The organism is Actinoplanes sp. NPDC049668, assembly GCF_044465445.1.
Classification (GTDB): Bacteria; Actinomycetota; Actinomycetes; order Mycobacteriales; family Micromonosporaceae; genus Actinoplanes.
This window is the reverse complement of sequence record NZ_JBITLR010000002.1, coordinates 883,798-939,961: the sequence shown is the minus strand read 5'-3', so window position 1 is coordinate 939,961 and position 56,164 is coordinate 883,798. Positions and strand designations below refer to the sequence as shown.

The 56,164-nt window shown below is 72.0% G+C and carries 51 protein-coding genes (2 of these 51 running past the window's edge); 24 read left to right on the top strand and 27 right to left on the bottom strand.

The genetic code is table 11. From position 1 onward, the window contains the following. The 4 genes from ACIBSW_RS11140 to ACIBSW_RS11125 all read left to right on the top strand — a co-directional run. Positions 1-313, top strand: partial view of an ATP-binding cassette domain-containing protein gene (locus ACIBSW_RS11140; protein ID WP_354723118.1) — the 3' portion only. Its footprint begins 410 nt before the window's first position; 313 of the gene's 723 nt are visible here — the last part of the coding sequence; its start codon lies beyond the left edge, outside the window; the stop codon is at positions 311-313. Further along, positions 310-3,054 carry a branched-chain amino acid ABC transporter permease/ATP-binding protein gene (locus ACIBSW_RS11135; RefSeq protein ID WP_354723116.1) on the top strand — a complete coding sequence of 915 codons (2,745 nt, stop codon included), beginning with the start codon at positions 310-312 and terminating at the stop codon, positions 3,052-3,054. The genes ACIBSW_RS11140 and ACIBSW_RS11135 overlap by 4 nt, the downstream gene beginning before the upstream one ends. Before the next feature lie 21 nt (positions 3,055-3,075). Continuing rightward, positions 3,076-3,738, top strand: a complete 663-nt coding sequence (locus ACIBSW_RS11130; RefSeq protein ID WP_354723114.1) for a neocarzinostatin apoprotein domain-containing protein — start codon at positions 3,076-3,078, stop codon at positions 3,736-3,738. A gap of 246 nt (positions 3,739-3,984) precedes the next feature. Then, complete coding sequence (locus ACIBSW_RS11125) at positions 3,985-5,931, top strand: PKD domain-containing protein (RefSeq protein WP_354723112.1); 1,947 nt, start codon at positions 3,985-3,987, stop codon at positions 5,929-5,931. Between the two features lie 107 nt (positions 5,932-6,038). On the opposite strand, the gene ACIBSW_RS11120 is transcribed toward ACIBSW_RS11125, so the two are convergent. The 13 genes from ACIBSW_RS11120 to ACIBSW_RS11060 all read right to left on the bottom strand — a co-directional run bounded on the left by ACIBSW_RS11120 (position 6,039) and on the right by ACIBSW_RS11060 (position 17,808). Then, the gene (locus ACIBSW_RS11120) at positions 6,039-6,770 is read right to left on the bottom strand and encodes a hypothetical protein (protein ID WP_354723110.1); all 732 of its coding nucleotides are present in this window, start codon (positions 6,768-6,770) and stop codon (positions 6,039-6,041) included. A 37-nt stretch (positions 6,771-6,807) separates the two neighbouring features. Further along, positions 6,808-7,473, bottom strand: coding sequence for a hypothetical protein (locus tag ACIBSW_RS11115; protein WP_354723108.1), 666 nt, complete (start codon positions 7,471-7,473; stop codon positions 6,808-6,810). A 142-nt stretch (positions 7,474-7,615) separates the two neighbouring features. Next, a complete protein-coding gene (glnII, locus tag ACIBSW_RS11110; protein ID WP_354723106.1) occupies positions 7,616-8,647 on the bottom strand; it encodes a glutamine synthetase in 1,032 nt (343 codons plus the stop codon). A gap of 268 nt (positions 8,648-8,915) precedes the next feature. Next, positions 8,916-9,287: a hypothetical protein gene (locus ACIBSW_RS11105; protein ID WP_354723104.1), complete on the bottom strand. Its 372-nt coding sequence runs from the start codon at positions 9,285-9,287 to the stop codon at positions 8,916-8,918. A 130-nt stretch (positions 9,288-9,417) separates the two neighbouring features. After that, the gene (locus ACIBSW_RS11100) at positions 9,418-10,161 is read right to left on the bottom strand and encodes an arylmalonate decarboxylase (protein WP_354723102.1); all 744 of its coding nucleotides are present in this window, start codon (positions 10,159-10,161) and stop codon (positions 9,418-9,420) included. Then, entirely contained in the window at positions 10,158-10,799 is a 642-nt protein-coding gene (locus ACIBSW_RS11095) for a hypothetical protein (RefSeq protein WP_354723100.1), read from the bottom strand. Before ACIBSW_RS11095 ends, ACIBSW_RS11100 begins: the two co-directional genes overlap by 4 nt. A 1-nt stretch (position 10,800) precedes the next feature. Further along, complete coding sequence (locus ACIBSW_RS11090; protein WP_354723098.1) at positions 10,801-11,559, bottom strand: SDR family oxidoreductase; 759 nt, start codon at positions 11,557-11,559, stop codon at positions 10,801-10,803. Next, positions 11,556-12,479 carry a hypothetical protein gene (locus ACIBSW_RS11085; protein ID WP_354723096.1) on the bottom strand — a complete coding sequence of 308 codons (924 nt, stop codon included), beginning with the start codon at positions 12,477-12,479 and terminating at the stop codon, positions 11,556-11,558. The genes ACIBSW_RS11090 and ACIBSW_RS11085 overlap by 4 nt, the downstream gene beginning before the upstream one ends. Then, the gene (locus ACIBSW_RS11080; protein WP_354723094.1) at positions 12,476-13,168 is read right to left on the bottom strand and encodes a hypothetical protein; all 693 of its coding nucleotides are present in this window, start codon (positions 13,166-13,168) and stop codon (positions 12,476-12,478) included. Before ACIBSW_RS11080 ends, ACIBSW_RS11085 begins: the two co-directional genes overlap by 4 nt. Positions 13,169-13,241: 73 nt before the next feature. Further along, entirely contained in the window at positions 13,242-14,432 is a 1,191-nt protein-coding gene (locus ACIBSW_RS11075) for an aromatic ring-hydroxylating dioxygenase subunit alpha (RefSeq protein ID WP_354723093.1), read from the bottom strand. Positions 14,433-14,437: 5 nt separating this feature from the next. Further along, positions 14,438-15,388, bottom strand: coding sequence for a dienelactone hydrolase family protein (locus ACIBSW_RS11070; protein WP_354723091.1), 951 nt, complete (start codon positions 15,386-15,388; stop codon positions 14,438-14,440). After that, entirely contained in the window at positions 15,385-16,197 is an 813-nt protein-coding gene (locus ACIBSW_RS11065) for an oxidoreductase (RefSeq protein ID WP_354723089.1), read from the bottom strand. Before ACIBSW_RS11065 ends, ACIBSW_RS11070 begins: the two co-directional genes overlap by 4 nt. Positions 16,198-16,218: 21 nt before the next feature. Continuing rightward, complete coding sequence (locus ACIBSW_RS11060; protein ID WP_354723087.1) at positions 16,219-17,808, bottom strand: nitrilase-related carbon-nitrogen hydrolase; 1,590 nt, start codon at positions 17,806-17,808, stop codon at positions 16,219-16,221. 80 nt (positions 17,809-17,888) lie between these two features. Between ACIBSW_RS11060 and ACIBSW_RS11055 the strand changes: the two genes are divergently transcribed. After that, complete coding sequence (locus tag ACIBSW_RS11055) at positions 17,889-18,170, top strand: Dabb family protein (protein WP_354723085.1); 282 nt, start codon at positions 17,889-17,891, stop codon at positions 18,168-18,170. Here ACIBSW_RS11055 and ACIBSW_RS11050 read toward each other — a convergent pair. From ACIBSW_RS11050 to ACIBSW_RS11025, 6 genes are read right to left on the bottom strand one after another with little or no spacing between them, the layout of a single operon-like run. Next, positions 18,158-19,561, bottom strand: a complete 1,404-nt coding sequence (locus ACIBSW_RS11050) for an aldehyde dehydrogenase family protein (RefSeq protein WP_404799298.1) — start codon at positions 19,559-19,561, stop codon at positions 18,158-18,160. The genes ACIBSW_RS11055 and ACIBSW_RS11050 overlap by 13 nt on opposite strands. Continuing rightward, positions 19,558-20,712 (bottom strand): NAD(P)/FAD-dependent oxidoreductase, encoded by a 1,155-nt coding sequence (locus ACIBSW_RS11045; RefSeq protein WP_354725737.1) that lies wholly within the window; start codon positions 20,710-20,712, stop codon positions 19,558-19,560. The genes ACIBSW_RS11050 and ACIBSW_RS11045 overlap by 4 nt, the downstream gene beginning before the upstream one ends. Then, positions 20,709-21,581 (bottom strand): isocitrate lyase/PEP mutase family protein, encoded by an 873-nt coding sequence (locus tag ACIBSW_RS11040; RefSeq protein WP_354725735.1) that lies wholly within the window; start codon positions 21,579-21,581, stop codon positions 20,709-20,711. Before ACIBSW_RS11040 ends, ACIBSW_RS11045 begins: the two co-directional genes overlap by 4 nt. After that, complete coding sequence (locus ACIBSW_RS11035; protein WP_354725734.1) at positions 21,578-23,011, bottom strand: aldehyde dehydrogenase; 1,434 nt, start codon at positions 23,009-23,011, stop codon at positions 21,578-21,580. The genes ACIBSW_RS11040 and ACIBSW_RS11035 overlap by 4 nt, the downstream gene beginning before the upstream one ends. Then, positions 23,008-24,282, bottom strand: coding sequence for an acyl-CoA dehydrogenase family protein (locus ACIBSW_RS11030; protein ID WP_354725732.1), 1,275 nt, complete (start codon positions 24,280-24,282; stop codon positions 23,008-23,010). The genes ACIBSW_RS11035 and ACIBSW_RS11030 overlap by 4 nt, the downstream gene beginning before the upstream one ends. Before the next feature lie 6 nt (positions 24,283-24,288). After that, positions 24,289-25,365, bottom strand: coding sequence for a flavin reductase (locus ACIBSW_RS11025; protein WP_354725730.1), 1,077 nt, complete (start codon positions 25,363-25,365; stop codon positions 24,289-24,291). A gap of 167 nt (positions 25,366-25,532) precedes the next feature. Between ACIBSW_RS11025 and ACIBSW_RS11020 the strand changes: the two genes are divergently transcribed. From ACIBSW_RS11020 to ACIBSW_RS11010, 3 genes are read left to right on the top strand one after another with little or no spacing between them, the layout of a single operon-like run. Next, a complete protein-coding gene (locus ACIBSW_RS11020) occupies positions 25,533-26,348 on the top strand; it encodes an IclR family transcriptional regulator (RefSeq protein WP_354725728.1) in 816 nt (271 codons plus the stop codon). Positions 26,349-26,406: 58 nt separating this feature from the next. Next, positions 26,407-26,745, top strand: coding sequence for a hypothetical protein (locus ACIBSW_RS11015; RefSeq protein WP_354725743.1), 339 nt, complete (start codon positions 26,407-26,409; stop codon positions 26,743-26,745). Beyond that, positions 26,742-27,026 (top strand): CopG family transcriptional regulator, encoded by a 285-nt coding sequence (locus tag ACIBSW_RS11010; protein ID WP_354725726.1) that lies wholly within the window; start codon positions 26,742-26,744, stop codon positions 27,024-27,026. The genes ACIBSW_RS11015 and ACIBSW_RS11010 overlap by 4 nt, the downstream gene beginning before the upstream one ends. A 2-nt stretch (positions 27,027-27,028) precedes the next feature. On the opposite strand, the gene ACIBSW_RS11005 is transcribed toward ACIBSW_RS11010, so the two are convergent. Next, positions 27,029-27,724 (bottom strand): hypothetical protein, encoded by a 696-nt coding sequence (locus ACIBSW_RS11005; RefSeq protein ID WP_354725725.1) that lies wholly within the window; start codon positions 27,722-27,724, stop codon positions 27,029-27,031. Between the two features lie 76 nt (positions 27,725-27,800). Between ACIBSW_RS11005 and ACIBSW_RS11000 the strand changes: the two genes are divergently transcribed. The 12 genes from ACIBSW_RS11000 (at position 27,801) to ACIBSW_RS10945 (ending at position 38,091) form a co-directional block, all read left to right on the top strand. Then, positions 27,801-28,265, top strand: a complete 465-nt coding sequence (locus tag ACIBSW_RS11000) for a MaoC family dehydratase (RefSeq protein ID WP_354725723.1) — start codon at positions 27,801-27,803, stop codon at positions 28,263-28,265. Continuing rightward, positions 28,265-29,272 carry an LLM class flavin-dependent oxidoreductase gene (locus tag ACIBSW_RS10995; RefSeq protein WP_354725721.1) on the top strand — a complete coding sequence of 336 codons (1,008 nt, stop codon included), beginning with the start codon at positions 28,265-28,267 and terminating at the stop codon, positions 29,270-29,272. The genes ACIBSW_RS11000 and ACIBSW_RS10995 overlap by 1 nt, the downstream gene beginning before the upstream one ends. After that, the gene (locus ACIBSW_RS10990) at positions 29,269-30,468 is read left to right on the top strand and encodes a CoA transferase (protein ID WP_354725719.1); all 1,200 of its coding nucleotides are present in this window, start codon (positions 29,269-29,271) and stop codon (positions 30,466-30,468) included. The genes ACIBSW_RS10995 and ACIBSW_RS10990 overlap by 4 nt, the downstream gene beginning before the upstream one ends. Then, on the top strand, positions 30,465-31,745 hold the full coding sequence (locus ACIBSW_RS10985) for an MmgE/PrpD family protein (protein WP_354725717.1): 1,281 nt from the start codon (positions 30,465-30,467) through the stop codon (positions 31,743-31,745). Before ACIBSW_RS10990 ends, ACIBSW_RS10985 begins: the two co-directional genes overlap by 4 nt. Further along, on the top strand, positions 31,742-32,716 hold the full coding sequence (locus ACIBSW_RS10980) for a RidA family protein (protein WP_354725715.1): 975 nt from the start codon (positions 31,742-31,744) through the stop codon (positions 32,714-32,716). The genes ACIBSW_RS10985 and ACIBSW_RS10980 overlap by 4 nt, the downstream gene beginning before the upstream one ends. Then, positions 32,713-33,174: a MaoC family dehydratase N-terminal domain-containing protein gene (locus ACIBSW_RS10975; RefSeq protein ID WP_354725713.1), complete on the top strand. Its 462-nt coding sequence runs from the start codon at positions 32,713-32,715 to the stop codon at positions 33,172-33,174. The genes ACIBSW_RS10980 and ACIBSW_RS10975 overlap by 4 nt, the downstream gene beginning before the upstream one ends. Continuing rightward, positions 33,161-33,547, top strand: coding sequence for a MaoC/PaaZ C-terminal domain-containing protein (locus ACIBSW_RS10970; RefSeq protein ID WP_354725712.1), 387 nt, complete (start codon positions 33,161-33,163; stop codon positions 33,545-33,547). Before ACIBSW_RS10975 ends, ACIBSW_RS10970 begins: the two co-directional genes overlap by 14 nt. Continuing rightward, positions 33,544-34,662 (top strand): thiolase C-terminal domain-containing protein, encoded by a 1,119-nt coding sequence (locus tag ACIBSW_RS10965; RefSeq protein ID WP_354725710.1) that lies wholly within the window; start codon positions 33,544-33,546, stop codon positions 34,660-34,662. Before ACIBSW_RS10970 ends, ACIBSW_RS10965 begins: the two co-directional genes overlap by 4 nt. After that, positions 34,659-35,006 (top strand): zinc ribbon domain-containing protein, encoded by a 348-nt coding sequence (locus tag ACIBSW_RS10960; RefSeq protein WP_354725708.1) that lies wholly within the window; start codon positions 34,659-34,661, stop codon positions 35,004-35,006. Before ACIBSW_RS10965 ends, ACIBSW_RS10960 begins: the two co-directional genes overlap by 4 nt. Next, entirely contained in the window at positions 34,996-36,159 is a 1,164-nt protein-coding gene (locus tag ACIBSW_RS10955) for an acyl-CoA dehydrogenase family protein (RefSeq protein ID WP_354725706.1), read from the top strand. The genes ACIBSW_RS10960 and ACIBSW_RS10955 overlap by 11 nt, the downstream gene beginning before the upstream one ends. Beyond that, entirely contained in the window at positions 36,156-37,001 is an 846-nt protein-coding gene (locus tag ACIBSW_RS10950) for a CoA ester lyase (RefSeq protein ID WP_354725704.1), read from the top strand. The genes ACIBSW_RS10955 and ACIBSW_RS10950 overlap by 4 nt, the downstream gene beginning before the upstream one ends. A gap of 82 nt (positions 37,002-37,083) precedes the next feature. After that, positions 37,084-38,091 carry a hypothetical protein gene (locus tag ACIBSW_RS10945; protein ID WP_354725702.1) on the top strand — a complete coding sequence of 336 codons (1,008 nt, stop codon included), beginning with the start codon at positions 37,084-37,086 and terminating at the stop codon, positions 38,089-38,091. A gap of 19 nt (positions 38,092-38,110) precedes the next feature. On the opposite strand, the gene ACIBSW_RS10940 is transcribed toward ACIBSW_RS10945, so the two are convergent. The 4 genes from ACIBSW_RS10940 to ACIBSW_RS10925 all read right to left on the bottom strand — a co-directional run bounded on the left by ACIBSW_RS10940 (position 38,111) and on the right by ACIBSW_RS10925 (position 42,151). Beyond that, complete coding sequence (locus tag ACIBSW_RS10940) at positions 38,111-38,497, bottom strand: GNAT family N-acetyltransferase (RefSeq protein ID WP_354725700.1); 387 nt, start codon at positions 38,495-38,497, stop codon at positions 38,111-38,113. Positions 38,498-38,517: 20 nt separating this feature from the next. Continuing rightward, positions 38,518-39,738, bottom strand: a complete 1,221-nt coding sequence (locus tag ACIBSW_RS10935) for an Ig-like domain-containing protein (RefSeq protein WP_354725698.1) — start codon at positions 39,736-39,738, stop codon at positions 38,518-38,520. 218 nt (positions 39,739-39,956) lie between these two features. Next, positions 39,957-41,135 (bottom strand): cellulose binding domain-containing protein, encoded by a 1,179-nt coding sequence (locus ACIBSW_RS10930; RefSeq protein WP_354725696.1) that lies wholly within the window; start codon positions 41,133-41,135, stop codon positions 39,957-39,959. Continuing rightward, the gene (locus tag ACIBSW_RS10925) at positions 41,132-42,151 is read right to left on the bottom strand and encodes a GDSL-type esterase/lipase family protein (RefSeq protein WP_354725695.1); all 1,020 of its coding nucleotides are present in this window, start codon (positions 42,149-42,151) and stop codon (positions 41,132-41,134) included. Before ACIBSW_RS10925 ends, ACIBSW_RS10930 begins: the two co-directional genes overlap by 4 nt. 131 nt (positions 42,152-42,282) lie before the next feature. On the opposite strand from ACIBSW_RS10925, the gene ACIBSW_RS10920 reads away from it, so the two are divergent. The 3 genes from ACIBSW_RS10920 to ACIBSW_RS10910 are packed head-to-tail and all read left to right on the top strand — an operon-like array spanning position 42,283 to position 48,453. Further along, positions 42,283-44,247, top strand: a complete 1,965-nt coding sequence (locus tag ACIBSW_RS10920; RefSeq protein ID WP_354725693.1) for a class I SAM-dependent DNA methyltransferase — start codon at positions 42,283-42,285, stop codon at positions 44,245-44,247. Further along, the gene (locus tag ACIBSW_RS10915; RefSeq protein ID WP_354725691.1) at positions 44,237-45,463 is read left to right on the top strand and encodes a restriction endonuclease subunit S; all 1,227 of its coding nucleotides are present in this window, start codon (positions 44,237-44,239) and stop codon (positions 45,461-45,463) included. Before ACIBSW_RS10920 ends, ACIBSW_RS10915 begins: the two co-directional genes overlap by 11 nt. Then, positions 45,460-48,453: a DEAD/DEAH box helicase family protein gene (locus ACIBSW_RS10910; protein WP_354725689.1), complete on the top strand. Its 2,994-nt coding sequence runs from the start codon at positions 45,460-45,462 to the stop codon at positions 48,451-48,453. Before ACIBSW_RS10915 ends, ACIBSW_RS10910 begins: the two co-directional genes overlap by 4 nt. Here ACIBSW_RS10910 and ACIBSW_RS10905 read toward each other — a convergent pair whose 3' ends face one another. From ACIBSW_RS10905 to ACIBSW_RS10895, 3 genes are read right to left on the bottom strand one after another with little or no spacing between them, the layout of a single operon-like run. Beyond that, complete coding sequence (locus ACIBSW_RS10905; RefSeq protein ID WP_354725741.1) at positions 48,454-49,398, bottom strand: GDSL-type esterase/lipase family protein; 945 nt, start codon at positions 49,396-49,398, stop codon at positions 48,454-48,456. A 29-nt stretch (positions 49,399-49,427) separates the two neighbouring features. Then, positions 49,428-52,034, bottom strand: a complete 2,607-nt coding sequence (locus ACIBSW_RS10900) for a glycoside hydrolase family 97 catalytic domain-containing protein (RefSeq protein WP_354725687.1) — start codon at positions 52,032-52,034, stop codon at positions 49,428-49,430. A gap of 32 nt (positions 52,035-52,066) precedes the next feature. Further along, positions 52,067-54,847: a ricin-type beta-trefoil lectin domain protein gene (locus tag ACIBSW_RS10895; RefSeq protein ID WP_354725685.1), complete on the bottom strand. Its 2,781-nt coding sequence runs from the start codon at positions 54,845-54,847 to the stop codon at positions 52,067-52,069. 327 nt (positions 54,848-55,174) lie between these two features. Here ACIBSW_RS10895 and ACIBSW_RS10890 point away from each other — a divergent pair, with 327 nt between their 5' ends. Then, positions 55,175-56,164: the 5' portion of a LacI family DNA-binding transcriptional regulator gene (locus ACIBSW_RS10890; RefSeq protein WP_354725683.1), read on the top strand. 21 nt of this gene lie beyond the right edge of the window; only the first 990 of its 1,011 coding nucleotides appear in the window; its start codon is at positions 55,175-55,177; its stop codon lies off the right edge, out of view.

The following is a 56,164-nucleotide window of genomic DNA, read 5'->3' as shown; positions in this document are numbered from 1 at the left end:
GTCCGGCGGCGAGCGGCAGATGCTGGTGCTCGCCAAGACGCTGATCCAGCGGCCCGCCGCGCTGGTCATCGACGAGTTCTCGCTGGGGCTCGCGCCGGTGGTCGTCGGCGGCCTGCTCGAGCTCGTCCGGCGGCTGGCCGCGGTCGGCGTGGCGACCCTGCTCATCGAGCAGTCCGTGAACGTGGCGATGTCGGTCGCCGACCGGCTCCTCTTCATGGAGCACGGCACCATAATCGCCGCGCACACTCCGGCCGAACTCCGCGCCTCACCCGACCTCGCCCGCCGCCTCGTGCTGGGCGGTCACGCCGCATGACCTTCGCCGGCTTCGACTTCGGGCCCGACCGGATCGCCGTCGGGCTGTTCACCGGGCTGACCTACGGGCTGCTCGCGATCGGGCTGGTGCTCGTCTACCGGTCCAGCCGCTTCGTCAACTTCGCGCACGGCGCCATCGGCGTCTTCGGCGCGGCGGTCCTCGCCCGCCTCGCCGGCGCCGTCGGCTACTGGGCGGCGCTGCCCGTCGCGATCGCGGCCGCCGCCGCCCTCGGCGCGCTCACCGAGGCGACGGTCGTGCGCCGCCTGCACCGCCGTCCGCGCGTCATCGGCATGATCGCCACCCTCGGCCTGGCCCAGTTCATCCTGGTGCTGGCGCTGGTCGTCGACCGCTCCAGCTTCAGCGGCGCCACCTTCCCGAAGCCGCCCGGCCTCCCGTCGTTCCACATCGGCACCACGGTCATCGGCCCGTCCCTGACCGCGATGCTGCTGCTCACCCCGGTGCTGCTCGCCGCGCTCGCCTGGTTCCTGCGCCGCACCCGCTTCGGCATCGGCATCCGCGCCGCCGCCGACCACCCCGACGCGGCGACGGTCAACGGGGTCGCCGCGCCCCGCATGGCGAGCCTCGCCTGGGGCATCGCCGGCGCGGTCGCCGCGTTCTCCGCCATCCTGCTCACCCCGACCCAGGGCGTGCAGTCCATCGACTCGCTCGGCCCGGAGCTGCTGCTGCGCGGCCTGGCCGGCGCGGTCATCGCCCGGATGGCGTCGCTGCCGATCGCGTTCGCCGCGTCGCTCGGCGTCGGCGTCCTCGAGCAGATCCTGCTCTCCGGCCAGACCGCCGGCTTCGTCGACGTGGTGCTCGGCCTGGCCATCCTCGTCGCGCTGCTGCGCCAGAGACCGTCCGGGCGCCGCGACGCCGACCCGCCGCCGTGGCGGCGACCCGCCGGCGGCCCGGACCCGCTGGCCCGCGCCGGCCTCGGCGTGCTGCTCGCGGTCGGCGTGCTTCTCGCGTACGCGGTGAGCAACGCGACCGCCTCGATCCTCACCGAGGTGTGCGGCTACGCCCTGGTCGGCCTCTCGGTGATCCTGGTGACCGGCGTGGCCGGCGAGCTGTCGCTGGGCCAGTTCGCGTTCGCCGGCATCGCCGCCGCGGTCTCGGTCCGGGTCGCCTCGGCCACCGGCAACATGTTCCTGGGAGTGCTGGCCGGCTGCGCGGCGGGCGCGTTCTCGGCGGCCGTCGTCGGCCTGCCCGCGCTGCGGCTGCGCGGTGTCGCGCTCGGCGTGACCACGCTCGCGTTCGCGCTCGCCACCAGCGGCTGGCTGCTGCGCCAGCCGTGGCTGCTCGGCGACGGCCTCACCACGCCCTACCCGGTCTGGGACGGTTACGTGGTCAGCGTCGCCACCGACTACTACCTGTTCGCGCTGATGCTGCTGGTCATCGGCTGGTGGGTGACCTCGCGCCTGCGGGCCGGCGGCTTCGGCCGGCTGCTCCTAGCGCTGCGGGACAACGAGGAGGCCGGGCGTGCGCTGACGGTCGCGGCGCCGCTGCGCAAGCTGCACGCGTACGCGGTCTGCGGCGCCCTCGCCGGCCTCGGCGGCGTGGTCATCGGCTTCGGCCAGTCCCAGCTGAGCGTCAACAACTTCCCGGCCTCGGCCAGCATCGACGCGGTGGCGCTCGCGGTGGTGGGCGGCATGGCCCGCAACAGCGGCGCGCTGCTGGGTTCGGCCGTAATCGTCGGCGTTCCCGCGCTGGTGCCGCTCGGCATTCCCGGCCAGGCGGCGCTGACCCTGGGCTGGCTCCTGGTGGTCCTGCTGCTCCCGGACGGCCTCGGCGGCCTACTGGCAGACCTGCGCCGGCGACTGCCGGACCTCCGGCGCGGGCGGGAAGGTAATGGCCCCGGAACACCTCCGACCGCCATCACACCGGACCCGGTCCCGCCTCCGCCCGCTACCGAGCGGCTGCCTGCCGCGCCGCTTGTTCATGACGGCACGGGGGTCCCGTTATTGCAGGTTGCCGGGCTGCGGAGGACGTTCGGCGGGGTGCGGGCCGTGGACGAGGCGAGCTTCGCTGTGGCCGAGGGGGAGATCGTCGGAATCATCGGGCCGAACGGTGCCGGGAAGACGACGCTGTTCGAGATCCTCGCCGGGTTCACCGCCGCGGAGGGCGGGTCGGTCCACTACCGCGGGCGGCCGGTCACCCGGTGGGCGCCCGAGCGCCGCGCCCGCCACGGGCTGGTCCGGTCCTTCCAGGACGCCCGGCTGTTCCCGTCCATGACCGTACGGGAGGCGGTGATGGTCGCGGCCGAGAAGCGGGCGCCGTCGCGGCTCGCCGTCGACCTGCTCGGCGCCGCCGGGCCCGAGGAGGCCAAGGCGGCCCGGGCCGACGAGGCGCTGCGGGTCATGGGCCTCGACGAGCACGCGCACCGCAGCGTCGGCGAGCTGTCCACCGGCACCCGGCGCCTCGTCGAGCTCTGCTGCCTGCTGGTGCTCGAACCGCGCCTGATGCTGCTCGACGAACCCTCGTCGGGGCTCACCCAGGCCGACGGCGCGGCCCTCGGCGACCTGCTGCTGCGGGTCCGCGCCGAGCTCGGCACGACGGTCCTGGTGATCGAGCACGATCTGCCACTGCTGTCCCGGGTGGCCGACCGGCTCATCGCCATGGACGCCGGCCGGGTGATCGCGCAGGGAACCCCCGACGAGGTCCGCGCCGACCCCGCGGTCGTCCTGTCCTACCTCGGCACCGACGAGGCTGCCGTGGCCCGGTCCGGCGCGCCGGCCGGCTGAGAAACAGCGATGGAGGAACCGATGGCCCTTACCCCAACCATCCGGCGGCTGGCCGCGTCGGCCGCGGCCGGCCTCGTGCTGGCCACCCTGGTCGTCCTGGTCGACGGCGCGCCCGCGGCCGCCGCGCCGACCCTGCACGTCTCGAAGACCACCGGCCTCACCGACGGCCAGCAGATCACCGTGTACGGCACCGGGTTCACCAAGAATCTGCAGCAGATCGCGATCGGCCAGTGCGTCAAGAACCCGAAGGGCCCGACCGACTGCAACCTCTCCGGCGGCTCCCAGTTCACCAACGCCGACGCCAACGGCAAGACCCCGACGCTGACGCTGAAGATGGCCAAGGAGTTCAGCGGCCACAAGTGCGCGAGCGGGGGCTGCGTGATCGCCGCGCAGATCCTGCCGTCGAGCGCCTCCGAGGACGTGGTCAACGCGAACAAGGCGTCGGTCCCGATCACGTTCGGCACCGGCTCCACCAAGACACCGACCCCCACCGCGACCACCTCACCGGCCGCCGGCGCGACGACCGGCAGCACCTCGGCGGCCGGCGACGACGACCTGCCGACCACCGGCCCGGGCCTGCAGTGGGCGACCATCCTGCTGATCGGCGCCGCGTTCCTGCTACCCGGCGTCGGCCTGATCGCCGTCCTGCCGGCCCGTCGCCGCCGGATCACCCAGCTGCACTGAGAAACGGGGGCGGTTCAGGGTTGTGGAACCTTCTTGCGCGGGGAGGTTCCACAACCCCGATCCGCTCTTCCCCTTAGCAGAACGGACGTGCTTACGGCTGGAGCCGCGTGAGCGGACACCTCGAGCATCGGTGGTGCGACGTCGTATCCGGAGGACTTCTGGGAGGGCGACCTCTGGCCGGCCGATGAGGATATTCCTTACGGCTACTACAACTCACCGTTTTACTGGCGGGCCGGCCAGGACATCGTGCACACGTGGAAATACCAGTACAACAGCTCGACGGCGGATCGCCTGTTCGGGCTCCAGCTCCGTACGCGAGGAACGGACACGTTCCTGTCGGCCGCCCGCATCCTGGATACGAACGGCGGGGTCTGCCCGCAGGACACCGCGTCGCTGTTCGAGTACTCGACGGACGGGGTGACCTGGAACAGCGGCTTCGTTCCCGGTACCAGGTTCATCAACTACAAGCTCAACACCGACCAGTTCAAGCGCCCGGGCGCCCGCACCGACGGCTGCACCTTCGGCGTCAAGGCGACGGCCCACCGGGACAGCCCGACGCAGGCGTACGTCGACGGCGACCTGTACGTGTACAAGGACGCGACCGAGGCGACCCTGCACGACCAGTCCAAGTACAAGGTCGAATCGGGTGCCGTTTCCGAGTCCGACTTCACCCTCCACGGGCTCACCCTCACCTCCGACCCGACAGGCACGGTCAACACTGACGACGTCATCCACTACACGGCGACCTATACCAACCAGGCCGCCGGCGCATCAGCGGCCAGCGGTACCCGGCAGGCCAAGTTCGAGATCGACCTCACCAAGCTCGTCGACGACGCCACCGTCAGCAACGTGGTCGCCTCCGCGGGCACGGTGACCTCCACAGACACCGCGATCTCGTGGTCGAACGCGGCGATGGCGAGCGGGGCTCAGGCGACGGTCACCTTCGACGCCACCGTCGTCAGCGGCGGCGACAAGGACCTGCGCGCCGTGATCAACGGCCCGACCGATTCGACGTTCAGCCTGATGACCGGCCCCCGCTCCGACTGCCTGACCAGGTTCGGGCCGGCGGAGAACTGGTACACCGAACCGAAGCAGAGTCGGATCATGGTCAACGGGACGATCTACACCCAGGCCGACGTCGGGGCCATGACCCCGGCCCAGTACGCCACCGCGATGGGTACCTGCGCGGCGGTCAACAGCTTCGCCGCGTCGGTGGTGGCCGATGCGAATGGCCCGTACGCGGTCGATGAGGGTTCCGGCGTGACGCTGGATGCCACCGCGACCACCGGTGCCGGTGCCGGGGCGACCTACGCGTGGGACCTGAATGGCGACGGCGTTTATGACGACGCCAACGGTGCCGAGCCGACGGTGAGCGCGGCCGGCCTGGCCGCGCTCGGCCTGGGCGACGGGCCCGGGACACGCACCGTCGGTGTCCGGGTCAGCGACGGTGCCACAGTCAGGACCGCGACCTCGACGCTGACGGTCGCCAACGTCGCGCCGACGGCGACCCTCACCGTGCCGGGCAGCGTCGTGGCCGGCACGCCGGTCACCATCACCCCGGCCGCGACCGACCCGTCAGCGGCCGACTCCACCGCCGGGTTCACCTACACCATCGACTACGGCGACGGCACCACCCCTGACACCGTCCGTACCCATACCTACGCCTCCGCGGGCACCTACACGGTGAGCGTGACCGCCACGGACAAGGACAACGGCACCAGCACCACCACGACCACACAGATCCTGGTCACCCCGATGCCGCCCCCGGGGACGTCCAGTGCGGGTGGCCCGGTGGTGGTAATCGCCTCCCCGGCCGATACCTCAACGACCCGGGACACCACGCCGACGATCGTGGGCAGGGCGACGCCGGGCTCGCTGGTCACGGTCACCCTCGACGGCGAGGTGCTGGGTACGGTCCGGACCGACGCCGAGGGCAGCTGGCGCCTGACGCCGCAACGACCGCTCAGCTACGGCGAACACACGGTGAGGGCGACAGTGCCCGGAGCGGAGCCGGCCAGCAGCACCTTCACCGTCACCGCCGCCCCGCCGGTGGTCGTCGGGGCGGCATCGGGCGACCCCGACGACACCCTTCCGGTGACCGGATCGCCGACCGCCGGCATCGCCCTCGTCGGCCTGCTGTGCGTGCTGGCCGGTAGTGCTGCCGTATGGAGCCTGCGTCCGGGTCCGCGGTAGCCGATGCCGTGCAGCGGTCGGCTACCGCGGGTGGTTGTCAGACCTGGCCGGCCTTCTCCAGCGCGGTGCAGCAGGTGTCGACGAGCTGTACTCGTTCGAATTGACGGCTACCTTCGACGTCGCTCGGCCCTGATGTGCTCGGTCGCGCTGTGGATGAACCGGTCGACCTTCGCTTTGTCGATTTCTACCGGATCTGGGTCATCGTGCGGCCCCACAGGGGACAGACGCTGCGTCCTCTCCCAGGTCAGGGAATCCGTGAAGGTTTCTTCCTGGTCGATTCCGCTGGCATCGATCCACGTTCTGACGACAGACGATGGTTCACCGGGCGCAGAGTTCTGTTCCCCGAAGCCGAAGTATCGGTAGTCGACGGCGTGCGGGGCGACGCACGGGGCAAGTTGGTGGATGTCGGCGAGGGCGGTTCCGCCGTGCCATGCATGTGCGATCCGGGCCACCTCGGCGAGTTCCGGAGTGGTGCCGTCAACGCGGTGGACGGCCTGGCCGCCCTCGATCCGCCACGCCCGCCGGTGCCGCGATGCGGTGACGCGCAGACCCTCACGGCGCCGGAGCCTGCTGTGGACTGTGAGGCCGTACAGCGGGTCCGGGCGGACGGTGTCCCGGCCGATCGATCTGAAAGCCTTGGGCGGGATGGAAAGTCCCTGTTCGACTCCAGCGGCACGGATCGCCGAACTGAGGCTGCCAAGAGCAATGACGTCCGGGTAGTGCGGGGCTGGATCGGAGAACACGATGAAGTCCTGCTCGAAAGCTATGGGCCGCTTCCGCCTCGGCACGGGCACCTCCGTGGCTTTCGACACCGCGGCCGAGCACCGCGCGCCCTCCACCCCGCGAGCATACAAACTCCAAGATCAGCGAAAGGGCTCATCCGGCGGAGCAGACTGCTACGCAAGGTGATGAGGTCCTGACTGTTTCATTGAGCGGCGGTTCAAAACTCAGGACTACGGACAGCTCCGTGCCCTCATCGGCAAGTGAACGGCTGGCCGCGCCCGCCAGGTACCTGCCGCTTGCGGTGAAACCACCGGCGACGGTGGCGAACAAGCCCTCGCCGTCAGACTGTCCCTGCAGGGAGGTCCGGCATGACCGCGCCGTTTCCGAAGCCTCCACCGGCTTGTCGAACATTCTCCTGACCCACTCGCTCACCGCCTCGCAGGACGCCGCCGGGCTCGACGACCGCGGGACCGTGGTGACCCATGCCGTCACAAAGCCCGAAGCCATGCCCGTCGCCTCCGGAACTCCGATATCGAGCCCCTGCCGCTCCTCATGTCGATACGCCGGCGGATCCCCCAGCAACAGAGGCACCGGATCGGCCGGGGTGAATCCACGGGGTCCCCCGATATCCGCGGCGTGTCGGATCGCCGCTTCGGTCGCGGCAACCGCTCGGTCCTCATCGTTGCTGCGCACCTGAGCTACCAGGGCCACGACACCAATCACCGATGCAACAGCTGCCGCGATCATGAGCCGACGTCGCCGCCACCAACTCCCGGCGGACGGATCGACAGCGCTGACCGTTGTCGAGGTTTGAGACATGGGGGCATTCTCCGCGCGACGGCCGATGCAACGGGCTGCCGGTCAGAAACGTGTCAGCGACGGAGCGCGCACATCTGCCGCTGAACTGGCAATGCCCGGGCGCCGAGGCGCCCGGGCATTGGCCGGTGGAAGGTGCGGGGGATCAGACCTGGCCGGCCTTCTCCAGTGCGGTGCAGCAGGTCTCGACGAGCAGGCGCGTCACGACGTAGGGGTCGACGTTGGCGTTGGGGCGCCGGTCCTCGATGTAGCCCTTGCGGTCCTTCTCGACCTGCCACGGGATGCGCACCGACGCGCCGCGGTCCGAGACGCCGTAGCTGTACTCGTTCCACGGGGCGGTCTCGTGCATGCCGGTGAGGCGGTCGTCGATGCCGGCGCCGTAGTTCTTGACGTGGTCCAGCGGCTTGGAGCCCTCGCCGAGCGACTCGCACGCGGTGATGATCGCGTCGTAGCCTTCGCGCATCGCCTTGGTGGAGAAGTTGGTGTGCGCGCCGGCGCCGTTCCAGTCGCCCTTGACCGGCTTCGGGTCGAGGGTGGCGGAGACGTTGAAGTCCTCGGCCGTGCGGTAGAGCAGCCAGCGGGCCACCCAGAGCTGGTCGGCGACCTCGAGCGGGGCGACCGGGCCGACCTGGAACTCCCACTGGCCGGGCATGACCTCGGCGTTGATGCCGGAGATGCTCAGGCCGGCCTTGAGGCAGTTGTCCAGGTGGGCCTCGACGATGTCGCGACCGAAGATCTCGTCGGCGCCGACGCCGCAGTAGTAACCGCCCTGCGGGGCCGGGAAGCCGCCGACGGGGAAGCCGAGCGGGCGCACGCCGTCGAAGAAGGTGTACTCCTGCTCGATGCCGAAGATCGGCTCCTGCGCGGCGAACCGCTCCGCCATCTCGGCCAGCTCGGCGCGGGTGTTGGACTCGTGCGGCGTCAGGTCGATGTTGAGGACCTCGCACAGCACGAGGATGTCGCCGTCGCCGCCGCGGATCGGGTCGGGACAGGTGAAGACCGGCTTGAGCACGAGGTCGGAAGAGTGTCCCACGGCCTGGTTCGTGGAGGACCCGTCGAAGCCCCAGAGCGGCAGCTCGGCGCCCTTCGCGTCGTCCTCGAAGATCTTCGTCTTGGAGCGGAGCTTGGCCGTCGGCTGCGTGCCGTCGATCCAGATGTACTCAGCCTTGAAGCTCACGATCCACATCCTTCGGGTGGTGCTGGGCGGCGGCACCGGGGCGCCGTGGTGACGACAGGGAGCCTGTCGACCTGCGGTTTCCCGGCCGTTGCCCGTATGTGAACGCGGTGTTACCTGGGTGTGCCCATCGTCACGGGCCGGAAGTGCCGCCACGGCACGGGCGGCGGCTTGTCCCTCCAAACCACGCAAATCAGACACAGGTCAGCGCGGCCCTGCGCAGGTCGACGCCGTCCACCGGTCCGCAATGCCGCCGCTTCGCCGGGCAGGTTCAGCCCGTGAGGACCAGGATCATCGGCCTCGACCCCTCACCCAGGTACACGTGATCCGGGAAGTAGTCGATCTGCACATCCGCTCCGGGCTCGTCCGCGGCAAGGTCCTCTATGACCAGGGCGAGGACGCCCATCGCGGTCGCGCCGCCGGCCAGAGTGAGGGTGTCGCCGGAGCGGCGGATGACCACGGCCTGGGTCGCGGCGTGCACCTCGAGGACCGAGAGCAGATGATCATACGGCCAGGGATCACCCGTGGTGTTCAGCTGGACGACGCCTTCGCCGGCCCGCACCATCCGGGCCAGTTCGAGGAACTCGGCAGTGGTGCCGCTGATCTCCATCTCCTGCTGCCGTTCCGCCCGCGACACGCGCATTTCGACACTCCTTCGGCCGATGATCCGCGCTACGTGGAAGGGCGCAGAGCCCCCATAGGAAGGTGGCCTCTCACAGTCAACTTCATAAGGGTCCCGCGCCGGCCCGCACCCCGCGCGCTCAGGCGCTCGCTCAGAAGTCGCGGAGGAGGGTGCCGGCGCCGTAGACCTTGTCGGGGATGTTGTTGTCGCGCAGGGCCATCCACCAGGTGGCGGCGTTGATGGCGAGGACCGGCTTGCCGAGCCAGCGTTCGGCCTCGTCTGCGAGGCGGACCATCGACAGGTTGGTGCCGCACTGCACGATCGCGTCGATGTCGGGGCCGTCGACGGCGAGGATGGCGCGGCGGAGTTCGGCCTCGGTGACGTGGGCGATGGAGACCGCCGTCGGGCACTTGAGGCCCTCGATGTTCACCACCTCGAAGCCGATCTCGCCGAAGAAGCGCACCACGTTGGTGTCGCCGATCGGCTGGTAGGGGGTGACCACGCCGATCCGCCGCGCGCCGTACAGCTTGAGTGCGCGCTCGCAGGCCTCGGCGCCGGTGGCAACCTGGAGTCCAGTCATGTCGTGTATCTGCCGGACGAACTCGCGGTTGCCCTCGACGCCGCCCCAGAACGTCTCGGCCGACATGCCCATGACCATGTAGTCGGGCTCGCAGGTGAGCACCCGCTCGCAGGCGAAGCCGATCTCGGAGCGGATCTGCACGAGCAGGTTCTCGAAGTTCGCGTCGTCCGACAGGTCCTGGTTGCGGATGTGGATGCGGGAGAAGTGCGCGGTCACCCCGGGGACCGTCATCGAGTAGAAGTCGGGCTCGACGATCGTGTTGGTGGACGGGGCGATGACGCCGAACTTGCGGCGCCAGCCGAGTGCGTCGGTCATACGGGTTCTCCAACGGTCGTCACGGCCGGGGCGCGCACCGTGAGCCAGGCCGCGGTCAGCAGCGCGAGCTGGGCGGCCGTGTTGAGGGACTGTTCGAGCCACTGGTAGGCGACGGTGTCGTGTGCGGCCGCGCCGCGCAGCGGCACCAGCGAGGTCACCAGGACCAGGCCGAGGACGTACAGGGAGACGGCCCACCACCGGCGGTGGCGGGCCGCGATGACGGCGGCGAGCACGCTCACCGCGGTGACGCCGAGGACGGCCAGGACGAACATCGGCTGCAGGCTGCCGACCAGGACCGAGGTTCCGGCGGCGAGCGTGAACGTGAGCGCGAACGGCCAGACGTGCACCCGCGCGCCGCGCCGCACCGCGACCGCGAGGGCCCAGACGAGCAGCGTGGCGCCGGCGGCCATGAGCGGGAACAGCGCCTGCTCCAGCAGGCGTGGGTCGCCGGCGCCGGACGCGACCGCGAGCTTCCAGGCGCACTTGGCCAGGCCGCCGGCGCCGATCAGCAGGGCGCCGGCGAGCCCGGCGGTGCGCGCCGGGCCGGCCGGGACCAGGCGGGTGAGCAGGATGAAACCGGCGAGGCCCAGCAGTACGGGCACGAAGTCCTCGAGCGCGAGCCAGATCGGATAGTCCATCTCAGCGCTCGGCGAACAGGTCGCGCCTGCGGAACCCGGCGGTGGCGAAGCGGTAGGCCGCCTTGGGGCCGGTCAGCCAGGCCACCCGGCCGCCGTTCCTCGTACCGGCCAGGACGCGGTCGGCGAGCCACGGGGTGACGGTCTCGACCCGGTCGGCGAGGATGTTGAAGATCTTCTTCGCCTTCTCGAACTCCTCGGGGGAGTAGTCCCGGGTGAGCAGGTCGGTGACGACCATCCCCGGCGACAGCAGCCCCACCTTGACCGGCGTGCCCTTGAGCTCGCGGGCCATGGCCTTGGTGGCGTAGGTCAGGCCGCGCTTGGTGGCGCCGTACGGCGTGAGCCCCGCGACGATCTGCCCGTTGGAGCCGAGCCCCTCCATGTTCCAGAGGGCGCCGTGCCCCTGCTCGAGCATCGCCCCGAGCACCACGGCGCTGGCCTGCAGGGTCCCGCGCAGGTTCACGTCGACGACGGCGTCGATCTCGGCGGCGGGCAGCTCCCAGAGCGGCCTGCGGCTGGTGGACAGCCCGGCGTTGTTGAGCCAGATGTCGACCCGCCCGAAACGGTCGACCGTCGCCTCCCACAGCTTGCGCACGTCGTCTCGCGAGGTGACGTCGGCGACCACGCCGAGCGTACCGGCGGGGCCGTCGGCGCCGGACCGCCCGCAGAAGGCCACCGACGCGCCGCGCGCGGCGAACGCGGCCACCAGGCCCCGGCCGATGCCGCGGGTGCCGCCGGTGACCACCACGACCGGGCCGGTCACGGCGCCCACTCCAGCAGCCCGTGCAGCACCGAGTCGAGCCGCGCGCCCTCGAAGAGCTGGTACACCACCGACAGCCGCCGGCCGGCCGACATGCCCGGCGTCGCGTCGATGGAGAACTCCCGGCCCTTGATCTTCCACACGTCGGTCAGGTGGAGCGAGGAGAACGAGGCACGGCCGAAACCGATGGCATTCCCGTACCCGCCGGGGCCCTCGAAGTGGAGGTCGTTTCCGTCGCGGCGGGTCTCCACCGCGAACTCCCGGTCGAGGCCCGCGCCCTGCCAGGTGATCAGGCGGCGGGTGCGCAGCAGGTCGATCGGCTCGAGCCCGATGGCGACCCGGACGGTGCCGCGCAGCTTCTGGTCGGCGCCCCACAGCTCGCAGTCGCCGAGGTAGGCGCCGGCCTGCTTGGTGGGCAGGATGTACGGCACCGGGCCGCACCGGGTCTCGTTGTCGATCAGCTGGTCGACCAGCGCCGGGTCGCGGGTGTACACGCCGTTGAAGCAGCCGACCACCGACCAGCCCTGGTACAGCACCGACGAGTAGACCTGGGTCTGTTCGTCGGGCAGCACCTGGTTCCAGGTGTTGAGGTCGACCTGCCAGCCGGGCCCGTAGTAGTGCGAGTCCACGAAGGACCCGTACGGCTGGCCGGTGCCGAAGAAGTCCGGCCCGGTGTAGACGCGGTTCGCGTCCGAGTCGATCACCCCGAAGGAGAACGGCGCGCCGAGGCGGAACCGCCCGGCGAGGGCGCCGCCGCCGATCAGGCCGCCGTCCATCCGGTACGTGGTGACGCCGTCGACGAACTCCGACGACCGCCGGATCTCCTCGAACCCGCACCAGGTGCCGGTGTGGTCGAAGAGCGACGGCCGCCCGTGCCACTCGCCGGCGATCCGCTGCTGCCAGGCCGACGGCCGGGTCGTCATCGGTTGTCCACCAGTTCGAGGCGGACCGACTCGCTCTGCTCTTCGCCGAGCAGGCGGACGGTCTGCTTCCAGACCGGGTCGATCTCGGGGCTGAACAGCAGCGCCCGGTGGGCCGCGTCCCGCGCGGGGTCGACGGCGGCCTCGACGTCGCCGGCGAGCAGCGCGAACCAGTGCCCGAGATAGCCGTCGACCGCGTCGCCGATCCCCTCGAAGGCGGCCCGGGTCGCGCGGTTGACCAGCATCCAGGGCGACATCAGCGCGTACTGCCGGGGGGTGAGGTGTGCGGGGGTGAGCCCGTCGCGGCCGCGCACGTCCTGGTAGAGCGGGGTGAGCGGCTCGTAGACCGTGTCCAGGTACGGCAGCGAGGTGGCCAGGTCGATCCGGGGGATCAGGTCGAGGTGGAAGGCGTAGTTTTCGCCGTTGGCGACGGAGTCCAGGGTGAAGTGCGGCACGGCCGAGTCGGGCGCGGTGAACGCGAAGATCATGTGGCTGTCGAGGCCGATCGGCGGCACGGCCAGCGACACGTTGACCACCTTCACGACGGGCCCTTCGCCGTGCCAGACCCGGATCCGGCCGACGGGCGCGGGGCTCATCGCCGAGGTCAGCTCGCGGTCGCCGGACTCCTTGAGGGAGAGCCCGGCGAGGATCTTGTCGAGGGTGGCGTCGGAAAGGTCGGCGGGCAGAGTCATGCCATCGCCTCCGCTGGCGCTCCGGCGATGACATTCGTCGGGCGCTGAGTTGATGATTCGCTCGCAAGCTCGCTCATGTGGTCTCCTCGTCGGACGGGCCCATCAGCTCGGCGGCGGCGACGCTCGGGTGCTCGCCGCGCGCCTTGTGCACCCAGGCGCGGGCCAGCTCGGGGTTCTCCCGGCGGGCCGGCGACGGGATCACGGTCGCGGTGCGCCGGGGCACGTCACCGGTGATCCGGTCCCCGTCGGTCAGCAGCCAGCCCTTCTCGGCCAGCTCCTGCCGGCGCCGCCGGTACTGCACGGCGATCAGGTCGCTGCGGATGTGCAGCTCGGCGCCGAGGTCGAAGGGGAGCAGCTCGGGCCGGACCTTGTCGACGACCTCGGCGTCCTCGTAAAAGATCTTGAGGGTGCGCTGGATGGCGTTCTTGTCGGCCCACTTGCCGGTGAAGAACGTGCGCAGCGCGACCCACTTGACCAGCGTGTGCGTCTCGTCGATCGGGATGTTCGTGTCGTAGATGATCAGGTCGCCGAGCGGCAGCCGGACGTGCAGCTTGATCATGTTCGGCAGCATCCAGCCGGCGGAGGTGGTGACCGGCGGCCGGTTGTTGAGGTCCTGGCCGCGGAGCCGGGCGAACCTGCCCCAGATGCCCCGCGGCGCCGGCGGGTACAGGTCGACGGTGGCGAACGCCGACCACTCGTCCGGCTGCTCGAGCTCGTACTCGGGGACCTCGGGCTTCTCCGGGTTGCCGAACGCGCCGGCGTGCACGAACGGCGCGTGGGCGATGTCGCAGCCGTTCTCCAGGATCCGCTCGTAGTTGGCGTTCCAGAGGAACTCGCCGGTGACCGCGCGGAACCGGCCGCCGTTCTCGACGAGGTCGTCGAACTCGGGCCAGACCGGCATCGGCGGCCGCTCCTCCTCCGGCAGGTCACCCAGGTAGACCCAGACGAACCCGTACCTCTCCTGCGCGGGGTACGAGTCGACGCGGGCCTTGCGCGGCACCGGCCGCTCGGGCTGCGCCGGGATCTTCACGCACTGGCCGTCGCTCTGGTACTCCCAGCCGTGGTACGGGCAGACGATGCAGTCGTCCTTGAGCCAGCCACCGGAGAGCGCCGCGCCGCGGTGCACGCACAGGTCGGAGAGCGCGACGACCTTTCCCGACGGCGTGCGGTACAGGGCGAGGTGCTGGCCGAGCACGGTGACCCGGGCCGGCTTGGTCGTGACGCGGTCGGCGAACTCCACCGCGTACCAGAAGTTCTTGAGCACGGGTGTTACCTCCGCCGGAGCCGAAGCGTCTGGGTGGCCTTCTCCAGCGCGTCGCCGGCGGCGCCGCGCAGGTGTATGTCGAGGAACGCGCCGGTGACCTCGGCCAGCGCGGACCGGGTCTCCTCGGGCTCCGTCGTGGCGGGCGCGTCGAGGAACGCGCGGGCGGCGGTCTCGTCGACCGGGTGCACGATGCCGAAGTGGTTGGCGCCCGGGAACGTCACGAGCAGGTTGGCGCCGTCGCGGTCCGGCAGCGCCTCGTCGAACGTACGGGAAACGGGGTCCTTGCGGGTCGCCGCGTCCTCGCCGTAGCGGTCGGCCGAGCCGTTGATGACCCCGTCGTTCTCGCCGGCCATCAGCAGCACCGGGGAGTCGACCTGCGCGGTCAGCACGGTCCCGGCCGGCCAGCCCAGCATGGTGGCGACCATCGTGTGTGTGCCGTAGGCCGCGACCGCCTTGACCTCGGGGAAGAACCGGGCGCTCTGCAGCACGACGGTCCCGCCCGCGGAGTGGCCGATCAGCGCGACGTTGTCCAGGTCGAGCAGGCCCTCGACCGGGCCGGTCATGACCCGCAGGGCGTCGATCACGGCGGGCACGGACGGCGTCGTCGCCCTCGTCCCGTACGCGTCGGGCCGCGCCGCCGCGAGCTCGACGCCCGGCGTGATGCCCTTGAGCCCGCCGAACAGCTCGCCGACCCAGTCGTAGGTGACCGCGACGTAGCCGCGCTCGGCCAGCGCGACGGCGAGCCAGCGGTATGCCTCCTGCCCGACGTTCACGCCCGACACGATGATCACGACCGGGTAGGGCGCGTGCGCCGGGTCGGCCGGGAACACCCCGGAGAGCCGCTCGGCGTCCGACCCGGTCGGCCTGGCCGGATAGAAGACCCGCAGGTGCGCGGTGTCGAAGGGCGCCTCGGCGCCGGGAATCGTGGCGGCCCACCACACCGACCGGACGCTCATGAGTCCATCCCCGGGCGGGGCAGCTCGCGGTCGCCGCCCCAGAGCGCGCGGACCAGCTTGTCGGTCGTCTCCTGGCCGAAGAAGCGCACGCCCATCACGTTGGCCGGGTCGCGCTCGGCGATGTTGCGCCGGATCGTCAGATCGGTCTCGGCGAGCGCCGCCCGCTGCTCCTGCGGCACCGCGGTGGCCGCGTCGACCCAGGACAGCCAGCGGTCGACGTGCGCGTGCGCCCGGGCCGAGACGATCTCCAGGTTCCGCCGGCTGCGCTCGAAGGAGTAGCAGTACGCGGTCGGCGACAGGCTGGCCCGGATGAAGCCGGCCCGCGAAACGAAGTACTCGAACTGCGGATCGGCCCGCAGCTCCAGCCACTCGGCGTCCACCGGCGCGTAGTAGCTGTCGTAGTAGTCGCCGTCCTCGACCAGGTTCACCCGGGGCACCGAGTCGAGGTAGAACCAGCCGCCCGGCCAGACCAGCAGCGCGATGCCCAGGTGCGGCACCTTGATCTGCGGCCCGAGCCAGCAGGTGAGGTGCAGGTTGGCGAAGCTCGCGCCCGGGTTGCCGAGCCACGAGTGCACCAGCCAGTCGACCTCCGGCCCCGAGTACGCCGCGAGCGAGCCGCCCGGCCCGTCCGGGTAGGACCCGTAGCTCTCGAGCGCCTCGGTCGACGGGTCGCGGGTGGTCTCGAAGCGGGCGTCTATCTTCGCCTTCAGCGCGGCCAGCAGCTCCTGGTAGTAGTGGAACGTGTCGTGCACGTCGACGGCCGGCGAGCCGTCGACCATGTCCTCCACGTGCGCAAGCGTCTCCGCCACGGTGGTTCCCCTTCGCAGGTTCTAACGGGTCAGGGCGTCGACGAGCCGCCACGGGCGGCCGTCGACGAGATCGGTGCGGCGCGACACCAGGCGGTTCGCGGCCTGTGCCGGGGCGACGACGGCCTCGCCGACCATGGCGCCGGCCGGCACGTCGGTGCGCACGGGTGTGGAGATGCGGCCGGTGAACGGGCCCTGCCACCGCGTCCACAGGGTGAAGTCGGCGCTCATCGCGAGGATGGCGGCGCTCTGCCCGGCCGGGGTGGCCACCACGACGTTGAGCCGGTTCTCGGCCGCCCGCTCGGGCAGGCCGAGCGCGAGCTCCCACGGCTCCTGCGCCGAGTAGGGAACCGCGACCACGTCGGCGTCGACGAGCGCGGCCAGCCGGAACGTCTCGGGCAGCAGCGCGTCGTCGCCGACCACCACGGCCAGCCGCCCCCAGGGCAGGTCGACCGGGTGTATCCGCTTGCCGGTCGGCGTCAGGTGGTGCGCGGCGTGCAGCTGCGGCTGCCGGGCCAGCACGCCCGCGGCGCCGACCACCACGCCGACGTGCGCGCCGTCCTCGATCACCGTGGTCACCGCGTGCGCGGAAGTGCCGTCGAGGGCGGCCGCCAGCGCGGCCGGCGCGCAGGCCAGCTCCGGCAGCACGATCAGGGCCGCGCCGCCCCGCGCGACCGCGCCGACCCGGGCGGCCTCGCGCACCACGGCGACCGGCAGGGTCTCGGCGCCGGGGCCGCGGCGGCGCCCCACCGGCGGTTCGGCGATCGGGCCGTACAGCTCGGGGCGGCGCACGGCGAGGATGTCGGTGCCGTCGGGCCGCCGCTTGTCGTCGGCGCGGGACACCTCGATGTCGGCCACCACGACCGCCTCGCCGGTGCGCGGTGCCTTGGCCAGCACCGTGCCGTCCGGGGCGACGATCTGGCTCTCCCCGGCGCCGTGCAGCCATTGCGGCGGCACGCCGAGCCGGGCGGCGATGGCGGGCAGCTGGTCGGCCGGCAGCAGCGGCCCGACCTTGTTGGCCGCCACCACCCACGCCTTGTTCTCCGCGGCGCGCACCGGGATGTGCAGGTCGGCCTCGTCGAGCGCGAAGCTGTTGAGGCTGTTCAGCAGCACCTGGGCGCCGCGCAGGACCAGCGAGCGGGCCACCTCGCTGATGACGCCTTCCATGCAGGCGTACATGCCGAGCCGGCCGAGCGGGGTGTCCACGACCGGGCCGACCGCCGGCGCGGGCTCGAGGAAGTCGTTCTCGGCGCCCATCAGGGTCTGCTTGTCGCAGCGGCCGGCGATCTCGCCGTCCGGTCCGAACAGGAAGTTGGTGCCGCCGGTGCGCCCGCCGGCGTACGCGTGCGTGACGTTGATCTTCACCCACATGCCGTGCCGGCGGGCCCGGTCCGCGATCGCGGTGAGGAACTCGTCGCCGGGCCGGGTGGCGAGCCGGTGCGCCTCGGCACGGTCGGCGTACCAGGAGAGGTGGTTGCAGAACTCGGGCAGGACGACGAGTCGCGCTTTCTGTGCCGCGGCGGCGTCGATGACGCGCAGGCAGGCGGCGAGATTCTCGCGCACGTCCTGGCCGGCCTCGAGCTGCGCGGCGGCGACGCGTACAACGGGTGCCATCCGGGGTTCCCCCTAGCGAAACGACGTTTCCCAAAACTACACTCGGGGGCGGGGTTGGCAACAGGGGTCGGGAGGCACGAGTGCTGGTGCACGTGGTGATGATGAAGTTCGCCGACGACAGTGATGCTGCCAAGGCACAGTCGCGTCTGGTAGAGCTCTCCGGCCGCGTTCCGCAGATCCGCACGATGGATTGCCAGATCGACGAGTTGCGTACCGCGGTCTCCTGGGACCTGGTGCTGCGCACGACCCACCGGGACGCCGACGACCTGCGGGAGTACCAGGCACACCCGGCGCACCACGAGTTCGGCGCCTGGGTGCGCCCGCTGCTGACCGACCGGGCGGTCGTCGACTACACCGGGTAGGCGGCGGGACCGCCGGCCGGGATCCCCGCGCCGGGACGGTAGGCGGCGGGCGCGTGGATCACGCACGTCTGCGCGTACTCGGCCAGGCCCTCCGCGGCGTACTCGCGGCCCCAGCCGGAGCGTTTCACCCCGCCGAACGGCGCGCGCAGGCTCATCCCGGTGCGGTTGTGCGTGTTCACGAACGCGAAGCCGGCCTCGAAGCGGCGGGCGAAGGCCACCGCCCGCTCCTCGTCGGCGCTCCACACCGACGCGCCGAGGCCCAGCTCGCCCTCGTTGGCGGCGGCCAGCACCGCGTCCTCGTCGTGGTAGCCGAGCACCGGCACGACCGGCGCGAACTGCTCGGCGGACACCAGCGGGTCGCGGGGGTCGGGGGAGACCACCAGGGCGGGCCGCACGAAGTAGCCGGCCTCCTCGTCGGCGTCGAAGCGGCCGAGGTCGCGGCAGTCGCCGGTGCGCAGCGCACCGGCGGCGCGCCGCGCCGCGGCCGAGATGACCGGGCCCATGGTCACCCCGTCGGCGAGGGGATCGCCGGTGACCAGCACCCGGCTGGCGGCGGCGAGGTAGGCGTCCACGAAGTCCGGCAGCCGCGCGGCGGGCACGTACAGCCGCTTGGCGGCCATGCAGACCTGGCCGCTGGTGGCGAACGTGGCCATGACCAGGCGGTCCATGGCCGCGTCGTCGAACGGCGCGTCGTCGAGGAACACCGCCGGGTCGTTGCCGCCCAGCTCCAGCACGGCCGGGGTGAGCCGGTCGCCCGCGAGCGCCGCCACCGCCCGGCCGCCGGCGGCGCCGCCGGTGAACGCCACCTTGCGCACGAGGTCGTGGCCGACCAGGGCGGCGCCCGTCGCGCTGTCGCCGTGCACGACGCGCAGCGGGCCGCCGATCAGGGCGGCGACCCGGTCGAGGGTCAGCGGCGCCAGCGGCGACGGCTTCACCACGACCGCGTTGCCGGCCGCGAGCGCCGGGGCGATCTTCAGGACGGCGAGGATGACCGGCGCGTTCCACGGCGTGATCGCGGCGACCACGCCGTACGGCTTGTGCTGCCGGATCAGGCGGCCGAGCTCGTCGTCGACCTCGCGGTCCGCGTACGCGATCGGCGCGTTCTCGACCACCCAGCGCAGGTAACGGACGGCGAAGCCGAGCTCGCCCCGGCAGTCGCCGAGCACCTTGCCGGTCTCCCGGGACAGCAGCACCGACAGCTCGCCGACGGCGCCCTCGATCGCCGCCGCGCCGCGGTCGAGCAGCGCGAGGCGCGCGTCGACCGGGGTCGCCGCCCAGCGCCGGAAGTCCGCGTCGGCGGCCCGGACGACCGCGTCCACATCGGCGGCCGGTGTCCGCGCGACGGCGCCGACGATCTCCGCGACGCGGGCCGGGTTCTCCCGCCGGATCACGCCGGCACCGGGCGCAGCGAGGCGATCATCGAGCTCTTCAGCAGCGCGGCCCGGGCCCGGGCCGGATCGGCCGCGGTCGCCCGCAGCGTCGCCAGGTGCGCCTCGCGGGCCGCCGGGTCTGCGTTGCGCATCCGCTCGTAGTTCTGGTGCGAGACGCTCTGCACATACTCCAGGGCGATGCGCCGCCGGTCGGCCGCCGCGGCGGTCACGGCGGCGTCGTCGCCGCCGGCCAGGGCGTTCGCGTACGCCACCGCGTCGTGGATGCCGGAGTTCATGCCGAGCCCGCCGAGCGGGTTGTTGACGTGCGCCGCGTCCCCGGCGAGCAGCACCCGGCCGGCCCGGAACGTCGCCGCGACCCGCTGATGCACCCGGTACATGCCGGCGTGCGCGATCCGCCACGGCCGCCCCGGGTCGTGCACGCCGAGCAGCCGCGCGGGCAGCCGCTCGAGCTCCGCGGCATCGGACGTGCCGTCGGGGGTGGGCAGCAGCACCCGCCAGTGGTCGGGGGTGCGCAGCAGCACGCACCACTCGACCGGGTCGTACACGTAGTTGACCGCGGCGAGCCCGTCCAGCCAGCCGGTCAGCTCGTCGTGCACCGAGGCGACCATGAACCGCTCCGGGTAGGTGATCCCGGCGAAGTCGACGCCCAGCGCGCGCCGGGTCGCCGAGTGCGCGCCGTCCGCGCCGATCAGCCATTGCCCGTCGAGCGTCCGGCCGTCCGCGGCGATCGCGGTCACCCGCCCGGCCCGCTGCGCGATCCCGGCGACCGGCCAGCCGAAGCGGACCTCGCACCCGTCGTGCCGCAGCAGGTGGTCGAGCAGGATCGGGGTGAGCTTCGACTGCTCGCACTGCAGCCGGTACGGGTACCGGGTGTCCCCGGCCAGCACGGCCAGGTCGAGCAGCGCGACCAGCCCCGCCCGCCGGTCGCGGTAGGCGAACGTCGGCGAGATCAGCCCCCGCTCGTGCAGTTCGCCCGCCACGCCGAGGTCGTCGAGCATCTCCAGGGTCGGCGGGTGGAACGTGGACGCCCGCGACTGGCCGGCCAGGGCGTCGCCGGCCTCGAGCACGGTCACCCGCCGGCCGCGGCGGGCCAGGGCGAGCGCGGCGGTGAGGCCGACCGGCCCGGCGCCGGCGACCAGGATCCGGGTCACGCCGGCCTCCCGGGTGCGTAGCGGCGGTCGAGGTCGAGCGCGTCATCCTGGCCGAGCAGGGCGGTGAACGCGGCCCAGGGCAGCCGGTCCACCGCACCGGCGCCGGCACCGCCGGCGATGGCCCGGTAGACCAGCGAGGCGGCGCGCAGGGCGGCGAGCAGCGCGGCGACCGGGTGCAGCACCAGGCGGACGCCGACCTCGGCGAGGTCGGCGTCGGGGACCGCCGGCCGGTCGCCGCCGGCCTCGGAGCGGTTCACCACGATGGGTACGCCGGGGAGCGCGTCGTGCAGCCGCGCGAGGTCGTCGAGCTCGTCGACACCCTCGGGGAAGACCGCGTCCGCGCCCGCCGCCGCGTACACCCGGCACCGCTCGACCGCGTCCGCGAGGCCGTTCACGCCGTACGCGTCGGTCCGGGCGATCACCGCGAGCTGCGGCACCTCCGTGACCACGGCGGCGATCTTGGCAGCCGCGGAGCGCACGTCGATCACCTCCTTGCCGGCCAGGTGGCCGCACCGCTTGGGCTGCACCTGGTCCTCCAGGTGCAGGCCGGCGACGCCGGCGCGCCGGTAGGCGAGCGCCGTCCACACCGCGTGCAGCGGGTTGCCGTAGCCGGTGTCCGCGTCGGCGAGCAGCGGCGCGCCGTCCAGCGCCGGCACCAGCGCGGCGGCCCGGTCGGCGATCTGGGTGGCGTGCACGAAGCCGAGGTCGGGCCGCCCGAGCGCGAGCGCCGAGACGGCCGCGCCGGACAGGTGCGCGGCCGGATGCCCGGCCTGCACGGCGAGGGCGGCGGTGACCGGGTCGTAGACGCCGGGCACGTGGGTGACTCCTCCGGCGTGCAGCAGCGCCCGCAGCTCGTCGGCTCCCGTCATGGGCGGCCGTGCAGCGCGAAGCCGCCCTCGACCCCGACCACCCGGGGATTGGTGAAGAACCGCAGGGTCTCGGCCGTGCCCTCCTCGGAGTAGCCGGACAGGCCCCAGGCCGGGCGCGGCGTGAACAGGTGCAGGCTCATGATCGACGAGCCGTTGACCTTGACCTCGCCGGCCCGCACCCGCCGGGCGACGGCCAGCGCGGCGTCCTCGTCGGCGCCGACGACGTAGCCCTCCAGGCCGTGCCGGGTGCCGTTGGCCAGGGTGACGGCCTCGTCGATGGTGGCGTAGCCGTGCACGGCCGCGACCGGGCCGAAGACCTCGTCGACCGTGCGCGCCGGATCCGCGCCGGTGACCAGCGCCGGCGCCAGGAAGTTGCCGCCGCCCGGCAGGTCCGGGCTGTGCACCGTGCCGCCCATGTCGTCGCGGGCCTTCTCGACCGCGGCCTTGTGCGCGGAGTGGATCAGCGGGCCGTAGTCGGTGTCCTCGTCGGCGGGGTCGCCGACCCGCATCGCGGCGATCCGGTCGAGAATGGCGTCCACGATCGCCCGCTCCCGCCCGGCCGGCACGATCAGGCGGCCCAGCGCCCGGCACCACTGCCCGTTCAGCGTGGTGAGCAGGTCGGCGGCGGCCCGCGCGGCCACCGCCTCGTCCGCGTCCGGCAGCACGATCAGCGGGTTGTTTCCGCCCAGCTCCAGCTGCACCGGCTTGATGTCCAGTGCGCAGGCCACCGCGACGGCCCGCCCGCCGGAGAGGCCGCCGGTGAACGAGACGGCCCGGATCCGCGGGTCGCCGACGAGTCGCCCGCCGACGTCCGCGCCGCCGTGCACGAGCTGGAACAGCCCCGCGGGCGCACCGGCCTCATCGAGGACCCGCGCGACGGCCCGGGCGAGCCGCTCGGTGCCGAACGGCGCGTACTCGCTGGGTTTGACGATGGTGGGGCAGCCCGCCGCGAGGGCGTTGGCGGCCTTGTGCGCGGCCATCGGCGCCGGCGCGTTCCACGGCACCAGGCAGGCGGCCGGGCCCCAGGGCAGCCGCTGGACGACGACCTCCCGGCCGTCCTCGCGGGTGGCGACCGAGCGCAGCAGGCCGGCCCGGAGCTGGCCGGCGGCGAGGGCGAACGCGCCGGAGAGGATCATCCCGAGCGGCCGGGTCTGCCGGATCGGCACGCCGGTGGCCCGCGCCTCGAGCACCACGATCTCCGCCGAAGCCTCGGCGACGCCCGCCGCGACGGCGTCGAGCACGTCGGCCCGGTCCACATCGGACAGCTCCCAGGAGCCGAGCTCGGCGGCCGCCGCGACGGCGGCCTCGACGCGCTCGGGGGAGGACCCCAGCGCCGGACCGGCGACGGCGCCGGTCGCCGGGTCCTCCCAGTCGATGCCGACCGGCGTCGCGCAGGGCCGCCAGTCGCCGGCGACCAGGTCGCTGGTCATCCGCGTACGCTCGCGAACAGCTCGTTCGCCTTGTCGCTGGTGATCACCGAGGCGGCCTCGAGCCGGCCCCGCTCCGGCGGGAACGTCATGACCAGGCCCATCGCCAGGTCGCGCACGGCGCGCCCGACGATCCCGTGCATGGTCGCGCCGGAGGTGCCGGACGCCTTGAACGCGCCCATCGCCACGTCGAACGCGGCCTGGCAGATCGAGCCCTTGGCGATCCGCCACTGCGCGTACACCTCGGACTTGGTGGCGATCGGCGGCTCGCAGGTCTCCAGCAGCAGCTGCCGGCGCAGCCAGAGGTAGGCCGTCTCCAGTTTCTCGGTCATGTCGCCGATGATGACCTGGTGCATCGGCGACTCGGCGATGGACCGGCCGGTGTCGGCGAAGGTCTTGCGGGTCAGCCGGTCGAGCGTGTCGTCGTAGACGCCCTGCGCGCAGCCGACGTAGACGGCGGTGATGGCCAGCTGGTTGCCGACGAAGCTGCCCCGGCTGCACCGCAGCATCTTCACGAACGCGCCGGGCACGGTGAGCGCGTCGGTTCCCGGCACGAACACCTGGTCCAGCCGGATGCCGTGGTTGGCGGTGCCGCGCATGCCCAGGCCCTGCCACTCGGGCCGCTCGGACACGCCGGGCGCGTCGCGCGGCACCAGGAACATGGCCAGGCCGTCGGCCGTCTCGCTGCCGTCCAGGCGGGCGGTGACCAGGTAGAAGTCGGCGACCCCGGTGGCGCAGCCGAACGACTTCTCGCCGGTCAGCAGCCAGCCGTCGGCGGCCTTGACCGCGGTGGTGGCGATCGCGATGTTGGCGCTGGAACTCTTCACCGACTCGCTGGCGAAGTTGGCGAGCCAGGCGCCGCCGGACATCAGCCGCAGCACCTTCTCGGCGAACGCCCGGACCTGCGGCACCTCGCCGTCGGCGAACAGCCCGGCCTCGATCGCCTCCAGCGGCAGCAGGCCGCGGGAGGCCGAGGTGTTGTGGAAGAAGTAGGCGAGCGCGGTGGACGGGCAGGCGGTGCCCATCGCGTAGGTGGCCGCGGCGAGGTCACGCAGCGTGCCGCCGAGGCCGCCGCACTCCTCGGGGACGATCAGGCCGAGCAGGCCGGCGTCGCGCAGCAGGGCGATGTGCGAGAGCGGGAACACGCCGTCCCGGTCGGCCTCCTCGGCCTTGGCGCGCAGGGCCGGCAGCACCTGCTCGACGAGGGCGGCGCGGCTCTTCTCCTCGACGGTCATGTCGGCGAGGAGTCTTTCACCGGTGAGTCGGTCGGCCATCGGTGGTCACTCCTTGAGCTGGGCGAGGGCGCGGCCGCCGACGGCCTCGGCCGGGTCGATCGGGCCGGACACCTCGAGTTGGCGGGACAGGTGCAGCAGGTCGCCGAGCGGCAGGCCGGTGGCGCCGGAGCCGGGGGCGACCGTGTCGAAGTGCGAGACGCCGCTCTTCATCGCGACGAGCGCGTTGACCAGGGCGAGGCTGTGCCCGCCGGCCAGCCGCACGCGCAGGGTGGCCGGGCGGGCCCGGGCCATGGCGTCCTGCAGCACGCGGCGGACCTGCAGCGGCGACGCCGGGGTGTCCGGGTGCTCGGCGAGGCCGACCTCGTCGCAGCCGAGCGCGGCGAGCGCCTCGACGGTGGCGAGCACGAGCGGCTCGCGGGCCGGGTCGAAGGCGTCGGCCACGTAGCCGGCGACGGTGCCGCCGGACCGCCCGGCGGCGGCGACCTGCGCCGAGGAGGGCAGGCCGGTGCCGTCGGCGGCGACGAGGAACTCGGCGTGGCCGGCGTCGTGGCGGATCCGGGCGCCGGCGTCGCGCAGCGCCCGCGCGAGCGGATCGCCGGGCGCGACGTCCACCGCGAGGTGGATGGCCGGCGGCAGCGGGTCGGCGACCTGGCCCCAGGTGCGCGAGTGGAACAGCAGCGGTGAGGTGGCCCGCGGCGTCGCGGCCTCGGTCACCGCGCCGACGAAGATCGTGTGGTCGCCGCCCGGGTACGCGTGCGCGACCCGGCAGTCGAGCCAGGCGACCGCGTCGCTGAGCACCGGTACGCCGTTCGGGGTGATGGTCCAGTCCAGGCCCGCGAACCGGTCGGTGATCTCGGGGTGCTGCCCCGCGAAGCGGCGGCCGATGTGCGCCTGGTCCTTGCCGAGGAAGCTGATGGCGAACTTGCCGGCCGTCTCGAGCAGCATCCGGCTGGGCAGGTGGTTGCCCAGGCAGACCGAGACCATCGGCGGATCGAGGCTGACCGAGGAGAATGAGCTCGCGGTCATGCCGTGCGCGCCGCGCGCGCCCGTGGTGGTCACCACGCACACGCCGCTCGGCCACTGTCCGAGGACGGTGCGGAACGTCGCGCTGTCGACCGGCACGTACCCCTCCCGGTTTCCCGTTTCGCAGAAGGAAACGGTGTTGCCGTGAACGTAACGAGCGTCGCCCGGTCGTGTCAACCGCCGCCGGTACGGCGTTTCGCACAGGGAAATGGCAAGCTACGCTGCTGGAGGATTTGTTCCGATACCGTTACGCCGGGAGTGTCGCTGTGTCCACCCGTACCGTGCCGTCGAGCCCCGCGGCCGCCGACGACGAGAGCCAGTCGCGCTCGGTCGCCGCGGTCGAGCGGGCCATGGACGTGCTGCTCTACTTCGGGCGGACCGACCAGCCCGACCTCGGGGTCACCGAGATCGCCGGCGCCCTCGGCCTCACCAAGGCCGCCGTGCACCGGATCCTCACCGCGCTGCGCAGCCGGGACCTGATCACCCTCGACACCTCGACCCGGCGCTACGCGCTCGGGCACGCGGCGGTCGCCCTCGGCCGGGCCTACCTGGCCCGCACCGACGTACGCGCGATGGCCGCGCCCGAGCTCGCCTGGCTCTCCGGGCGCACCCACGAGACCGCGACGCTGTCGCTGCGCCGCGGCGACACCCGCCTCTACGCCGACCAGGTCGTCCCCGACCAGGAGCTGCGGCTGGAGGTGAGCCTCGGCATCCCGTTCCCGCTGCACGCCGGCGGCTCGTCCAAGGCGTTCCTGGCCTGGGTGCCCGACGCCGAGCTCGACGCCTACCTGCAGCGGCACCCGCTCGAGGCGCTGACCGACAAGACCATCGTCGAGCCCGCGAAGCTGCGCAGGGACCTCGCGGCGATCCGCAAGCGCGGGTACGCCACGTCCCTGGGTGAGCGACAGGCCGGCGCCGCGTCGGTCGCCGCCCCGGTCTTCGACCACGACGGTCACGTGGTGGCCGTGATCAGCGTGGCCGGCCCGGCCCTGCGCTTCAAGCCGGCCGCCGGCTCCCAGGTCGTCACCGACCTGCTCGACGCCGCCGCGCGCATCTCCGCTCAGCTGGGCTACCAGATCTGAGCATTTGTCACATTCTCCACACGCTCTGTAACACGGGGTGCCTATGGTTGGCGCCTTGGTGTCCGGACGTCGTCACGCCGATGTGGAGGTGTCGCAACTGTTCGATGATGCTGACGAGACACCCTTCGAGGTTTATGTTTTTACCGACGAGACGTATGACAACCTGGTCGCCGCCGAGGTGAGCCCGTTGTCGGTCATCGAGGTGATACACGCACACGGCGTGGTACGCCGTCACCTCGGGCCGGCCATGCAGATCGCCGGCCGGGATCGCAGCGGAACCTGGTTCGTCGTGGCCCTGATCGAGGACGGTGATGACGCTTACACGGTCGCTTCGGCCCGCCGCCTCGACGACGTGGAGATCGATGCAATCGCCCAGATCAAGGGGGAGCCCGCATGAATGGGTCCGACGAACACGCCGCCTCCATGGATGACCGGGACTGGACCACGGCGCAGCCGGACAACCGAGCGCGGGGCGTGGGAGTGGTCCAGGCGGTGCGCATGTCGTACGAGATGACGGAACGCCTGTTCACGCTTGCGCAACAGCGCCGGATCAGCCCCAACGAGCTGATCAGGGAGATCGTCGCGGACTATCTCGACAGCGTCGCCGACGAAATGATCACTATCCGCAGGTCCGACCTGCACCGGGCCATCGACATCGCGGTGAAGAACGCCACCTAGGCTCACAGGTCGGCGAAGGGCTTGGCCACGCCGAGCAGGCCCGCCGTCAGCACGCAGGTCCAGATCGTCCAGACGTACGGCAGGCAGCCGTTCACGCTGCGCCGCACCACCGACTCGGTCTGCGGCGTGGCCGAGCCGCCCATCACCTGCGCGAAGGCCGCGCCGAACGGGCGCAGCGTGCGCCGGATGCCGAGGCCGGCCGCGATCGCCAGCGCGTAGCAGAGCACCTTGGCGCCGAGCCACCTCGGGTTGGTGCCGACGCCGAACGGCTCGCTCGCCACCAGCGTGTACACCCCGGCGCCGGCCATCGCGGCGATCACCGCGAACCGGATCGCCCAGTCGGCCCGGCGGATCATCGGGTGCCGGCCGGGCTCGTGGTGGTCGGTGTACATCAGCCACAGCCAGGCCAGCGCGCCGAGCCAGGCCGCCACGAGCAGCCACCAGGGCAGCAGCTTCATTCCGAACGCGTACCCGCCGTGCGGGTCGAGCGAGATCAGGGTGAGCCCGCTGGGCAGGAAGAGGATCAGGCAGATCTTGGGGCCGAGGTCCAGCCCGCTCATGATCTTCAGGGCGGTCAGCCGCGCGGCCGGGGTCAGCGCCGGGTCGATGACGTACCGGCTGGAGTAGAAGACGCCGAGGTCGCCGCCGAGCCAGAAGACCATCAGCACGATGTGCAGGTAGAGGAACGCGTCGAGCATGCGTAATGGAAACACTGATTCGCTGTGAGAAACAATCCCTTGACCATGTGGATCCGGCCTGGCTAGCGTCGCCACCATGGTCGGCCGATACTTCGAAGATTTCACGATCGGTGACGAGTACCGGCATCCGTTCGGCCGGACCGTCTCCGAGGCGGACAACACCTGGTTCACCCTGCTGACGATGAACACCAACCAGTCGCACTTCAACGCGGACTACGCGGCCGGCACGCCGTACGGCAGGCTGCTGGTCAACTCCACGCTCACCGTCGCCATCGTGACCGGGCTGTCGGTGCTCGACATCAGCCAGCACGCGTTCGCGAACCTGGGCTGGGAGGAGATCCGGATGCCGAACCCGGTCTTCGTCGGCGACACCGTCTACGCCAGGTCGACCGTGCTGTCCGCCCGCGAGTCGCGGTCGCGCCCGTACGCCGGCATCGTCACCTGCGCCACCACCGGCTTCAATCAGGACGGCGTCGACGTCATCACCTGGCGGCGCTCGATGCTGGTCTACCGCCGGGGCCACGGCCCCGGTGCGTCGTGATGCGGCTGGACGTGCAGCCGTGGGGTGAGAGCCTCGCGGAGCTGGTCGACGCGGCGCGCGACGCCGAGGCCGCGGGCGCGGGCGTCGCGTGGGCGCCCGAGCTGCACCGCAGCGCGCCGGTGACGGCCGCGGCGATCGCGGCGGGCACGGCCCGGATCGGGGTGGGCACCGGGATCGCGCTCGCCTTCGCCCGCAGCGCGATGCTCACCGCCCTGACGGCGGCCGACCTCGACGAGCTGTCCGGCGGCCGGTTCCGGCTCGGGCTCGGCACCGGCGTCGGCCGGCTCAACCAGGACTGGCACGAGGTGCCGTGCGACCGGCCGGTGGCCCGCCTGCGCGACACTGTCGCGATCGTCCGGGCCGTGCAGGCCGGCGGCGATCCGATCGCGCACGCCGGCGTGCGCTCGATCCTCGTGCGCGGCTGGCGGCGGCCGTATCCGGGCGTCCGCGCGTCGACGCCGATCTACCTGGCCGCGGTCGGCCCGGGACTGTCCCGGCTCGCCGGCGAGATCGCGGACGGCTGGCTGTCGCACGAGCTGTGCCCGCCGCGCCGGCTGCGTACCCGGATCTGGCCGGCGCTCGCCGTCGGCATCGACCGGCAGGGCAGAGACCGCGCCCTCTTCGACGTGGTGGCCGCCGCCTGCTGCTCGGTCGCCGCCGACGCCGGCGTCGCGCGCCGCCGGGCGGCCAACGTGGTCGGCTTCTACGCCTCGGTGCGCTCCTATGCGGAGCTGTTCGCCGTGGACGGCTTCGGCGAGGTCACCGCGGCGGCGAGCCGGGCGCTGCGCGCGGGCCGCCCGGCCGACTCCCTCGGCGACCTGGTGCCCGGCGCGATGGTCGACGCGTACACGATCGCCGGCACCCCCGCCCAGTGCGCCGCCCGCATCGCCGAATACGCACCGCTCGCCGACGCCATCAAACTCTCCCCGCCGTCGTACGGCCTGCCGGCCGACGAGGTGCGCGACGCGCAGAAGAGCCTCCTCGAGCTGGTCGGGAGCATGGCGTGAGACCACTCGCCGACATCCGGATCATCGCGGTCGAGCAGTACGGCGCCGGCCCGTTCGGCTCGGTGCACCTGGCCGACCTGGGCGCCGAGGTCATCAAGATCGAGGAGCCGCGGTCGGGCGGCGACGTCGGCCGCTACGTGCCGCCCTACAACCACGGCGAGGACTCGCTGTTCTTCGAGACCTTCAACCGCGGCAAGCGCTCGCTCTCCCTCGATCTGACCACCCCGGCCGGCCGCGCCGTCTTCGACGACCTGGTGCGCAACGCCGACGCCGTCTACTCCAACCTGCGCGGCGACGTGCCCGCCAAGATCGGGATCACCTACCCGCGGCTGCGCCACCTCAACCCGGCGATCGTCTGCTGCTCGCTCACCGGCTTCGGGATGACCGGCCCGCGCGCGGAACAGCCCGGCTACGACTACATCCTGCAGGGCCTGGCCGGCTGGATGGAACTGACCGGCGAGCCGGGCGGCCCGCCGACCAAGTCGGGCCTGTCCCTGGTCGACTACTCCGGCGGCTTCGTCGCGGCGATCGCCCTGCTGGCCGGCGTGCACGCGGCCCGCCGCGACGGCGTCGGCATGGACTGCGACGTGAGCCTGTTCGACACCGCGATCGCCATGCTCACCTACCCCGCCGCGTGGCACCTCAACGCCGGCTTCACGCCGGGGCGCACCCACCACTCCGCACACCCGTCCCTGGTCCCGTTCCAGGTCTTCGCCACCGCCGACGGCTGGATCGTGGTGGGCTGCGCCAAGGAGAAGTTCTGGCGGCGGCTGGTCGGCGTCCTGGCCCTGCCCGCCCTCGACGACCCGCGCTTCGCCACCTTCGCCACCCGCCGCGAGCACGCCGCCGAGCTGCTGCCCCTGCTGGACGCCGCGTTCGCCACCCGCACCTCGGCGCGGTGGCTGTCCCTGCTGGAGCCGGCTGGCGTGCCCTCGGGCCCGGTCAACGACGTGGCCGCCGCCCTGCGCGACCCGCACACGCTGGCCCGCGCCCTGGTGGTGGAGACCGACCACCCGCACTACGGCACGGTCCGGCAGGTCGCCTCCCCGGTCCGGGTGGGCGACGAACCGCCGGCCTACCGCCGGGCGCCGCGCCGGGGCGAGGACCTGGGCTACGTCGCGGACCTGCTGGGCTACGACGAGGCCCGCCTGGCGTCGCTGCGCTCCGCCGGCGCCTTCGGCGAGGACAAGCCATGACGGGTACGCCCGCAGCCGCGCTTCTTGCCCGGCGCGCGGCCGCCCTGGAGTTCGAGGACCTGCCGGCGGACGTCGTCGACGCCGCACGGCGGTCCCTGATCGACGCGCTGGGCTGCGCGGTGGCCGGCATCCGGCGCTCCGCGGCCGACCCGGCGCTGGCCGTCGCGGCCTCGCTCGGCGGCCCGCCCGAGGCCCGCCTCTTCACGGGTGTTCGGGTCGGCGCGGTCGCGGCCGCCTTCGGCAACGCGGTCGCCGTGCACGCGCTCGACTTCGACGACACCCACCCCGGCGGGCTGGTGCACGCCGGCGCGGTCACCGTGCCCGTCGCGCTCGCCGTGGGCGAGCAGGTCGGCGCGTCCGGGCCCGCCACGCTGACCGCGCTGGTGGCCGGCCTCGAGACGGTCTGCCGGCTCGGCGCGGCCGCGCCGCACGCCTTCCACGCGCGCGGCCTGCACGCCACCTCGATCTGCGGCCCGGTGGCCGCCGCCGTCACCGCCGGGCACCTGCTCGGACTTCCCGCGCCGACGATGACCGCCGCCATCGGCATCGCGGCCAGCGGAGCTTCCGGCCTGCTGGAGTTCCTGCACAGCCCGGCGAGCACCAAGCAGCTGCACCCCGGCACGGCCGTGGCCAACGGCATCCTCGCCGCCCGGCTGGCCGCCGCCGGCGCGACCGGCCCGTCCAGCGCCCTGGACGGCGAGTACGGCCTGTACCGGGCGCTCGCCGGGCGCGAGCCGGACCGCGAGGTGCTGTTCGGCGACGGCTGGGAGACCACCCGGATCGCCGTCAAGCCGTACCCGTGCTGTCAGCTCTCGCACGCCTCGCTCGACGCGGCCCGGTCGTTCGCCGGCACCGCACCCGCCCGGGTGACGGTCACCCTGCACCCCGGCGCCGTGCCGATCATCGCGGGCCCGGAGAAGCGCCGCCCGCGCAGCGCCTACGAGGCGAAGTTCAGCGTCTACTTCTGCGTGGCCGCCATGCTGCTCGACGGCCGGGTCGGCCTGGACACGTTCGACCGCCTCGACCGCGCCGACCTGCTCGCGCTGGCCGCCCGCATCGAGGTCGTCGCCGCGCCCGGCGCGGACGTACCGGCGCGGGCACCCGGGGTCGTCGAGGCCGACGGCCGCCGGTCCGTCGTGGACCGGCCGGCCGCGCCCGACGTCCGCGCCAAGGCCGCCGCCAACCTCGGCACCCGCGCGGACGCCGTGTTCGCGGCCGTCGACGCCGGCGCCACCGCGAGCGACCTGCTCGACGCGATCGAAGGGTGCCTACCGTGACCGTCCACCTGCCTGCCGTCGCCGGGTACCCCGCCCTCGCCGGCGCGCTCGCCGAGGCGGGGCTCGGCGTCGGCGACATCGTGCACCTCACCGAGTACGTGACCAGCCCCGTGCTCAGCCTGGCCCCGGCCCGGCGGATCGCCCTCGCGGGACATCGGGTGCCCGTCTCCCGGGTGCCGGTCGAGGCGGTCGTCGGCAGCTCCGCGGCGTACGCGCTGGGGGTGAGCGCCCACCCCGGCGGCGGAACCCTGCTCACCGGCGGGACCGACGCCGTGCGCGTCGCCGACGGCCTCGTCCACCTGCCCGGCGTGCACACGACGGCGGGTGAGTTCCGGGAGCAGTACCGCTGGTGCCTGGACCGGATCGCCGCCCTGCTCGACCTGGCCGGGCTCACGCCGGCCGCGCTCGTGCGGACCGTCGACTACACCGCCACCGCCACCCGCGCCGAATATCCGCGCTGCGGGCGGCCCCGCCGGGACGTGCTCGGCCCGGGACCGGTACACCCGGGCGCGGCCGGCATCCTGGTCGACCTGCCCGTCGAGCCCGGGGCGCGGGTGGCCCTCGACGCGCTCGCGGCGACCGGGCCGCTGTCGGTCGTCAACCCCGGGTGGGAGCGCTACGAGACGCTCACCTACAAGCCCGCCGTGCGGGCCGGCGACAAGCTGATCCTCTCCGGCTTCGGCGCGCTCGACCCGGTCACCCAGGTCGCGCTCCACGCCGGCGACCTCGTCGCGCAGGCGGAGTACCTCTACGCGAGCATCGAGACGGTGCTGGCCGCCGCCGGCGCGTCCGGCTCGCGGGTGACCAGCCTCATCGAGTACGTGACGCCGGACGCCGTCGCCGACTATCCCCGCACCCGGGCCCTGCGCGAGCGGCACTTCCCGAACGCGGCGGTGACCGCCGTGGTCTGCTCGGCCCTGCTGCGCCCCGAGTTCATGCTGGAGACGATCCCCGCGGTGGTGCCGGCATGAGCGGCCTGCTGACGCCCGAGCTGGCCGCCCGGATCGGGGAGGAGGCCGTGTACACGGCGCCCGAGCCGCTGGGCCGGGCCGCGATCCGGTACTTCGCGCTGGCCACCGGCGACACCGACCCCGCGCACCTGGCCGGCGAGGTCGCCCCGCCGACCCTGATCTGCGAGACCAACCAGTACGCCGGCCTGCCGCGCGACCCCGACGGCTACGCCGGCCACGGCTGGGGCCTCGAGGTGCCCGGCACCCGGCTGGTGCGCGGCGGCAACGCGTACCGCTTCGAGCGCCCGATCGGCCCGGACGACGTCGTCACCGCGACCTGGCGGCTGTCCGGCATGGACGAGCGGGTGACCGGCGCCGGCAAGCGCATGCTGGTGGTGACCTCGACCGCGGCCTACACCGACTCCGAGGGCCGCCTGCTGGCCACCAACGAGGAGACGCTGATCTATGTCGAGCGCTGAGTTCCCGCCGCTGATCCGCACGATCGAGCTCCCCGACATGATCGCCTACGCCGGCGCGACCTGGGACTGGCACCGCCTGCACTACGACGCCGGATACCTGTCGGAGCGCGGCCTGGACCGCCCGGTGGTCGACGGCCAGGTCTTCGGCGCCTACCTGGCGATCGCCCTGCGCGGCTGGTTCGGCACCGCGGCGGTCATCACCGGGCTGTCGTTCCGCTTCCGCAGCCTGGTCTTCGCCGGCGAGACGATCCGCTGCCTCGGCGAGCCGAGACGCCTGGACGCCGCGACGGCCGAGCTGGACCTCCGGGTCGAGGTGGTCGACGACGGCCGCCTCGCGGTCGCACCGGCCTCCGCCACCGTGCGCCTGCCATGACCGCCGCCGTCGCCGTCGTCGGTGCGGCCGAGTGCGACCTGGGGCTCACCGGCCGCAGCGTGCTGGAGCTGCAGAGCCAGGCCGTCACGCGGGCGCTGGCCGACGCCGGCATCGCGCTGTCCGAGGTGGACGGCCTGGCCACCAACGGGATCTCCCGGTTCTCGGCCACCCAGCTCGCGGACTGGCTGGGCATCCGGCCGGCGTGGTGCGACTCCACCTTCGCCGGCGGCGCGGTCTTCGAGATGTACGTCGCCCGGGCGGCCCAGGCGATCGCCGCCGGGCAGTGCACGACGGTGCTCATCTCGTACGCGTCGAACCAGCGCTCCGCCCGGTCCCGCACGCTGACCGGGGTCGTGGAGGAGGGCACGCCGGAGGCGGCCTTCGAGGCGCCCTACCGGCCGCTCTACCCGATCTCCTATTACGCGATGGTCGCCCAGCGCTACCTGCACACCTACGGGCTGGGCCGCGCGGACCTGGCGAGTGTCGCGGTCGCCGCGCGGGAGCGCGCGCGGCGCAACCCGGCGGCCTGGACGTACGGCAAGGGCCCGCTCACGATCGACGACGTGCTGGCCGCCCCGATGATCTCGACACCGCTGGGCCGGCACGACTGCTGCCTGGTCACCGACGGCGGCGGCGCGGTCGTGCTCACCTCGGCCGACCGCGCCCGCGACCTGCCGCGGCCGCCCGTCACCGTGCTCGGCTACGGCGAGTCGCTGACCCACACCGGCATGGCCACCGCGCCCGACCTACTGCGCACCGGCGCCGTCGACTCCGGGCGGCGGGCCTACGCCCGGGCCGGGCTCACGCCGGCCGGCATCGACGTCATCCAGCTGTACGACTCGTTCACGATCTCGGTGCCGCTCGGCCTGGAGGCACTGGGCTTCGCCGCGCCCGGCGAGGGCCTGCGCGCCGCCGTACCGCACAACACCGGCGGCGGCGGGCTGGCCTACTGCCATCCCGGTCAGCTCGGCGTCCTGCTGCTGGTCGAGGCCGTCCGCCAGCTGCGCGGCGAGTGCGGCGACCGGCAGGTACCCGGCGCCCGTACGGCCCTGGTGCACGGCACCGGCGGCATCTTCTCCAGCCACGCCACCGTGATCCTGGGGGTCGACCGATGACCGACGCCGAGGCCTGGTGGGAGGCGACCCGCGACCGTCGCCTGCTGCTGCAACGCTGCCTGGACTGCCGGAGATTTCAGCACTACCCGCGGCCGCTCTGCACCGGCTGCGGCGGCGACCGCCTCGACTTCGTGGCGGCCGCCGGTACGGGCACGATCGACAGCTTCACGACCGTGGAGCGGTACACCCTCGCTCGGGTGCGGTTGACCGAGGGCCCGATCCTGCTCACCCACCTCGAAGGCCTCGACGACCCGGCCTGCGACCAGCCCGTCAGACTCGCCTGGCGGGCCCTGCCCGACGGGCGTCACCTGCCCGTATTCCGGAGTGCCGACAATGGACTTTGAGCTCAGCGACGAGCAGCGCCTCTTCCGGGAGGTGCTGCGTGACTTCGTGGACCGGGAGATCCGGCCGGTGGCGCAGGAGTGGGAGGCCTCCGGCCGCTACCCGGCCGAGATCGTCGAGACCATGCGGAAGCTGGGCCTGTTCGGGCTCACCGTCCCCGAGGAGTACGGCGGGCTCGGCGCCGACATGGTCTCGTTCGCCCTGGTGTTCGAGGAGATCGCCAAGGGGTGGATGGGCGTCGCCGGCATCCTCGGCAGCCACTCGCTGTCCTGCTGGCTGATCGCCCGGCACGGCACCGAGGACCAGCGGCGGCGCTACCTGCCGGACCTGGCCAGCGGCCGGCGGCGTACCGGAATCGCGCTGACCGAACCGGATGCCGGCACCGACCTGCAGGGCATCGCCACCGTCGCGGCACGCGACGGCGACGAATACGTGATCACCGGCCGGAAGACCTGGATCACCAACGCGCGGCACGCGGATCCCCTGCCGGTGCTCTGCAAGACCGACCCGTCGGCCACGCCCCCGCACCAGGGCATGTCGGTCATCCTCGTCGACGCCGGCACGCCGGGCTTCACCGTCGAACGCGACCTGCCGAAGCTCGGCTACCGGGGCACCGAGTCGTGCGAGGTGCTGCTCGACGGCGTGCGGGTGCCCGCCGCGAACCTGCTCGGCGGGGTGGAGGGGCGCGGCATGCAGCAGGTCCTCTCCGGCCTGGAGACCGGGCGGATCAACGTGGCGGCCCGGGCGCTGGGCATCGCGCAGGCCGCGTACGACGAGGCGCTGCGCTACGCAGGCCAGCGCCGCGCCTTCGGCCGGCAGATCGGCGACTTCCAGGCGATCCAGCTGAAGATCGCCGAGATGGCGACCCAGGTGCAGGCGGCCCGGCTGCTCGTGTACTGGGCCGCGGCGCGCGCCGACGGCGGACACCGGGTCGACATGGAGGCCGGCATGGCGAAGGCGTTCGCCTCGGAGGCCGCGGCGAGCTGCGCCCTGACCGCGATGCAGGTGCACGGCGGCTACGGCTACTCGAAGGAGTTCGTGGTGGAGCGCCTGTACCGGGACGCACCGCTCATGATGATCGGCGAGGGCACCAACGACATCCAGCGCATCGTGATCGCCCGCGCGCTGCTCTCCGGCGCGGCGACGATCGGATGAGGTCCTACCTGTACGTGCCGGGCAACCGGCCGCGGATGCTGACGTCGGCACTGTCCCGCGGCGCGGACGCCCTGATCGTCGACCTCGAGGACGCGGTGCCGCCGGCCGAGAAGCACGCCGCCCGCGAGGCGGTCGCCGGTTGGCTGCGCACCCTGCCGCCGGGCGCGCCGGTCCACGTCCGCGTCAATCCGGGCGACGCCGGCCTCGACGACGCGCGGGCGGTGGTCTGCCCCGCGTTGCGCGGGCTGACCGTCGCCAAGGCCGACACGGTAGGCGGGCTCGCCGAGCTCTCGGCCGTCCTGGACCGGGCCGAGCGGGCGGCGGGCCTGCGCCCGGGCGGCGTCGACCTGGTGCCGCTGCTGGAGACGGCGAGCGCGATCCTGGCGGCGCCGGCCCTTGCCGCGGCGCCGCGGGTGCGCCGCCTGCAGATCGGCGAGGCCGACCTGGCGGCCGAGCTCGGCGTCACCCCGGGCGAGGACGAGCGCGAGCTCCTCTTCGTACGCTCGGCGGTGGTCCTCGCCTCCGCCGCGGCCGGCATCGAACCGCCGGCCGCCGCCGTGACCACCGACTTCCGCGACCTCGACCGGCTGCGCCGCGGGACGATCGCGCTGAAGCGGATGGGTTTCCGCGGCCGCGCCTGCATCCACCCCGCCCAGCTACCCGTGGTCAACGAGGTCTTCACACCGACGGCCGAGGAACTGGCGGCGGCGCGTGACCTGGTGACCCGCTTCGAAGCCGCCGGCGGGGGAGTCTGCCTCGACGCCACCGGCCGCATGGTCGACCTCGCCGTCGTCCGCGAGGCCCGCCGCACCCTGGCGGCCACCGGGACCGGTGAGGCCTGACCGTCAATCATAGACAGTGTTCCCGTCGGCGGGCCGTGCGAAGTCCGCGGCGAGCCGACCCTGTCGTTGGTATCGTCACGATATGTCGGTATTGCTCAAGAGGGCAGTCCATGTTGACTATTCGCAGATCTATGTCCTGTCGGATCCAACTGACGATGTCGTGCCAGGAGATCCATTCAATGGGCAGACGAATGGCATATGCGGTGCGGCCACACCCGGCGGACTCTTTCTTGTTACCGGCCTACAAGATGGCAGTGTCGGCTTCACAGTGGAGTTGCATGATCGACGGCCGAAGCTCGGCAGCAAATGGGGCGACGTCGTCGAGGTTTCCTTTGCGGCGTCAGGCGAAGGTGTTGCCCTGAAGGAATGGTGCGGTTCGCGATACCCGCTCGATCTCCCGCAGGGCGCTTATCGCGTGCGTTATTGCGCCTGCGATATGGACGAAGGCAAGCTTGAGGGCACGCTTGTCGAGGACATATCGCCAGATGAGTACCTGCTCCAATTCTGGCCCGCTCCAGTCGCCGACGATAGAATCGTCCGCCAAACCAGCGAAGTGGCCAAGTCCTGGCATCGCGGGCGGGTCGAAAAATCGCCGAGCCGGTGGAGCATTTCCAGAAAACCGTCCAGCGAAGATGACGCCCGTCGTCGTGCGGAACTGGCCAAGCTGGACAGCGAACTTGTGACGGTTCTGGTGAAGTCAAAGGTGCAACTCCAACGTAGAGTAGCGGGTTGGGCGGCAATGCATGCGCTTACCAAAGCAGGGATGGTGGATCTTCCGCCGCTTATGCCCGCCTTGGATTGCCTTCGCCAAGGAAAACCCACTCCCAAGCCATTCAGTAACGAGCTCAAGGCAATGGAGTTGCTCGTCGACGCGGTGCCGCGCAGCACTGTGAAGAGAATCGTGACTGGCACGGATAACGATAAGCGCCGAGTTTCGCGGCAAGCGTATGCAATATCGGCGTTGGCTGCGGCGGGACAACGGAACGCGACGCGAGCTGCAATCGAGACAATCTACGCGGCCGCGATTGTTTACGGCCCTGAATACGTGACCCTGTTTGCACGGCTCAGAGCCGAATTTCCAGAGCTATAGGGTTCACCGTCCGACGGCCCTACTTCAGGCGCATCAGTCCGGCATGGGTTGCCTGGAAATGACACTTGTTGAGATAAAAGTGCTCTAGGTGCGGTTCGAAGTCGACGTGTAGCCATTCACATCCGGCGGCGCGGGCTTCCTCGGCGGCGGCCTCGACCAGGGCGGCGCCGATGCCGTGCTGCTGCCTTTCGGGATCGACGGCGGTGTCGAGTAGGAAGGCGTGGCTGCCGCCGTCCCAGCAGACCTGGACGAACCCGATGAGCCGGTCGTCCTCGAAGGCACCGATCCAGGTGAGCGCGTGCCGCTCCAGCCGCTGCGACCACGGCCGGACCTCGCCGGAGTCGCCGCCGAAGGCCCGTGCGTGCAAGGCACTGAGCTCGCGATCGTCGACCGTGAACCGGGGCACGAGCTCCGGGCTCGGGCGGGTCAGCTGCCGTACTTGCGGTAGGAGACCGACCAGTCGCCGAGGCCGTTCCAGACCTGGACCGGGCGGGGGCTGCGCTTGACGTCGACGATGTCGCCGATCAGGAAGTTCTCGTAGACCCACTTGGCGTCGGCCGTGCTGAGGTTGATGCAGCCGTGCGACAGGTTGGCCCGGCCCAGCGAGCGGTTCCACGGCGCGGCGTGCAGGAACTCGCCGGAGTAGGTGATCCGGGTGCAGTACTCGATGTCCTCGGGGGCGTAGTAGTTCGGGTCCTTCGGATCGGTGACGCCGTAGCTCTCCGAGCTCATGCTGTGCACGCGCTCCTTGGAGAGCACGACGTGCGGGCCGCCCGTGGTCCAGTAGTTGATCTGCTCGCCGTTCGAGCCGGTGGTGCCGCCGCCCTTGCCGAGGCTGCACTTCATGGTGCGGACCAGCTTGCCGTTGATGTAGACCTTCGTCATGCGCGTCTTGTAGTCGCTGATCGCGATCAGCTGGCGCCCGATCTCGAAGTGGGTCGACGCGTTCTTCGCCCCATATGTCGTCTTGCCGAGCTTCACGCCGAACGCCTTGACGCTCACCTTGATCTTCGTGCCGCCGGTCCAGTACTTCGCCGGCCGCCAGTGCACGGTCTTGCTGTCCTTCCAGAAGAACTTGCCGTCGACCTTGGGCGTGGTCTCGATCTCGATGGCCTTCTCCGCCGCGGCCTTGTTGACGGCGCGGCTGAACGCGATGATCACCGGCTGGCCGGCGCCGTACTTGTTGCCGGTCTTGAGGGAGCTCATCGCGTTGGCCTGGAACGCGACCCGGGCGAGGTTCTCCGGCTTCACCGTGGTGAAGGTGGAGGTGTGCTCGCTCGACGTGCCCTTGGGGTCGGTGGCCGTCGCGACCACCTTGTAGGTCTTGCCGTAGGCGAGCTCGTCGGTCGCCAGCCAGGTCCCGTCGGCCTGCATGGCGCCGCTGATCGTCGTCTTGCCGGCGGTGACGGTGACCGACTGCAGCGTGCCGCCCGCGGCGGCGACGACGACCGGCTTCACCGGCGACACCCCGGTGGCGCCGCTCTCCGGCGTCACGCTCAGCGTGACCGCGGCGGCCAGCTCGGTCTCGGCGACGGGCTCGACCCAGCCGCCGGCGCCGGACGTGCGGCGTGAGGAGGAGCACCCGGCGGCCGCCGCGGCGGCGGCGATGCCCAGTGCGCCGATGATGACGTTACGTCGCTGAATCATCGCTCTCACAATCGAGGGGTCCCGGTCGGCGCCATCCGTGGCCGTACAAGTCAAAGACGCGACAGCGGGTCGAAACGGTTGCCGGCCGAGTCGATCGAACTGTCCGGATGGGCTCTGGTGGAGGCCCATCTTGGCAGATATGGATCTACTGCGGTACACCGCATCGAGCCCCGATCGTGGCGGTGGGCCGTTCGGCCGACCGATATGACCGGAACGGCTTACTTCAAGTAGGCGGCGAGCGGGAGGTTCTGCTCACGCAGGGCGGCGGTGATCACACCTGCGATCTGCCGCGCGCCGGCGGCCTCGAAGTGGGTGTGGTCGTTGCAGAAGAACGCGCCGACGGCGCCGGTCGTGTAGTCGCCGTTGTTCGGGCACAGCCGGAGCGAGTTGTACAGCGCCACGCTGCGGGCGTGCAGGTCGATCACCGGGACCGCGTTGGCGGCGGCGGCGTCCTTCGTCTCGGTGACGAAGCCGCGGTTGCCGACGGCGGTGGCGCCGCTGCAGGTGATCGCGGCCACCGGGGTGACCAGGACCGGCCGCGCGCCACGGGCCTTCGCCGCCGACGCCATCACGCCGAGCAGCTCCTTGAAGCGCGCGGTGCCGACGTGCCGCGGGCAGGCCGGGTCGCCGTCGTTGATGCCGAACTGGATGAACAGGTAGTCGCCGGGCCGGAAGCCGTCCAGCATCGCCGTCCACCGCGAGCTGTAGGCGGTCGAGCTGAGCGTGCACTCGCCGGCCGCGTTCTTCGTGCCGGTCACGTTGCCCTCGTACAGCCAGGTCTGGATGCTGCGGCCGCCGACGGCGCTGTTCTGCACGGTGACGCCGGCGGTGAAGTACGCGGCGAGCTGACCGCCCCAGCCGATCGGGCAGGTGCCGGCGTTCATCATCGTGGAGTCGCCGGCCAGCCAGACCTTGACGGCCGGAGCCGGCGTGGCCGGCGGGGTGCTCGGGCCGGTGCACGGCGTCGGCGTCGGTGACGGCGGCTGCGAACCGGCACAGGCGGTGCCGTTGAGCGTGAACGACGACGGCACCGGGTTGCTGCCGCTCCACGTGCCGTTGAAGCCGAAGCTCACGGACGCCCCGGTGGCCACCGAGCCGTTGTAGCCCACGTTCGTGGCGGTGACCGCGGTGCCGGAGACGCTGACGGCGGCGTTCCACGCCTGCGTGATGCCCTGCCCGGGAGCGAGCGCCCAGCCCAGGGTCCAGCCGGTCACCGGGTCGCCCAGGTTGGTGACGGTGACGTCGGCGCCGAAGCCGCCGGCCCACTGGCTGGTGATCCGGTAGATGACGCCGCACGCCGGCGCGGCCGCGCGCGCGGTGGCGACGCCGAGGCCGCCGGCCGCGACGGTCAGCGCCGCGGCGGCGAGGACCGTGAGCGGCGCCCGGGACGCCGTCATCGCAGCCGTCCCAGGCTCGCGGAAAGGACGGGTGCGAGCCGGTCGGCGACGGCCTGGTGGCCCTTGTCGTTGGGGTGCACCGAGTCGCTGAGGCCGTCCGCCGGCAGCCAGCCCGTCGTGTCGACGTAGAACACGCCGGCGTCGCCCGCGGCGTTGCGCGCCCGCACCGCCGCCTGCGTCTCCGCCGCGTACCGGCCGATGAACGTGCGCAGGGCGTAGAGCCGGGCGTTCGGGAACTTCGCCCGGATCCGGGTGAGGAAGGCGAGGTACTTCGCCTGGAAGTTCGCGCCGCTCACGCCGTGGCTCTTGTCGTTGGTGCCGAGGTTGATCACGACGGCGGCGGGGGTGTAGCGGGAGAAGTCCCACGCGTCGGTGCCGGCCTGCCCGCCGCTGGACATCCAGTAGCGGGTCTCGTGCGCCCAGCACCCGTCCGTGGTCTCGGACAGGCACATGCCGCCGATCGCGATCTGGGTGTGGTCGTAGCCGAGCCGCTCGCCGACCTTGAAGCCGTACCCGGTCACCGCGAGCCGGCTGCTCGTCGTGCCCGCCGTGATCGAGTCGCCGATGAACTCGACCAGCCGAGCCCGGGCCGGCGCCTTGAACGTGGCGGCGCCGGCGTCGAGGGTCAGGCCCTGGAAGACCGCGTCGCCGGTGTAGGAGCCGGCCACCTGCCGGTAGCTCACGATCAGCGTGTGGTTGCCGGCGGCCAGCGCCGCCGGGGTCAGGTTGACCGTGCCGGAGCCGCGGAACGCGGTGAACGCGCCGCCGTCGATGCTGGCCCACAGGTCGACGGTGTTGCGCTGCCGGAGCTTCACCGTCCTGCCGGTGAAGCCGACCCGCAGGTAGGCGCCGGCCCAGTAGGGCACGAAGGCCGCGGCGTTGGTCCGGTTCCAGCGCCCGACGAAGCTGATGTTGGTGTCGCCCGGCGTGCCGTCGCCGGCCGCGGCCCGGGCCGGGGCCGCCGGGGCGAGGGCAAGGAGCACCGTCAGGGCGAGCACCACGGGCCGACGTCGCATGACACGATCCCCTCAGATTGGGAGCGCTCCCAGTCTCGTGCGAGCTTCGATCGATGTCAATCGATTCCGACTCCCTCGAACGGGTGCGTGTGCCCTGACCGGGAGCCGGTGGGCGCGCGTACCCTGTGCCGGTGACCGATCACCAGAAGCTGGCGAACTTCATCTGGTCGGTTGCCGACCTGCTGCGCGGCGACTACAAGCAGTCCGAGTACAGCCGGGTGATCCTGCCGCTGACCGTGCTGCGCCGCCTGGACTCGGTGCTCGAGCCGACCAAGGACGCGGTCCTGGCGCGCTACGCCCAGCTGCGGGACGCCGGGGTCAAGAACGTCGAGCCGGTGCTGCGCCGGGAGTCCGGGCGGAGCTTCTACAACACCAGCGAGCTGACGTTCCGCACCGTCGTGAGCGACCCGAACAACGTGGCCACCAACCTGCGGTCGTACATCGGCGGCTTCTCGCCCGGAGCGGTCGACGTCCTGGACAAGTACGGCTTCGACCCGCAGATCTCTCGCCTGGAGGAGTCGGGCCTGATCTACCAGGTGGTCAGCCGGTTCGTCGAGATCGACCTGCGGCCGAGCGTGGTCAGCAACCACCGGATGGGTTACCTCTTCGAGGAGCTGGTCCGCAAGTTCTCCGAGATCAGCAACGAGACCGCCGGCGAGCACTTCACCCCGCGCGAGGTCATCCGGCTGATGGTCAACCTGCTGCTCGCCCCGGACGAGGACGACCTGGTCACCCCCGGCATCGTCCGCAAGATCTACGACCCGGCGTGCGGCACCGGCGGCATGCTCAGCGAGGCGCAGGACCACATCGAGGCGCACAACGCGCAGGCCACGGTCGAGGTTTACGGCCAGGAGCTCAACGGCGAGACGTACGCGATCTGCCGCTCCGACATGATGATGAAGGGCGGCGACCCCAACCGGATCGCGTTCGGCAACTCGTTCAGCCAGGACGGCCACGAGGAGGCGCGGTTCGACTACATGCTCGCCAACCCGCCGTTCGGCGTGGAGTGGAAGAAGGTCGAGAAGTTCGTCAAGGACGAGGCGGCGCGCGGGCACGCCGGGCGCTTCGGCGCGGGCCTGCCCCGGATCAACGACGGGTCGCTGCTCTTCCTCCAGCACATGATCTCGAAGATGAAGCGGCCGGAGGACGGCGGCAGCCGCCTCGCGATCGTCTTCAACGGCTCGCCGCTGTTCACCGGCGCGGCCGGCTCCGGCGAGTCGGAGATCCGCCGGTGGATCCTGGAGAACGACCTGCTCGAGGGCATCGTCGCGCTGCCGGACCAGCTCTTCTACAACACCGGCATCTCGACGTACTTCTGGATCCTCACCAACCGCAAGACCCCGCAACGCCGCAACAAGGTCGTGCTGCTCGACGGCCGGGAGTTCTGGGTCAGGATGCCCAAGAGCCTCGGCGACAAGCGCAAGATGCTCAACGACGACCACATCGCGGCGCTCACGCGCGCATACGTCGACGCGCTCGGCGCCGCCGGCGACCCGGACCGGCCGCGCGACGCCCGGGTGAAGGTCTTCGGCGGCGCCGACTTCGGCTACCGGCGGATCACCGTCGAACGCCCGCTGCGCCTGCGCTTCGAAGTCACCGAGGCGACGCTCGCGCTGCTCGCCGAGGCCCGGGCCGTCATCCGGTACGACGAGAGCGAGGCGCTGCTGGCCGCGATGAAGTCGATGATCGGCACGACGGCGGGCACCCGCGCGGAGTTCGCGGCGCGGCTGACCGAGCTGGGGAAGCTGCCGGCGCCCGTGGAGAAGGCCGTGTGGGAGGCGTCCTCGGTCAGCGACCCGGATGGTGAGGCGCAGACCAACCGCGCCGGCGCCCCGCTGCCGGACGCGGAGCTGCGCGACTACGAGAACGTCCCGCTGAGCGAGGACATCCACGACTACCTCGCGCGGGAGGTCCTCCCGCACGTGCCGGACGCCTGGATCGACGAGTCCAAGACGAAGACCGGCTACGAGATCCCCTTCACCCGGCACTTCCACGTCTACCGGGCGCCGCGGCCGCTTGCGGAGATCGACTCGGAGATCCTGGCCCTGGAGGCCCAGATCCGGGACCTCCTCGGGGCGGTGACCGGTGAGGCTTAAGGACGTCGTGCACATCAACCGCCGGACGCTGCAGGAGACCACGTCCCCGGACTACGACTTCCACTACATCGACATCTCATCGGTCGACGGGCTGGGCAACATCGTCGTGCCCGAGGCGAGCACCGCGTTCGGCGCCGCGCCGTCGCGGGCGCGGCGGCTGGCGCCGGCCGGCGCGACCGTCGTCTCCACCGTCCGGACCTACCTGCGGGCCATCGGCCGGGTGCCGCGCTCGGACCGGCCGCTGGTCTTCTCCACCGGCTTCGCGGTGATCGAGGCGGGGCCGCGGGCGGATCCCGGCTTCCTCTACTACCTGTGCCGCTCGGAACCCTTCGTGCAGCACGTCGTGGCCAGGTCGGTCGGCGTCAGCTACCCGGCGGTCAACCCGGGCGACATCGGCGACTTCCCGATCGACCTCCCGCCGGTCGAGGAGCAGCGGCGCGTCGCGGAGTTCCTCGACGCGGAGCTGGCGCGCGCGGGCGTTCTCCGCGACGCCAAACAGCGGCAGGCCGCCCTGCTGGCCGAGCGCGCCGAGACGGTCCTCGCGGAGAAGGTCTCGGAGCTCTTCGACGCGCACGGATCCGTCGCGATGCGGTACCTGTGGCGCGGCATCGAGCAGGGCTGGAGTCCACAGTGCGAGGACGCGCAGGCGGGCCCCGACGAGTGGGCGGTGCTGCGCACCAGCGCGGTCAGCGGCGGCGTCTTCGACCCGCTGGCGCACAAGCGCCTGCCGGCGGACGTCCGGCCCGACCTGAGATACCTGCTGCACGACGGCGACCTGCTGCTGACCCGCGGCAGCGGCTCGCCGGCCTTCGTCGGCGTCGCGGCGGTCGCGCGACCCGGCGGGCGGCGGCTGCTGCTCAGCGATCTCCTCTATCGGGTACGCCTGCCGGACAGCTGGCCGGGCGCGCTCCTGGCGCAGCTCTGGGGCAGCCGCCCGGTGCGCGACCAGATCGCCCTGCTGCTGCGGGGCCAGTCCGGCCAGACGATCAAGCTGCGCGGTCAGGACATCGGCGAGGTCGTCGTGCCGCGGGTGCCCGCGGATGCGCGGGCGCGGCTGGCCGCCGAGCTCGAGGAGATCCGTGCCCGGCACGCGGGCGCCGCGGCCCGGATCGGCGACGGTCTCGACCTGATGGCCGAGCGGCGGCAGGCGCTGATCACGGCGGCGGTGACCGGCCGGCTGGACGTGACCACCGCGCGGGGGAGGGTGGCGGCGTGAGCGTGCACGAGGAGGCCGCGTTCGAGGCGGCGATCGAGCGGTCCCTGCTCGGGTCGGGATGGCTGCGCGGCAGCTCGGGCAACTACGACCGGCGGCTGGGTCTGGACACCTCCGAGCTGTTCGCGTTCCTCGCGGCGACCCAGGGCGCCGCCTGGTCGAGGCTCGCCGCGTACCACGGCGACAGCGAGGCGGAGACCAGGCGGCACTTCCAGGAGTATCTGGCCCGGCAGCTCGACGAGCGCGGCCCCCTCGACGTGCTGCGGCGCGGCGTCAAGGACAAGGGCATCCAGTTCCGGCTGGCGTACTTCGAGCCGGCGCACTCGATCACCGACGACGCGTGGCGGCTGTACCGCGCGAACCGGCTCAGCGTGACCCGGCAGCTGTACTTCTCCGAGCGCGACGCCAAGAGCCTCGACCTCGCCCTCTTCGTCAACGGGATCCCGTTCGCCACGGCGGAGCTCAAGAACCCGCTGACGCGGCAGACCGTCGAGGACGCCAAGGAGCAGTACCGCCGCGACCGGGATCCGAAGGAGCTGCTGTTCTCCCGGCGTACCCTCGTGCATTTCGCCGTTGATCCTGATCTGGTCTTCATGACCACCCGGCTGGCGGGTGCCGACACCCGGTTCCTGCCGTTCAACACCGGTTCGGAGGGCCCCGGGGTCTCGGGCGGCGCGGGCAACCCGGCGGCGCCGGGCTACCGGACCGCGTACCTGTGGGAGCAGGTCTGGCACCCGGACACCTGGATGGACCTGGTCCGGCGGTTCCTGCACACGGACAAGGAGTCGCGGGCGCTGATCTTCCCGCGCTACCACCAGTGGCACGCGGTCACCGCGCTCGCCGAGCACGCCGCCGCGCACGGCTCCGGCGACAACTATCTGGTCATGCACTCGGCCGGGTCCGGCAAGTCGAACACCATCGCCTGGCTGGCGCACCGGCTGTCCAGCCTGCACAACACGGCGAACGAGGCGGTCTTCGACAAGGTCATCATCATCACCGACCGGGTGGTGCTGGACCGGCAGCTGCAGGACACGGTGTTCCAGTTCGAGCACGTGCCGGGCGTGGTGCAGCGCATCGACAAGGACTCCAACCAGCTCGCCGCCGCGCTGTCCGGGGAGACCGCCAAGGTCGTCATCAGCACCATGCAGAAGTTCGCCTTCATCCTGGAGAAGGTCGACAACCTGCGCGGCCGGCGGTTCGCGGTGATCGTGGACGAGGCGCACTCGTCGCAGTCGGGCGACAACGCCACCGCGCTGAAGAAGGTGCTGCTGCGCAAGGGCAGCGACGACATCGACGACGACGGCGACCTGCTCACCGCGTCGGCGCTGGCGCGCGGCCGGCACGAGACGCTGTCCTACTTCGCGTTCACCGCGACGCCGAAGCCGAAGACCCTCGAGCTGTTCGGCACCCGGGGCGCGGACGGGAACATGCGCCCGTTCCACACCTACTCGATGCGGCAGGCGATCGAGGAGGGCTTCATCCTCGACGTGCTGCGGCAGTACGTGACCTACAAGTCGTACTGGAAGCTGGCCAACCAGAATCCCGACGACCCGGAGGTGGACCCGGGCAAGGCGGCGTCGCGGCTGGCCCGGTTCGCGGTGCTGCACCCGACGATGATGGCGCAGAAGGCGGAGATCATCGTCGAGCACTTCCGCCGGCACACCGCGCCGCGCCTCGGCGGCCGCGCCAAGGCGATGGTGGTGACCGGGTCGCGCGAGGCCGCGGTCCGGCTCTACACCGCGATCCGGAAATACCTCGAGATCAACGGGTACGCCGGATGCGAGCCGCTCGTCGCGTTCTCCGGCGACCTGAGCCTGGACGGCCTCGAGGTGACCGAGGCGCGGCTGAACGGGTTCGGCGAGAGCGAGCTGCCGGAGCGGTTCGCCTACACGGCCGCCGACGACAGGCACGCCGGCACGAGGACCGAGTACCGGATCCTCGTGGTCGCCGAGAAGTACCAGACCGGCTTCGACCAGCCGCTGCTCACCACCATGTACGTGGACAAGCCGCTCAAGGGCGTCGCCGCCGTGCAGACCCTGTCCCGGCTCAACCGCACCCAACCGCGCAAGGCGCAGGGCGACGTGTTCGTGCTGGACTTCGTCAACGAGGCCGGCGACGTCACCGAGCAGTTCAAGCCGTACTTCGAGACCGCCGCGACGGTGCCGACCGACCCGAACCTGCTGTACACCGCCGAGCACGCGGTCACCGAGCACGCGCTGCTGGTGGAATCCGAGATGCAGGCGTACGTCGACGCTCTGCTCGCCGCCGTCGGCAAGGCGAAGGACGACGCCGCGCTGCAGAAGGCGCACGCGGCGCTCTACCGCTTCACCGACCCGGCGCGCGACCGCTACGTCGCCCTGGCCGCCGACGCCCCGGAGGCCGCCGACGGCTTCCGCGCCGCGCTGCGCGACTACACCCGCATGTACGCGTTCCTGGCCCAGGTGGTGCCGTACCAGGACGAGGGCCTGGAACGGCTCTACCTGTACGGGCGCGCGCTGCTCAACCGGCTGCCGCGCCGCGGCGACCCGTCCGTCGACATCGGCGACGTGCAGCTGACCCACCTGCGGGTCAGCCGGACCGGGGAGCACGACGCGTCGCTGACGGCCGAGGGCGAGCACCTGCTGCCCGGCTTCACCGGCGGCGGCGCCGGCCCGCAGCACGATCCGGGCCGGATGGCGCTGTCCGAGCTGATCGACGACCTCAACGACCGGTTCGGCCTCGGCCTCGGCGAGGCCGACAAGGTCTGGTACGAGCAGCAGATCATCGCGATGACCGAGGACGAGACGATGGAGGCGGCGGCGCTGGTCAACGACGAGGACAACTTCGGCGTCGTCTTCGACCGGCGCATCGAGTCGGTGATCCTGTCCCGCCACGACGACAACGGCAAGCTGATGCAGCGCTACCTGGACGACGACCTGCTGCGCCGGCGCATGAACCAGCTGGGCCGCAGCGAGGCGTACCGGCTGATCCGCCGCCGCCACGGCCTCACCTGATCAGCGCGCGGACCAGACCTGGTTGGGGCCGCGGTGGCAGTCCCACAGGTGCACGATCGCGCCGTTGGCGGTGCCGTTGCCGTTGACGTCGAGGCACTTTCCGCCGCTGCGCAGCTCGCCGGCCGAGGACCGGATCCACTGCTGGTTCGCCGCGCCGTGGCAGTCCCAGATCAGTACCTGCGTGTCGCCGGAGACGTCCAGGCAGCGCCGGGACTGCGGGTTGGACAGCAGGGCCGTGCCGCCCACCGGCGGGGCCGTCAGCGAGGCCAGGCTGCCTGGGACCGACTGCAGGGCCGCGTACCAGCGGGCGGCCATCTTGTCGTAGCCGCCCGCGCTGGGGTGCAGCCCGTCGGCGAGATCGGCGGTGGTCAGGGCGGAGTGCATGTCGACCAGGTGGGTCAGCGGGCCCTTCTGCGCGACGATGCCGGGCAGCGCGGCGTTGAACGTCTGGGTCTTCTGCTCGTTGGCGGCGTTGGCGGTCGGTACCAGCTGGGCGACGAACAGCTGCACCTGGGGAGCGTTCACGCGGATCTTGTCGATCAGCGCGGAGAGCCGGCCCGGTGCGCCGGCGACGTCGTAGTTCTGGCCGATGTCGTTGGTGCCGATGTGCAGCAGGACGGTGCGCGGGTTCGCCTGCCGGATCCAGGCGACGATGTCGGCGTCCAGCTGGTCGATGCGCCAGCCCGAGTGGCCCTCGTGGTCGTGGTCGCCGAGGCTCGCGGGGCCGTTCGAGCCGGATCCGACGAAGTCGGTGAGGTGCCCGCCGTCGGCGAGGCGCTGCCACAGGCCGATGCGGTAGCCGCCGGGCACGTTGAAGCCGTCGGTGATCGAGTCGCCGAGCGGCATGACGCGCACGCCGCCGTTGGACTCCGCCGCCGCAGCCGGTGCCGCCACGGTCAGTGCCGCGCACAGAGCCGCGGCGACGCACAGGGCCAGTCGTTTCATGGACATGGGTTCCTCTCCCTCGAGACCGTTCACTGCCGGAGCCAACGCTGGTTGCCGCCGCCGTTGCAGGTCCACAGCTGCAGCTGGGTGCCGTTGGCGGTGCCCGCGCCGACGGCGTCCAGGCACTTGCCCGAGCCGACGCCGATGACGCTGCCGTCGGAGCGCACCGTCCACTGCTGCCAGGCGCCGCCGTTGCAGTCGAAGATCTCGACCGGTGTCCCGTCGGCGGTGGCGCCGCCGGTGGCGTCCAGGCACTTGTTGCCGAAGATGGCGAGCTGGTTGGTGGCGGTGGAGATCCAGGTCTGGTTGTTGCCGCCGTTGCAGTCCCACAGGGCGGGCCGCACGCCGTTGGCCTGGTTGCCGCCCGGCACGTCGACGCAGCGCCCGGAGGCCTGGCCGCGGTAGGCGCCGGCGTTCGCCGACCGGAACCACTGCTGGTTGGCGCCGCCGTTGCAGGTCCACACGGTCAGCAGGGTGCCGGCGCCGACACCGCCGGTGGCGTCCAGGCACTTGCCGGAGGCCGGGCTGACGATCGTGCCGTCGGGGTTGACGGTCCATCGCTGTGCGGCGGTGTTGTTGCAGTCGTAGATCTGCACGGCGGTGCCGTCGGCGGTGCCACCGCCGTTGACGTCGAGGCACTTGCCGCCGAACACGGTGAGCTGGGACGCGGCGGTCTCGGTCCAGGCCTGGTTGGCGCCGCCGTTGCAGATCCACAGCGCGGGGCGGGTGCCGTTGGCCTGGTTGGAGTTGGGCACGTCGGCGCAGAGGCCGGACTGGTTGCCCTTGAGGATGCCGGGGATGCTGCGGGTGTTGCAGGTCGTCATGCCGGCCGAGTAGGGGCAGACGATGGTCGCGAAGCCGCCCCGGGTGGCGACCGGCACGCTGAGCGTGTCGGCGCTCGTGACGACCCGGGTCTCGCGGATCAGCGCGCCGGCGGAGTCCCGGACGGTCTCGGCCAGCCACTGGCCGGCGCCGAGCAGCGACAGCGACGAGGTGAACGTCTTGGCGGACAGGGCCGAGATGCCGCCGAGGTACCACCGCCCGCCGGACCGCCGGGCCAGGTAGGCCTCCTGGCCGGGGCGCCCGCCGAGCAGCCGGGTCTCGTCCCACGCGGCCGGCAGCTGATCGAGGACGCGCAACGCCTCCGGATGCGCCTCGTAGCTGGCCGGATTGTCGGCGTCGTGCTGCCAGCCGGACTCGAACACGATCGCCGTGGCGAGCTCGTGCGCGTCGGTGGTGTCACGGTTGGCCATGCTGAACACCACCGGGGTGAAGTCCATGCTGGAGACCACGTTTCGGGTGAACGGCAGGATGGTGTTGAACGCGGCCCGGTTCTGCTGCTGCTCGGCGCCGAAGACCGCCTCGGCCGTCATCACGTGCGGCCAGGTCCGCTGCAGGCCCCGCTGGGTCGCCGCGCCGTGGAAGTTCACCATCAGGCGCAGCTCGGCGGTGCGGGCCAGGATGGCGTCGTACCACTGCAGGGTCGGCTGGGTGTTCTCGTAGATGAAGTCGACCTTGACGCCCGCGACGCCCCAGCTCGCGATCTGCGGCAGCCAGCTCTCCCGCTGCTGTGCGGTACGCAGGTCGGCGGAGTTGAACCAGAGGATCACCTGCACGCCCTTGGACCGGGCGTAGGCGACCACGTCCGGCGCCCAGGTGGCGGACCAGCCCTCGTCGATGAGGACGTAGCCCCAGCCGTTACGGGCGGCGAAGTCGATGTACTGCCGCTGCCGGTTCTGGTCCGACGGGCTGGAGTGCTCGGTCAGCCAGGACCAGGCGACCGTGCCCGGCCTGACCCAGGACGTGTCGGAGACCCGCGACGGCGCGGCCAGGTCGTCGACGATCGTCGAGGTGGTCACGGTGGCGAGGTCGCCGACCGCGGCCGTGCGCCAGGGCGTGCTCAGCGGCAGCGTGGTGGTGATGCCACCGGCCAGCGCGGTGGTGTACGTCCCGGACCCGGCCGGGTGGGTCAGATAGGACGCGGCGTACCGGCCGTCGAGGTTCGTCTCGGCGACCAGCGCGAACCGGCCGCCGACCTCGAACAGCGCGGGCACCCGGTAGTTGCTGCCGGTCGGCGCGCCACCGGCCGTCGACTGGAACCACTTGCCCTGGTCCTCCGAGTGCGGCGGCACCAGCCAGGCGTTCGACGCGGCCGGCACCGTCCAGGACGACGCCTCGCGGCTCACCGTCACGGATCCGCTGCCCGGCAGGACGTAGCGGTAGGCGGCACCGGCGTCGGAGGCGCGTACGACCACGTCCAGGCGGGCGCCGCCGGTGCCGGTGAACGACAGGGTGGACTCGGTGTATGTCGTGCGCGGGTTGCGCTGCTTGCCGGTGGTCATCGAGTACGACTCGGTGACGGTCCGGTCGGCGCGCTGGGTGAACGTCAGGTTCGTGGTCAGGTCGGCGGCGGTGGTGGCGATGCCGATGCGGGACGGCGAGAGCACCGTCTGGCCGCCGCTGGACACGGCGAACGTCAGGTTGCCGCCGTCGAGGACGACCTGGGCGACGGTCGGCGAGCCGGCCGACGGCCCGGCCACCGTCCAGGTCGTGGCGGCGGACGCGGACCCGGGTGCGACGAGTACGGCGGCGGCCGCGGGTAGCAGCAGGGCGAGCGCAAGCGGGGATCGTGGCATGGGGGACTCCTTGTCACGCGGGGGAGAGAGCGTCAGCTGCGGGACCACTTCTGGTTCGCGGCGCCGTTGCAGGTCCAGATGACCAGCTGGGTGCCGTTGGCGGTGCCGTGCCCGACCGCGTCGAGACACTTGCCGGAGCCGACTCCGACGACCGTGCCGTCGGCGCCGACGGTCCACCGCTGGTGGCTGCCGCCGTTGCAGTCCCAGATGTCGACAGCGGTGCCGTCGGCGGTGCCGCCTCCCACGGCGTCCAGGCATTTCGCGCCGTACACCGTCAGCCTCCCGTCCGTCGTCGACGTCCATTCCTGATTGGGCCCGTTGTTGCAGTCCCAGAGCGCGGGCCGGGTGCCGTTGGTCTGGCTGAGCCCCGGCACGTCGGCGCACCGGCCGGCCTCCTGGCCTCGCAGGATCCCGGCGGTGTCGCCGCGGGCCCACCTCTGGTTCGACCCGCCGTTGCAGGTCCAGATCGCCAGTGCCGAGCCGTTCGCGGTGCCGTGTGCGCTCGCCTCCAGGCACTTGCCGGAGGCGGCGCCGACGACGGTGCCGTCGGCGCGTACGGTCCATTGCTGGTTGGTGCCGCCGTTGCAGTCCCAGATCTGCACGGCCGTGCCGTCCGCGGTGCCGCCGGCGGCGACGTCGAGGCACTTGGTGCCGAGGATCTGCAGCTGCCGGGCCGGGGTCAGGGTCCACCGCTGGTTGGTGCCGCCGGTGCAGTCCCACAGCACCGGCCTGGTCCCGTTGGTGGTGACGGCGCCGGGCACGTCGGCGCAGCGGCCGGACTCCGCGCCCTTGAGCACGCCCGCCAGGCTGCCGGCGGCGTTCGCGGTGACGCGCAGGTTGTCGAACTGGTTGGTCTGGTAGCCGACCACGCCGACGCCGGCCTGGCCGGCGGTGAACGAACTGTCGGTGGCCCGGCCGAGGACGGTGCCGTCGACGGTCGCGGTTATCTCGTTGCCGGAGAAGCCGAGCGTGATCGTGTGCCAACTGTTGAGGGCCAGCGCGGCCCGGACGCCGGTGAGCAGGGTGGTCAGGACGCCGCCGCTGTTGTTGCGGGCGATGGACCAGGCTCCGGTGTTGCTGATCCGCAGCTGGTAGGCCGCCTGACGGTTCTGCGGCCGGTTCTGGGTGTTGGCCCGGCCGAGCAGCGTGACGGTGCCGGCCTGCTGCATGTTCAGGTCGGTGCTGACCGTGTAGTCGCTCCAGGAGGGATCGCCGATGAGGGTGAACGCGTCGCTGTCGTCCTGCCAGTTGATCGGCTGCACCGGCACCACCTGTTGCAGGCACTGCCCGCCGCGGCCCGCGGCGCACGGCCGTACCTCGTAGGCGCCCTGCATGTCCTCGGTGTAGCGCGGCAGGGCCCGGCTGGGGTAGCCGTCGAAGTCGTCGGAGTAGGGCAGCGCGAGCGCGTGGCTCGCCGGGCCGGCCGCCGTGCCCTTGCCCTGACCGGTGGTGGTGGTCACGGTGTAGATCCGGTTCGGTTGCAGGGTCAGCGCGTAGGAGCCGTTGGCCGGGGCGATATCGGCCTGTCTCACGAACCAGTCGGCGGAGTCGCCCGAGCCCATGTCGGTGGACCAGACGTGCACGGTGCCGGTGCTCAGGCCGCCGGACACCGTCACGTTCACCGTCTGCGCGGCGGTGGTGCCGCTGGTCTCGTAGATGGTGGAGTAGTCGCTGTTGTTGGGCGACTTGAGCGAGACGTAGCTGCCGTTGGCCCGGCTGCCGCCGAGGTAGCCGCTGGCGGAGCTGTTGAGGTAGCGCCAGCCGGGCTGGGTGAACTGCGCGTAGTGCGCGTTGGCCCACAGGTTCCTACCGACCCGGTACGCGCCCGACCACGGTGATCCGGCGTCCATCAGGCCGACCGTGGCGTACGGCAGATTCGGCGTGATGGCGGCGATCAACGGCCAGTTCAGATATCCGGTGATCTCCGCGTCCAGGTATCCGCGGTTGAGCGTGCGGATGTACGGGACCACGCCGGCCATGTCGTCCTGCGAGCCGAACTCGCTGGCCCACAGCGGTTTCCCGGAGCTGCGCGCGTTCTGGGTGGTGGAGCAGGAGTCGGCCTGCGACAGGTAGCCGCACACGTAATGGTTGCCGAGCACGCCGACGGCGTTCTTGAGCGTCGGGTCGGCGGCGAACTCGTCGGCCATGCCCCAGCCGGTGTCGTCGCCGACGATCTGCACCGACCCGAAGCCCGCCGCGTTCAGGGAGCTTCGCAGATTCTTGTACCAGCCGCTGTCGTGGCCGCGTTCGTTCCAGCCGCCGAGGTAGCTGATCGTCAGCCCGTGCTGCCGGGCGCAGTTCAGCCAGGAGATGTCGTAGTCGATCATGTCCTGGGACCAGAAGCTGTGGTTGCCGACCCAGCCCGGCGCCGTCCACGGCAGCGCGGCGAGCCTGATGTTCGGGTTACGGGCCACGGCCTGCTCGCCCAGCCAGAACTCGTAGCCGACGTTGCAGTTGATGTCACCGCGAACATGCTGGTGGCTGGGCTCGGAGCCGTCGGTGGAGTTGCCGTCCCCGCCGATCTCGAGCTTCAGCAGCTGGACCGCGGCGCCGTAGCCGGGCTTGAACAGGTAGTCGAGGATCTGCGAGCGCTGCGCGGCCGGGTAGTCGATCAGGAGCCGGGAATTGCCGCCGCCGCCGCTGATCGCGCCGACGCCGTCGAACGTCCGGCCGGCGATCGCGCCGTCGAGAGCGATCGTCGTCGCGGCCGAGGCGGGTGCGGCACCCGCGATCACCGCGGCGGTGGTGGTGAGGGTCAGCGCGGCTAGGGCGAGCAGGCTGCGAAGCCGATGCCCGCGCACGGCTGGATGCATGGCAGGTCTCCTTCGGTCCGGGGAAAGCGCGGAGGAGCTGTTCGTCGGCCCGGGCCGCCTGGGGGTGGTGCGGCCCGGGCCGTGGCTGACCGGAGCGCGGCGCCGGCGTCGTGCACCGGAGGGGATGCCGTCACGGTGAGCCTGGTGTTCCGACCTTGGTCAAACACGATGAGACATCGACAATCAAAGATGAACACCTTCGAAATGTCAACGTTCCCAGAAGTGCTCGCGGCGGCGATTCTGGGAACGTAGTCAGAAATCGTTATCGGCTACTCTGACGAGGTCGATTTTGTGAGCGTTCTCAACGTTCGACGCTGAGGAGATCGTGTGCCACCGCGGCAACCCACGATGCACGACGTCGCGAAGGCCGCCGGAGTCAGTACCTCCACCGTCTCCCGCGTGATCAACAACGGGCGCTACATCCGGCCCGAGACCCGCCTCGTCGTCGAGCGGGCGATCGCGGAGCTGGGCTTCCATCGCAACGAGGTCGCCCGGATGCTCCGGCCCGGCCAGACCGCCAACACGATCGCCCTGGTCATCGAGGATCCCGGAAATCCGTTCTGGTCCGCCATCACCCGCGGCGCCGAGGAGACGGCCTGGCGCAACCAGCACATGCTGGTCGTCGGCAGCACCGGGCAGGACTTCCACCGGGAACGCGACCTGCTGCGTGACCTGGTCAGCCGCCGGGTGGACGGCCTGCTCGTGGTGCCGACCGCCCACGACCATCGCGACCTGCACACCGAGCTGAGCCGGCGGGCGCCGATGGTCTTCATCGACCGGGTGCCGGACGGGGTGCCGGCCGACTCGGTCGTGCTGGACAACGTCGGCGGTGCCCGTCGCGCCATCGAATACCTGCTGACCACGGGTCACCGGCGGATCGGCTACATCGGCGGCGATCCTGCCGTGAGCACCGGCGCCGCCCGGCTCGCCGGCTACCGGTCGGCGCTCGCCGACGCCGGGCTGAGCTACGACCCGGGCCTGGTCAGCCTGGGCAACCACACCGTCGAGGCCGCCACGACGGCCGCCATGTCGCTGTTGAACCGCGCCGATCCGCCCGACGCGATCTTCGCGGACAACAACCGGATCTGCGTCGGCGTGCTGCACGGCACCGACCGGCACGACCGCGACATCGCGGTGGCCGGCTTCGACGACGTCGAGCTGGTCGACCTGCTGCCGAGGTCGGTCGCCCTGATCACCTACGACGCGGTCGAGATCGGCCGGCGCGCCGCGGAGCTGCTCTTCGGCCGCATCGACGGCGGCACGGGCGAGTACAGGCAACTCGTCATGCCCACCGAGCTGGTGCTCCGCGGCCGCTTC

Excerpts from the sequence above, each read along its gene's own strand:
- ACIBSW_RS11135 (WP_354723116.1), top strand. The coding sequence starts at position 310 with ATGACCTTCGCCGGCTTCGACTTCGGGCCCGACCGGATCGCCGTCGGG.
- ACIBSW_RS11130 (WP_354723114.1), top strand. The coding sequence starts at position 3,076 with ATGGCCCTTACCCCAACCATCCGGCGGCTGGCCGCGTCGGCCGCGGCC.
- ACIBSW_RS11115 (WP_354723108.1), bottom strand. The coding sequence starts at position 7,473 with ATGTCTCAAACCTCGACAACGGTCAGCGCTGTCGATCCGTCCGCCGGG.
- ACIBSW_RS11105 (WP_354723104.1), bottom strand. The coding sequence starts at position 9,287 with ATGCGCGTGTCGCGGGCGGAACGGCAGCAGGAGATGGAGATCAGCGGC.
- ACIBSW_RS11100 (WP_354723102.1), bottom strand. The coding sequence starts at position 10,161 with ATGACCGACGCACTCGGCTGGCGCCGCAAGTTCGGCGTCATCGCCCCG.
- ACIBSW_RS11095 (WP_354723100.1), bottom strand. The coding sequence starts at position 10,799 with ATGGACTATCCGATCTGGCTCGCGCTCGAGGACTTCGTGCCCGTACTG.
- ACIBSW_RS11085 (WP_354723096.1), bottom strand. The coding sequence starts at position 12,479 with ATGACGACCCGGCCGTCGGCCTGGCAGCAGCGGATCGCCGGCGAGTGG.
- ACIBSW_RS11080 (WP_354723094.1), bottom strand. The coding sequence starts at position 13,168 with ATGACTCTGCCCGCCGACCTTTCCGACGCCACCCTCGACAAGATCCTC.
- ACIBSW_RS11070 (WP_354723091.1), bottom strand. The coding sequence starts at position 15,388 with ATGAGCGTCCGGTCGGTGTGGTGGGCCGCCACGATTCCCGGCGCCGAG.
- ACIBSW_RS11060 (WP_354723087.1), bottom strand. The coding sequence starts at position 17,808 with ATGGCACCCGTTGTACGCGTCGCCGCCGCGCAGCTCGAGGCCGGCCAG.
- ACIBSW_RS11040 (WP_354725735.1), bottom strand. The coding sequence starts at position 21,581 with ATGACGGGAGCCGACGAGCTGCGGGCGCTGCTGCACGCCGGAGGAGTC.
- ACIBSW_RS11035 (WP_354725734.1), bottom strand. The coding sequence starts at position 23,011 with ATGACCAGCGACCTGGTCGCCGGCGACTGGCGGCCCTGCGCGACGCCG.
- ACIBSW_RS11030 (WP_354725732.1), bottom strand. The coding sequence starts at position 24,282 with ATGGCCGACCGACTCACCGGTGAAAGACTCCTCGCCGACATGACCGTC.
- ACIBSW_RS11010 (WP_354725726.1), top strand. The coding sequence starts at position 26,742 with ATGAATGGGTCCGACGAACACGCCGCCTCCATGGATGACCGGGACTGG.
- ACIBSW_RS11005 (WP_354725725.1), bottom strand. The coding sequence starts at position 27,724 with ATGCTCGACGCGTTCCTCTACCTGCACATCGTGCTGATGGTCTTCTGG.
- ACIBSW_RS11000 (WP_354725723.1), top strand. The coding sequence starts at position 27,801 with ATGGTCGGCCGATACTTCGAAGATTTCACGATCGGTGACGAGTACCGG.
- ACIBSW_RS10995 (WP_354725721.1), top strand. The coding sequence starts at position 28,265 with ATGCGGCTGGACGTGCAGCCGTGGGGTGAGAGCCTCGCGGAGCTGGTC.
- ACIBSW_RS10985 (WP_354725717.1), top strand. The coding sequence starts at position 30,465 with ATGACGGGTACGCCCGCAGCCGCGCTTCTTGCCCGGCGCGCGGCCGCC.
- ACIBSW_RS10975 (WP_354725713.1), top strand. The coding sequence starts at position 32,713 with ATGAGCGGCCTGCTGACGCCCGAGCTGGCCGCCCGGATCGGGGAGGAG.
- ACIBSW_RS10970 (WP_354725712.1), top strand. The coding sequence starts at position 33,161 with ATGTCGAGCGCTGAGTTCCCGCCGCTGATCCGCACGATCGAGCTCCCC.
- ACIBSW_RS10965 (WP_354725710.1), top strand. The coding sequence starts at position 33,544 with ATGACCGCCGCCGTCGCCGTCGTCGGTGCGGCCGAGTGCGACCTGGGG.
- ACIBSW_RS10960 (WP_354725708.1), top strand. The coding sequence starts at position 34,659 with ATGACCGACGCCGAGGCCTGGTGGGAGGCGACCCGCGACCGTCGCCTG.
- ACIBSW_RS10955 (WP_354725706.1), top strand. The coding sequence starts at position 34,996 with ATGGACTTTGAGCTCAGCGACGAGCAGCGCCTCTTCCGGGAGGTGCTG.
- ACIBSW_RS10950 (WP_354725704.1), top strand. The coding sequence starts at position 36,156 with ATGAGGTCCTACCTGTACGTGCCGGGCAACCGGCCGCGGATGCTGACG.
- ACIBSW_RS10945 (WP_354725702.1), top strand. The coding sequence starts at position 37,084 with ATGTCGGTATTGCTCAAGAGGGCAGTCCATGTTGACTATTCGCAGATC.
- ACIBSW_RS10935 (WP_354725698.1), bottom strand. The coding sequence starts at position 39,738 with ATGATTCAGCGACGTAACGTCATCATCGGCGCACTGGGCATCGCCGCC.
- ACIBSW_RS10930 (WP_354725696.1), bottom strand. The coding sequence starts at position 41,135 with ATGACGGCGTCCCGGGCGCCGCTCACGGTCCTCGCCGCCGCGGCGCTG.
- ACIBSW_RS10925 (WP_354725695.1), bottom strand. The coding sequence starts at position 42,151 with ATGCGACGTCGGCCCGTGGTGCTCGCCCTGACGGTGCTCCTTGCCCTC.
- ACIBSW_RS10905 (WP_354725741.1), bottom strand. The coding sequence starts at position 49,398 with ATGAAACGACTGGCCCTGTGCGTCGCCGCGGCTCTGTGCGCGGCACTG.
- ACIBSW_RS10900 (WP_354725687.1), bottom strand. The coding sequence starts at position 52,034 with ATGCCACGATCCCCGCTTGCGCTCGCCCTGCTGCTACCCGCGGCCGCC.
- ACIBSW_RS10895 (WP_354725685.1), bottom strand. The coding sequence starts at position 54,847 with ATGCATCCAGCCGTGCGCGGGCATCGGCTTCGCAGCCTGCTCGCCCTA.